Source organism: Streptomyces sp. AA4 (genome assembly GCF_000158875.1).
Taxonomy (GTDB): domain Bacteria; phylum Actinomycetota; class Actinomycetes; order Mycobacteriales; family Pseudonocardiaceae; genus Amycolatopsis.
Genome location: NZ_GG657747.1, coordinates 113,091 through 169,435 on the forward strand (window position 1 = coordinate 113,091; position 56,345 = coordinate 169,435).

Here is a 56,345-nt window from a genome sequence, read left to right on the forward strand (position 1 = left end):
GGCGAACACTCGCGCGCCTTTCGCGGCCAGCGCCTTGGCGGTCGCGCCGCCGAGCCCGGACGCGCCACCCGTGACGAGCGCTGCGGTGTCGGTGATCTGCATCTTCAGCCTTCCTCCTGCTCTCCGGTGCCGCGGTGCACCTCCGCGCCCAGGTTAACGCTCGTTCGCACCGCTGCCGGAGTGTGTCGCCTCACCCGCTTCTCGTCGCGAGGAGTATTCGGCCGCGACCGCTTCCGTTAGCGCTGAGGTCAACTCCGGCTGTCACCTTCAGCGTCATGAGCTCAGCTCGGATCGTGGTGGTAGGGACGGGATACGTCGGATTGACCACGGGGGCTTGTCTCGCGAGCCTCGGGCACCGCGTCACCTGTGTGGACGTGGACGTGGCGAAAGTGCACCGGCTGTCGGCCGGGCGCGTGGACATCCTCGAACCAGGACTGGCCGAATTGGTCACCCGCGGACTGGCGAACGGGCGGCTGTCGTTCGTGGTCGGCGCGCGGGAAGCCGTCCGGAGCGCGGAGGGCGTGTTCCTCTGCGTGCCGACGCCGATGGGCGCGGGCGGGTCCGCGGATCTGCGCGCGGTGGAGGCGGTGACCGAGGAGATCGGCGACGTGCTGCCGGCCGGCTGCGCGCTGATCACGAAGTCGACGGTGCCGGTCGGCACCGCGAAACGGATCCAGGCGATGGTCGGCCGCACCGACGTTCCGGTGGTGTCCAACCCGGAGTTCCTGCGCGAAGGCACTGCGGTGCAAGACTTCCTGAACCCGGACCGGATCGTGGTCGGCTCGGATTCGCGCGCCGCGGCCGCGTGGGTCGGGCAGCTGTACGGCGATCTCGCCGCACCGGTCGTGGTCGCCGACGCGGCGAGCGCGGAACTGGTCAAGTACGCGGCGAACTGCTTCCTCGCGCTCAAACTGTCCTATGTGAACTCGATCGCCGAACTGTGCGAACGGCTCGGCGCGGACATCGACCTGGTCACCGAAGGCATGGGCTACGACCGCCGGATCGGCCGCACCTTCCTCAAACCCGGCCCGGGCTGGGGCGGTTCGTGCCTGCCCAAGGACACCAGCGCGCTGGTCAAGGTCGCCGAATCGGTGGATTACGACTTCCGCATGCTGACCTCGGCGATCGACGAGAACATCGCCCAGCGCGACCGCATCGTGGCGAAGATCGCCGGCGCCTGCGGCGGAACGCTGGCCGGCGCGCGGATCGGTGTGCTGGGCCTGGCGTTCAAAGCGGGCACGAACGATTTGCGCGATTCTCCCGCGCTGGCAGTGTCTTCGGTGCTGGGCGCGCTCGGCGCGGAGATCACCGCGTACGACCCGGCGGTTTCCGGCGGCATCGCGGGGATGACCGTCGTGGACGATCCGTACCAGGTCGCCAAGGACGCGGATGTCGTTGTGGTGCTTACCGAATGGGCCGAGTTCCGCAATCTCGACTGGGTGGCGATCGCGGACGCGATGGAAGGCGACGACGTCGTCGACACCCGCAATCTGCTCGACCCGGGGATGATTCTCGACGCGGGGCTGTCGTGGCAGGGCGTCGGCCGTCCGCGCGCGGCCCGGCGGCGGGTTCCGGTTTCCTGATTGGAGATCCGCTTCCGCTGAGCTATGCTTTCCGGCGGCATCGCGTGTCGGTCACCGGCTGGGTGAGGCATGGAGGTGCTGGGATGCCTTCTGGAGGCATTGCTTCGTGTCTGTTTCTCTTGAACTGAATCATCTGATGGTCCCGTCCCGGAACAACCGGGAATCCGCCGAATTCTTCGCGCACCTGCTGGGTTTCGAGATCGGCGAGGAATGGGGCCCGTTCCTCCCGGTCGAAACCAGCAACGGCGTGCGGCTCGACTTCGCCACGGTTCCGGACGCCGATCGCAAGCTGCAGCACTACTGTTTCCTCATCCCGGAGGACGACTTCGACGCGTTTTTCCTGCGGCTGAAGGAAACCGGGGTCGCCTATCACGCCGATCCGATGGGCAGGCAGGTCGGCGAGATCAACCACAACCACGGCGGCCGCGGCGTGTATTTCCTTGACCCGGGCGGAAACGGGATCGAGGTCATCACCCAGCCGTACGAGCCGGAGCGCAAACGGCCCGCCAGCTGGTAAGTCCATTGTAGACGGACGGCGGGCGGGTCACAGCGGAAGCGAGGCCCACCCGCCGCCCGCGGCCAGCAGGGTCCGCACGCTCTCCGCGTGATCGGAGAACGCGGCCAGGTCGGCGTGCAGCAGCGCGGCCCGCTCGGAATCGAGCGGGTCCGCGTCGTCGCGCCACAGTCCGAGCGTCCAGTTGGCGGCCAGCAGCATCGAGCGCACCAGCCCGGCGACCGCGGAATCCGGCTGGTCGTGCGCGGCGAGGATCTCGTCGCACGCGGCGAAGCACCGTTCGAGGCCGCGGACGGCTTCGGCGGGCGTGCCGTCCCAGTCCGGACCCGGCCAGGCGCACGAGCCCAGCGCGAGCCACAGCTGCCAACCGGCGGTCAGTTCGGCTTCGTCGCGGGGCGTCCAGTGCGCGGCCATCTGTCGAGTGTGCGCCCCGGCGGCCGGTTTGCCGCCGGGGTTTTGGCCGAGGTCACGTACGTGGCTGTTCCCACAACCAGAACTCGATCCCCTGGTCGTCGGCACAATCGGCCGTTCGGCCGTACGGCTGGTTCTCCACCTCTCCCGCCCGGCCGCCCTGGTCGCGCACCCGGCCGAGCGCGGCCTCGAGGTCGTCGACGGCGAACATGAGCTTCCATCCGGTCTGCAGTTCCGAGCCGCCCCACAGCCCGCCGGGCAGGCCGTGGCCCTCGATGCGCCACGCGGTCGGCAGGCTGCCCTGGCTGAACTGCCAGCCGAGCACCGCGCCGTAGAACGCCTTGGCCCGGCCGTCGTCGGGCACCTGGAAGGTGAAGTACCCGGCCTCGCCGTGCTGATACGTGCGCTCCGCGGGCGCCTTCGCGCGCGGCGCGGCCTGTGCGACCAGCCAACGCTGGCCGTACGGGTCCTTGATCGAGCCGCTCAGCCCGTAGCCGCGGTCCTCGACCGGACGCAGCAGTTCCGCGCCCAGCTCCACCGCCCGCCGCGCCGCGCCGCGGGGGTCCGGCACCTCGACGCGCACCATCGCGCCGCCTTCGGGAGCGACGACGTTGCCCATTTCCGGGAACTCCTCGGCGAGCATCAGCACGCTGCCGCCGATGTCCAGTTCGGCGTGCCCGACCCGGCCGTCGTCCATCACGATCGGCTCGGACCGGCGGCGCGCGCCGAAGACCTCGACGTAGAAGTCGAGCGCGGCCCGGGCGTCGGTCACGACCAAATACGGCGTGAGCGCGCCCGTTTCGACCTGCTGGGGCGTGGTTTCGGTGGTGGTCATCTCCGCTCCGTTCAGGATCAGGCGGCGGAGGTCGTCCCGCAGCTGCTCGGCGAAGGCCGGATCGGGGTCGGCCGGAGTCGGGGGCAGGGCGAGCGCGTCGAACGGTTCAGGCATCGCGTCCCTCCTTCTCCCGGTAGCTGCGGCGGAACGCGGTTTTGGCCCGCGTCAGCAACGCCTCCGTCGCGTGGATGGTCCGGCCCAGGTGCGCGGCGACGTCGCGCACCGGCAGGCCGTCGACGTACCGCAAGGTGAGCACCGCCCGATGCGAGACCGACAGCGATTCGAGGACCTGCCGTGCGCGCAGGGCGTCGAGTTGCTCGTCCCAGGGATCCTCGACGTCGTCTTCGGCGTCGTGCACGAGCCGCAGCCCGCGCTGTTCCCGTTCGGCGCGCCGCCAATGATCGGCCAGTTTGTGCCGGGCCACCCCGATCAGCCAGGGCGTGCTCACCGGCGGCGCGTGGTCCTTGCGGCAAGCGGCGACCGCGCCGAGGAACGTCTCCGACGTCAGTTCCTCGGCCAGCACGCGGTCCCCGCACCTCGCGAGCAGGTAGCCATAGACCTCCGGCAGGGCCTTTTCGTAAAGGCCGAGCAGCGCGAAGGCCGGGTCTGGCTGCACCCGAGGTTCCGTCACATCTCCACCGTCGTGCGGGAGCGAGGTTTTCCGTCGGTCGAATTCTCAGCGAGGATCGGGCAGTTTGCGAGCCAGGCCGCTCACCAGCAGCGCGAGCGCCGCCAGAATCCCGATGACCAGCACGAACGCGCCCTGGTATCCCAGCGCGCCCGGCCCGCTCAGGCTGGCGAACAGGCTGCCCAGCACCGCGACGCCCAACGCCAGCGACGTCTGCTGGGTCGTGGTCAGCACGCCGCCGCCGACCCCGGCCAGGTCGGCGGGCACTCGCGAAAGCACGACCCGGAACAGCGTGCTCATCGCGAGGCCGTTGCCGACGCCGATCAGCACCATGGCCGGGGCCAGCTGCCAGATCGACAGGTCCGGCCAGTCCGCCAGCGCAGTGCCGGCGAGCGCGATCAGCCCGACGGCGAGGACCACCCCGCCGATCGGCACGACCTTGCGGCCGAACCGGGCGACGAGGTGACTGCTGACCAGCGAGGTCGTGAAGTACGCGACGGCCATCGGGGTCAGCGCCAGCCCGGCCCCGAGCGGACCGAGGTGCAGGCCGTTCTGCAGGGTCACCGCGTAGACGAACATGAACGAACCGAAGGTGCAGAAGAACGGCACCGCGACGGTCAGGCCGTGCCGCACGCTCGCGGTGCGCAGCAGGGCGGGCGGCAGCAGCGGCGTGCCGCCCGCGGCCTCGAGCTTCCGTTCGACGCGGGCGAAGCCGTATGCCGCGAACGGGAAGACCACCAGCAGCGCGATGCTCCACCACGGCCAGCCGAGCGCGCGGCCCTCCATGATCGGGATCAGCAGTGACAGCAGCGAAACGGCCAGCAGCACGGTGCCCCAGCGGTCGACGCCGAGCGGGTTGCTCGCCCGGCTGTCCGGCACCGCACGGCGCGCGAGCAGCAGCCCGAAGATCCCGATCGGCACGTTGACCAGGAAGATCGGCCGCCAGCTGAGGTCCCACACGTTGGCCGCGACCAGCGCGCCGCCGAGCAGCTGCCCGACGACGGTGGCGATGCCGCCGGTCGCGCCGTAGAGGCCGATCGCCCGCGAGCGGCGTTCGCCCGTGGTCCCGGCCTGGATGATCGACAGCACCTGCGGCAGCAGCATCGCCGAAGCCGCGCCCTGTGCGACGCGGGCGATGACCAGCGTGGCGGCGTCCGGGGCGACGCCGCAGGCCAGCGAGGTGAGGGTGAACAGCGTCAGGCCGAGCAGGAAGAGCCTGCGGCGGCCGAAGGTGTCGCCGAGCCGTCCGCCGAGCACGAGCAGCACCGCGTACGCGATGCCGTAGCCCGCGACGACGAGTTCGAGCGTCGCGGTGGACGCGCGCAGGTCGGCATCGATGGTGGGCAGGGCGACGTTGACGATGAAGAAGTCGATGATCGGCAGTGCCGCCCCCAGCAGCACGGTGATCAAGCCGGCGGACGAGAGGCCCGTCCTCTCCGGCGTCCCGACGGCGGCGGTGGCCGTTGCCGGGGCGGTGGTGGTAGTCGTCATGAGTACTACGTTCCGCCGCGCGAGACCCTGGTACCAGGTGTGCTTTTATCCTGGTACTGGGACTACCTGGTAACAGGGTCGGAGCTGTGCTTACCTGGTATTCGTGACCAGTGGCATCGAAGACCGCCTCCGCCGGACCGAACTGGGAGAGTTCCTGCGCAACCGGCGCGGCCGCATCACGCCCGAGCAGGTCGGCCTGCCGATCGGCGGCCGCAGGCGCACGCCCGGGCTGCGCCGCGAGGAGGTCGCGCAGCTCGCCGGGGTCGGGGTCACCTGGTACACGTGGCTCGAACAGGGCCGCGACATCAACGCGTCCGAGCAGGTGCTCAGCGCGATCTCGCGCACCCTCCGGCTCGATCCGCACGAACACGTGCACCTGTTCACCCTCGCCGGCGCGCCGGAGCCGGTGACGGAGAAGAAGAACTGCTCCGCGATCACCCCGTCGATGCACGACATGATGGTCCAGCTGGAACCGTTCCCGGTCGCGGTCCGCAACGCGCGCTTCGACGTGCTCGGCCACAACGCCGGTTACGACTGGCTGATGGGCGGCGTCGACAAGATCCCGTACGAGGAACGCAACACGCTGGTCCAGTGCCTGCTCAATCCGGAGTGGAAAGAGCGGATGGTCGACTGGGAGCAGAACGTGCCCCGGATGGTCTCGTCCTTCCGCGCCGCGATGGCCGAGCACATGGGCGAACCCGGCTGGAAGTCGCTGGTCAAACGGCTCATGGCGGAGTCGCCGTGCTTCGCGGACCTGTGGAGCCAGCACGACGTGAACACCGAACAGGCCAAGAGCAAGCGCTACCTGCACCCGGAGGCGGGCCTGCTGACGTTCGACTTCACCTACCTCTACGCGGGCCGCCGCTCGGAAATCCGGATGTCGGTCTACACCCCGGCGAACGACGAGACGCTGGAGAAACTGCGCGAGTTCGTGCCCAAGACCCGGTAGCGCAAGCGGGGCACGCCGGCGGCTAATGCGGTCTCGACATACCGCGCCGCGCGTAGCCCCATCCCGCGCTTCCCGACGGACGCGCCCGGCCGCCTTCCCCGGTAGCTTTCGCTCCATGCACTACTGGTGGCGGGCCCAGAACCCGTGGTTCGGACGGGTGTTCCGGACCTTCGTGGTGCTCGCCTTCGTGCTCGGCGGTTCGAGCGCGTCCGGTCGCTGGCAGCACGCCCCGCACCCGCTGAGCCCGCTCGGAGCCGCGTGGCTGGCCGCGACCGTGCTCACCCTGCTGCTCGTCCACCGGTATCCACTGCCGCTGTTCGTGCTCACCGCGGCTTCGGCGTACGCGTACTACCTGTCGACCGAGCCCGGCGGCCCGGTGATCATCGTCCCCACCATCGCGCTCTTCGTGCTCACGCGCCGGCACGGGCCGGTGGTTGCCGGGAGTACCGGCGGAGCTGTCCTCGTGGCGGCGTACCTCGTCCACGTCCTCGTGGAGCAAACGTTTGCGGTCGGCGCTTGGGCGTTGTTCGCCGTGGTCTGGATGGCCGCCGTGATCGGCATCGCGACCGCGGTCCGGTTCCAGTTCGCGGCCGTCGCTGCCCGGCGCGAGCAGGCTGACGAGCACCGGCATCGGATGGCCGAGCAGGAGCGGCTGCGCATCGCGCGCGAGGTGCACGACGTTGTCGCGCACAGCCTCGCGATGATCAACGTCCAGGCGGGCGTCGCCGCGCACGTCGCGGATCGGCGGCCGGAGGAGGCGAAAGAGGCGCTGCTCAACATCAAAGCGGCCAGTGCGTCCGCGCTCAACGACCTCCGCGCGACGCTGGCCGTGCTGCGGTCTGGCGAGAACCGTGCGCCCGCGCCGAGCCTCGCGCAGGTCGACGAGTTGCTCGACCACGCGCGCGCCGCCGGGTTGGCCGTCGAGTTGCACGGCGAACCCGGCGAGCTGCCCGCGCCGGTGGACGGCGCGGCGTACCGGATCCTGCAGGAGTCGCTCACCAACGTGGTCCGGCATGCCGACGGGGCACAGCGCGTCGAGGTCCGCTTCGAGCGGAAGCCGGGCACGCTGGTCCTGACCGTGCGCGACGACGGACGCGGCACTGCTCAGCCGACGCCCGGCCACGGTCTGCGCGGCATGCGGGAACGGGCGACGGCGCTCGGTGGGAGTGTCGAAGCGAGCGTCACCGGACAGGGTTTCCAGGTGCGGGCGGAACTGCCCGTGGAGGGGGAGAAATGACCATCCGCGTCGTGCTGGCCGACGACCAGGCCCTGGTCCGCGCCGGATTCCGGCTGCTGCTCGACACCGAGGACGGGTTCGAGGTGGCCGGGGAGGCGAGCGACGGCGAGCAGGCCGTCGCGCAAGCCGTCGAGCACCGGCCGGACATCGTCGTGATGGACATCCGGATGCCCGGCACCGACGGCCTCGAAGCGACCCGCCGGATCACCTCGCACCCCGCCCTCGGCGGCGTGAAAGTGCTGGTCCTGACCACGTTCGACGTCGACGAGTACGTCTACGAGGCCCTCCGCGCCGGGGCCAGCGGCTTCCTGCTGAAGGACACCGAACCGGTCGAGCTCCTGCACGCGCTGCGCGTCGTCGCGGCGGGGGAGGCGCTGCTCGCCCCGACCGTCACGCGCCGGTTGATCGCCGAGATCGTCGGACGGCCGGAGCACCGGCGGATCGACACCTCGGCCGTGCGGGAGGTGACCGAACGCGAACGCGAGGTGCTGGCACTGGTCGCGGGCGGATTGTCGAACGACGAAATCGCCGCCCACCTGGTGATCTCCGCGGCGACCGCGCGCACGCACGTCAGCCGCATCATGACCAAGATCGGCGCTCGCGACCGCGCGCAGCTGGTGGTGCTCGCCTACGAATCCGGCCTGGTCACTCCCCGCCGCGGCTCGCACGAATGAGCTAAGCCGGGAGAGTGAGTTACGCCGTGTCGGTGAACGTCGTCCCACCCTCGCGCGCCTTACCGGAAGAGCATCACACCTCAGCGAGGGGTGTGGCGGAAGGAGTCCCGGTGGCGTGGGAGATCGTCCTGGTCGCCGCGCTGGGCCTGGTTTTCCTGGTCCGGCTGGTAGCGCAGCTCCGGCGGAGCTGACGGACGCCGGCGCGGCGGCATCGCCCGGCGGACCGGCGGTTCCGCGGTGCGGTCGACGGCCGATTCGGTCACCGGACGCGCCCGGTGCGCGCCGCCGTTCGCGCGAGGCGCCATCCCGCGCGGCGGGTCGGTGGGCGGCGGAGCGCCGTTCCTCGGCACCCGTCCGTTCGGCACCGGACGCGGCCGGGGCGCCGGACGACGCGGCGGTGCCGGTTCGGCGGGAATCCGCGGGATCTCCAGGGTGATCTCGCTGTCGGCGACCAGCTGAGTCGTTTCCCCGGGAGTCTCGACCGGCGGCTCCACCGGAGGTGCGGGCGTCTCCGGAGCGGGCGGAGGCGGCTTCGGCCGGTGCGACAACCGCCGCGCGAGCGAGTGGCTCGGCCGCTCCACGAACCGGTAGCTGAACTCGACCACGCCGAACACCGCCGGGATCACGATCAGCAGCGCGATCGGCAGCGGCACCGCCGGGCGCAGCAGCTGCAGCAGCACGAACGTGACCAGCATGTGCAGCAGGTAGATCGAGTAGCTGCGCTCGGACAGCATGGTCCAGATCTTGCGCTGCTTCAGCCGGTCCTCGGCGAACATGCCCATCAGGAAGCACGCGACCGCGAACGCCAGCGCAAGGTTGTACGAGCTGTCCACGCGGCCGACGTTGATCACGTCCGCCAGCACGTACAGCGACCACGCGCAGCCGCCGTAGAGCGCGCCGGTCCACAGCGGGATCTGCTTCTTGGTCGTCGCCCAGATGACCTGGCCGATGAGCATCGCGGGCAGGTACGAGACGTTCACCGCGAACAGCGACCACGACGGCCCGAACTGCGACCGGCTCATCATCACCACGAAAATGAACGTCAGCTCGACCGCGATCGCGAGCCACACCCACCGGCGCAGCAGCGGCAGCACCGCCATCAGCAGCAGGTAGAAGATGACCTCGACGATCATCGTCCAGGCCACCGGCACCAGCACGACCTGCGGGAAGATCAGGTAGTTGACCAGCGCGGTGTTGGTCAGCACGGTGAGCGGGTTCAGCGTCTGCGGCTGCCCGGTCGACGGCGGGTGCAGGTTCACCAGCAGCAGGAACGCGGTCAGCAGCACCACGAACAGCATCGGCGCGTACACCCGGATGAACCGGTTGAGCGCGAATCGCCCGGTACCCTGGCGCAGCGCGATCGGCGTCACGACGAAACCGCTGACCAGGAAGAAGAACGGCACCGCGATCTGCCCGATGCCCTGCTTCGACATGTGCATCGGACCGCTCGTGAGCGCCTCGATGAAGTCGACGTACGGGGCTTTGTCGTTCTTCGCGATGACCCAGGGATGGGCGATGTGGCTGTAGAAGACCAGCAGCGCGCCAAGGCCGCGCCCGATGTCGATGAAGACGATCCGGGTCTTCTCGGGCGGCGCGGACGACGCCTCGGCCAGGGCAGCGGAATTCGGCTCGGCCAGCGTGCTCACCCCCGTCTTCCGCTACCGACAACCTCGTGAAGGCTACCGCCTCGCACCCCCGGCCCGGACGTACTCCCCGCAATTGGCGGTAAGCGGGGGATTAGTCACAAAACCCGTTCTGGCCTCGGATAATGCGGTCGACAGGTACGATCAGGCCGGAATTCGTCCGGTTTGTGCGAGCTAGTTCAGGAGTTCGGAGAGCGTGCAGCAGCCCAGTCTCGACGGAGCCGTCGAGCGTCCGTCGACCCTGCGCGCCGCTTTCCGTCAAGCCGCCCCGGCGATCAGCCTCTACCTGGTGTTCCAGCTCGTCGCGTTCGGCGTGCTGTGGCTGATGAGCTGGAAGGCCGACGTGTCGCCCGGCCGGTTCATCGCCGATTTCGACGCCAACTGGTTCGTCTCGGTCGCGCAGCACGGCTACGACCAGCCGATCGCGATCGGCGTCGACGGGCTTCCGGTCGAGAACAATCTGGTGTTCTTCCCGCTGTACCCGGGGACGGTGGCGCTGCTGACGCTGGTCGGGATCCCGCCGCTGGCGGCCGGGATGACGATCTCGCTGCTGGCCGGATGCGCGGCTGCGTGGGGCCTGTTCGTGCTGGGCCGCGACCTGGCCGGACCGCGCGTGGGGCTGCTGGTCGCCGTGCTGTGGTCGATCGGGCCGGGGTCGACGGCACTGCATCTGGCGTATTCGGAAGCGCTGCTGATGGCGCTCGTGGCGTGGACGTTCGTCCTGCTCGCGCGGCGCGAATGGCTGGCCGCCGGCGGGCTGGCGGTGCTCGCCGGGCTGACCCGGGCGAGTTCCGGGGCGTTGATCGCCGCGGTCGGCATCGCCGCGCTCGTCGCGGTTTTCCAGCGCCGCGACGGCTGGCGGCCCTGGGTCGGCGGGCTGCTCGCGCCGCTCGGCCTGCTGGGCTACCTCGGCTACGTCTGGATCCAGACCGGCCGTCCGGACGGCTGGTTCTGGCTGCAGACCGCCTGGCGGATGCGCTTCGACTTCGGCGTCTTCACCTTTCTCCAGGTCCGCGACGGCCTGACCTCGGACGAAGCGAGCTGGATCACCGTGACCGCGCTCGTCGTGCTCGCCGCGGTGGTGCTGCAGTTCTGGACCTGGGCGACGCGGCTGCCGTTGCCGTGGCAGATCTACGGCACGCTGACGGTGGTGATCGCGCTGTGTTCCTCGAACTTTTTCCAGTCCCGCCCGCGGTTCCTGCTTCCGGCGTTCGTGCTGACCGTGCCGGTCGCGCTCCTGCTGGCCAAGCTGCCGAACCGGGTGCTGGCGGTGCTGCTATCGGTGATCGCGCTCGGAAGCGCTTGGTACGGCGCGTTCCTGCTGACCATCGCGCACGTGGCGCCCTGAGCCGCCACGTGCGCGATCAGGTCAGGGCGCGAGCCAGAGCGTGACGAATTCCTTCTCGTCCGCCTTGGCCGCGGCGATGATCGCCGAATCTTCGAGCACCTGGTCGGCCGGACCATCGTCGGTGACCACCTTCGGCGTGTAGCCGAGCGAGCGGTACCCGGCGAGCACGGCGGCCGGGTCGTCGCCCAGTTCGGCGATCGCGCCCGGGTCGAACTCGCACACGACGTGCGGCCGGTCGCGGCGCAGCACCTCGGCCAGCCCCGCCAGCGCGCGGTGGTCGCGGCCCTGCAGGTCGACCTTCACCAGGCTGATCCGCTGTTCGGTCACCTCGGGCACGGAATCCAGCCGCACCGCCGGGACCTCGACGCCGGAACCGTCCGTGGTGACGCGGTTGTCGCCGCTGTTGCCCGGGGTCGCCTGCGCCAGGTGCACGGTGCCGGGCTCGTCCCATGCGGCCGACTCGACCACGGTGACCAGCTCGCCCGCCGCCGGGGGCAGGTTGACCTCGACGTTGCGGCGCAGGTACGAGGCGTTGACCGGGTCGGCCTCCACCGCGATCACCCTGGTCACGTCCGGCGTGGCCCGCAGCAGCCGCAGCGTGTGGTAGCCGACGTGCGCGCCGATGTCGAGGAACGCGCCGTCCGCCAGCGACGCCATCAGCTCGGCCTCGCTGTCCTCCCAGGACCGGTGGAAGAGGATCCACGGGAGCATGACCTCGTCGACCGGCATCAGCAGCGCGCCGACGTCGCACTGGACGACGTCCGCCCCGCGCGGCACCGGAGCGTGCCGGAGCCGGGCGGCGTCCCGCATCGCGCTGACGTCGAGGGTCACCCGCTGAATGGCCTTCTCGTCGGCGTCGAGCCGTTCGTCGCGGCGCGCGAACATCTTGTGCACGGTCCCCGCCGCGGCTTCGACCTCCGCGCCGACGCCGTCGTAACCCTCGGCCAGCTTCGCCACGTCCGCTTCGAGATTGCGCAGCGCCAGTGCCGTTTCCGGAGCCTGCCGGCGCAACTCGTTGACCGTGCCGCGCAACGTTTCGAGCCGTTCGCCGAGCGTGCGCGTGGACAGCGCGGCCCGGCGCGATTCGTCGATGCTGCGTTCCAGGTTTTCGATCCGGTCCAGCAACCGCCGGTTGCTGTCCTCGGTCGCCGCGAGCAGCGCGCCCATCACGTGGCGCTGGTGCACGTCGTAGTGGTCGATCGCGCGCAGCACGGCCTTGCGCAGCGCGGGTGCGAGCGGCAGCCGTGACGGCGCGTCCGCTTCCGGCCGCCAGCGCAACGCTTCGGTCGCCTGCTGCAGCGGGCTGAGCGGGTGCTCCGGCGGCGGTGCCGCGGTGCGCTCCCGCTCCTGCCACTTCTGGTGCGCCTGCTCCAGCTCGTGCCGCATCCACTCGGCCGCGGCCGACATCGACCGCTCGCGCAGGACGACCTCCCGCGCGCGCTTGCCGCGGGCGGTCGCCTCGGCCGGGTCGTCGGCGATCTGAACCATCGCGGCCGCGGCGGCGTCGAGATCGGGATCCGCCCAGACGGCGTCGGCGTGGTACGGATAGTTGCCCTCGCCGACCGGCACCAGCCGGTACGGGATCGGCCAGCCGGTGGACGCGTCGAGGAACTCCGTGGTGCTGGAGTAGTCCGTCGAGATCACCGGCATCGCCCGCGCCATCGCCTCGGCGACGGTGAGCCCGAAGCCCTCGCTGCGGTGCAGCGAAACGTAAGCGGTGCTGGTCTCGTACAGCTCGTGCAGTTCGGCGACGCTGAGGTAGCGCTCGATCAGTTCGATCCGGTCGTCGCCGCGGACCACCGCGCGCAGCCGTTCGGCGGCCTGCGGGTGCAGCTTCGCGTTGATCGCCTTGACGGTGAGCCGGACGTCCTCGCGGCCCGGGAACGCCCGCTGGAACGCTTCGACGGCACCCCAAGGGTTTTTGCGCTCTGCGACGCTGTTGAAGTCGAACGCGAAGAGGAACCGCACGGGTTCGCCCTTTTCGCGCGCGGGCGGCGACGGCTCGCCCGGATCGCGCACCGGCACCGGGATCGTCTTGACCGGGATCGGCGAATGCTCGGCGAACGCGCAGCGGCAGAAGTCGCTGACCGTCCAGACCTCGTCGAGCATCCCGAACGCTTCGTGCTGCCACTGCGGGAAATCCTCGAGTTCCCACGCCCACAGCCCGATCCGGTAGCGCCCGGCGCCGACCTCGGGGTGGTTAGTCAGGATCGTGCGGGTCTGGTCCGCGTTCACCGCGAACACGCTGACCGGGAACCGCGGGTCGCCGACCGTCGCCGGCCGCTCGATGCCGGTCCGGTTCGAGACCGCCTTCTCCTCCAGCACCGTGGCCACCGGCACGCCGCCGGTCTCGATCGCCTCGAGCACGATCCGGCCCATCTCGCCGAGCCCCAGCTCAGCGGTCAGGTAGCCGAGCAGGTTCACGCCGAACTCGTCGTGCGGCGGACGGGTCGCGACCGGCTGCGCGGGCAGCGCCCACTCCGGCAGGCCAGCCTCGGAAACGCCGGACCCGGCGCACCAGTGCCGGAAAGCGTCGGCGTCGTCGCCGTAGGGGTGCGGGAACGCCATCTGCAGGTCGATCCGCGACGCCCAGATCGCGTGCGTCAGCCGGTTCAGCCCGGCCGCGGCCTGGCCCTGGTCCTCCGGGGTGGCGAGCCATTCGCGCAGCGCGAGCCCGCCGTCCTCGCCGTACGCGTGCGGCGGCGCGGGCTTCTTCTTGCGCTCGGCCTTGATCCAGCCCTCGCGGAACACGCGCCGCGCGAGCTTCGGCACCGGCGTGCCGTCCTGGAAGTCCTTGAAGCCGTACGGAATCGAGTCGAGCGACTCGGCGTACCCGGCTTCGCGCAGCTTCGTGCCGTACGAATCGCAGATGGCGCGAAGGTCGTCGTTGTGCGACAGCAGCACGCGCGGCTTGCGCGCGCAGTGGAAGCTGAGCAGCCACGGCTTCTCCGGCCGGTAACCGCTGAAGTGGAAGAACCGCAGCTTCGCGCCGCCTGCGGTCAGGGCGCCGTCCTCGTCGCGGCCGATGGGCCGCTCGTGGAGGTTCCAGTACGCGACGTCGAATCCGGGGTCGGTGACGACGTGGTGCCGGAACAGCGACGGCACCTGGTCGACCCAGCGCTGGTCGGTGAACAGCTGCTGCTCCGGCGCGACGATCGCGTCGTGGCGCAGCCTGCCCGCCCAGAAATCGAGGAACGGCCCGGCGCCGCGGCCGACGCCGATGAAGCCGAGGTTGAACATGCCCGTGCCCATGATCACCGCGTCGTCCGGCTCCAGGCCGTCCTGCGGCAACGGGGTCAGGAAATGCGGCGCGAGCACGATGTCGTGCTCCTTGGCCAGCTCGGCGACCTCGGGGATCGGCGCGAACAGCTCGATGTCCGGGTCGAGGTAGATCGCGGCCTCGGACTCTTTCAGCAGCTCGCGCAGCAGGTACGGCTTGACCGACGTGGCGAGTTCGGTGACCGAGTAGGCGGTCGCCATCCGCAGGTAGTCGTCCTCGTCGATGCCGAACGCGGCCGGGCCGACGACGGTGAGTCCGTCGCCGGCCCGTTCCGACTGGTCGCGCGGGGCGTCGATGACCGCGATGACGAAGCGGCCGCCCGGATGGTGCTCGAGGTAGGAACGGGCCAGCACGCGCGCGGCCGGCACGTAATTGCGGGCGACGATCGTGCAGGCGGCGGTCCCGGGCTCAGGCATCGGCGGTCAGCACCGTGAGCTGCTGGTTCAGCGCGGTGGTGAAGTCCGTCTTCGTCTGGTCGGCGACCTTGCCGGACACCTCGACGCGGACGATCACGTTCCCGTGCGAGTAGTGCCCGCGAGACTGGGCCGACTGGCCTTCCTTCGGGTCGATCGCGGTGGCGTAAACGCCGTTCGGCGCGGTGGTGTCGCGCTTGGCCCCGTTCGTGACCTGGACGTCCATCAGCTTCTCGGCCGCGGTCTTCGCCGCGGTCGGGCTGCTGGCCTGCGCCAGGAAGAGCGTGATCACGTTGCCGTCTTCGAGGTGGTACACGACGAACTTGACCTTGGACGAGCCCGCCGCCTGGTAGGCGCTCAGTTCCTGCGGGTTGAGGTACTTCAGGGTGTCGACCTGCGAGAACGACGTGACGTCGTCGTGCGTCTCGGCCTTGCCCGGCATGCTCGCGACGCCGAGCGGGTCCGGCGGCTTCGGCGCGGCCGAACTCTGCGAGTGCTGCGCGGTGGTCTGCTCGGTGCCGCCGCCTCCGCTGTCGCGGCCCCACAGCCAGTACGCGCCGAACGCGATGCCGGCCAGCACGATCACCGCGCCGACGATCGCGCCGATCTTCTTGCCGTTGCTCTTCTTCGGCTTGTCGGTGAAGTACTCCGGACCCTGGCGGACCCATTCGGAGTCGCCCCCGGACGGGCCGAGCGGCGGAAGATCGCCGCCGCCCCACGGCGGGGTCTGGTCGCTTTCGGCCGCGTTCCACGGCTGCTGCTGCGGGAAGCCCGCCGGCGGCGAGGCCGTGCCCTGCGGGAACCCGCCGGGCGGGGAGTAGTGCGCCTGCGGCTGGTGCTGCTGCGGCTGCACGACCTGGGTGCGCTCGGGACCGGCGTCCGCGGGCGGCTGCTGGGTCTGCCACGACTGCACGACCTGGGTGCGCTCGGCGCCGCCGTCCGCGGGCGGCTGCTGCGGGGCCTGCGGCTGCTGCTGCGGGAACCCGCCGGGCGGGCTGACCGGGGCGATCACCTGGGTCGAGTCCGCGCTCTGGCTCGGCGGCGGCGGAGCGGGCTGGTCCTGCTGGCCGACGGCCGAGGACAGCACCTGATCACGCCGGATGCGATAGTCGTCCGCGGACAGTCGCCCTGACGCGAGCTCCTCGTCCAGCCGGCGCAGCTCCTCCTGCCAGGACACCAGGGCCCCCCTTATCTGTCGGCATGGCGACGTTCAGTGCGTCGTCGCTACCCCATTGCGTGTGACGACGTGGACATTGTGCACGGGTGCGACCCCACGTGACCTGGCGGGTCGCCTTGTGCGCTGGGGAATGTTCAGCTCGCGGGCAGCGCGGCGGCGACCTTCGCGCGGATCTGTTCCATCCGGGACCGCAGGGCCGCCGGATCCTGGCCGACCGGGCCCGACACGCCGATGCCGACCGACACGCCGCCCGAGGTGTACCAGAAGGCCAGTACGCGTCCGGCCGGGCTGCTCCCGGTGTAGAGCAGGTCGGTCGCCGCCGGGCCGAACGGGCTGCTGTCGAACCCGCCGGTGACGAGGTTCTGGCGCAGCCCCTGGACGAGCTGACCGGCCTGCGCCTTCGACGGCGTCGGGACGGCGATCAGCGTCGTGCCGCCTTCCGGGCTGCCGTAGGAGTGGTAGACGAGCTGGTCCGCGCCCGCCGCGCGCATGAGGTTCGCGTCGGCGTCGGAGACGGCCTTGGCCTGGACCGCCTTGTCCAGCGCCATCGTCGAGTTCTCCGGATTCGGCGTGCCCGGCAGCGTCGGCAGCTTGTCCTCGAGCGAGGCGGGCTGGGTGTTCGGCGCGGACGCGGCGGCGGGCGGCGGCGCGGCCGTGTCGTTCGAGTCGTTCTTGGCGCCGATGAACCAGATGCCGCCGACGACCAGCGCCAGCACCACCAGCACGGCCAGCGACAGGAACAGCCAGGTCGGCCGCGACCGGCGCGGTTTGGCGTCGTCCTCCCAGAGGCGGCGCGGCTCCGGCTGGGCTCCGTTCGCGGGGATCGCGCCGAAGACCGCGGTGGGCCGGTCGTCGGCGGGACTCGGCGCGGTGGTCGGCCGGTCGGTGGAGAACGGGGTGCCCGGGGTGTGCGAGAAGGCGGGCTGGGTCTTCTCCGCCGCCGGGGCCGCCGCGGAGTTCAGGAACGCTTCGACCGCGGGCGGTTCCGGCGCGGGCATCGCCGGGTTGGTGCTGGCCCATCCGACGACCGGCTGGCTCGGCTGCTGCTGGTTCGGTTGCTGGCCCGGGGGGTGCCACTGCACGGGAGCGACGCCCGGCCAGGTCCCCGGCTGCGCGGGCAGTTGCGGCTGGGGCTGGTGCGGTGCGGGCGGGGTGGCCTGGCTCGGCGGCGCGGCCGGGCTCGGCGGCGGGGAGAAGAAGGGTGCGGCGGGCTGCTCCGGGGCCGGGGCGCCTCCGGGCGGAGTGCTCGGCAAGGCGGTTCCGTCCGGTGCCACTCGGCGCGCGATCATCGGACCGTCGAACGGGCCGTGTCCGGTCATCGTCGCGATGTTCTGCGGAGTGCCCGCTTCCGGCGTGCTGCTCTCCGCGGCGGCGCTCGGGGCTTGCTGGCTCTCCGCGCCGGGAGTCGCCTGGGGAGCCGGGGCGCTCCACGTCGGCGACCCGCTGTCCTGCCGCAACGGCGACGCCACTGGCGAAGCCGCCCCGCCGCCCGACGCCTCGGCGAGCAGTTCGTCGCGCTGGCGGCGGTGTTCGGCGTGGCCGAGGCGGCCAGCGGCCAACTCCGCGTCCAAGCGCCGGAGCTCTTCCTGCCAGCTCATCACGCAACCCCCTGTCACCGGTTCGGGCGACAGTGTTCCACGCGCCCCGGTTGTGTGGGGGTCAGGTGCGCAAGATCAGCCCAGATCAGGCGCCCGCTTCGCGTCGGACGGGAAATCGCCGCGGCTCCGTACGATGGGGAGCATGTCCTCCGCGCGCGGTGCGCTCGCCGCCCTTGCCGTGGATCGGCTCGCCGGTCTCGACATCACCGCTGCCGAACTCGTCGAAGCCGGGGCGCGGGCCGTCGGCGAGGGCCTCGAAGCGCCCTCCCTTCCCGAGCTGGCCGCCCTCGACCATCGGAACCACCAGGCGGTCTCGGACGCCTTCTCGCACGTGGTGGAGGAGCTGGGCATCGAACTCCCGGTCGACGCGACCGCGGCCCAATGGCAGCTGATGGGCGAGCACCTCGGCGAGATGGTGCGCGGCGACGTCCGGCTCGCCGAAGCGGCGCAGAGCGTCAAAGCCCTCGACGGACGGCTCGGCCGCCCGGCCGCGCTCTCCGAACTGCGCCAGTGGCTGGCGATGCTCGCGACCTGGATCCCGACCGACGTCACGCCGGTCAGCTACTGCGAGCAACAGGTGCTGCAGCAGGCGCGGGCGGTACTGGCCGGTCCGTGGCCGCCGGTCACCCGTTAAGCGGCAAAAACTGTCGTACATATGTTCTAAAATTGGCCGGGTACTGGGAAAACATCCACCGGAAGGCGGCCGCCCATGAGTAGTTCCCAGCCGGCATACGTCACGCTGCCCACGTTCGTCGGGTACAGCGCCAGCAAGGGCCCGTCGCGTTCGTCGTTCGTCCGCAGGCAGCGCCGGCTGTACGAGGATCCGGCCCGGGCGGCGTTCAACTACTACCGGCGCGCGGCGAACGCGGTCCGGGCCGGCCGGGCGGCGCGGCAGGACGAGGTGGCCATGCGCGCGCTGGTCAACAACGCCGACGAGCGCACGCGGCCGCATTACGCCGCGATCGCGGAGGGCTGGCTGCGCTATCTCGGCAGGCGCGATCCGAAGCTGGTCGAGGTCGGGCGGGCGAAGTTTTCGCTGGGCGAGCTGGAGATCGGCATCAGCCCGCAGCTGGGGTTGCGGAAGTCGAACGGCCGCCGGTTCGCCACGTGGCTGTACTTCAAGGAGGAGCCGCTCACCCGGGACGCGGCGCAGCTCGCGTTGTGGCTGCTCACCGAAGGCATGCCGGAGCTGCTGCCGGGCGGGGAAGCGCTGGTCGTGGACGTGCGCCGGGCGAAGGAGTTCACCTTGTCGGCGCGCGACCGGGAGCGGCTGCGGCCGTGGGCGTTCAGCGAGGCGTCGGCGTTCGTCACGCTGTGGCGCGCCGCATAACGGCTCCGTGCATGACCGGCGGGGGTCTCGGGTAAGGAACCTGCGGACCGGGGCTGTTTCCCGGTCCGCGGGCCACCCGGACGAGTGACAGCTTGGCGCTCGGCTCCGGTGGACTGGACAATCCCGGCCCCGGACACGAAGCTTTCGGCAGTTTCGAGCCCGGTCGATGACTTCGAGGTCGACAAGTGAACGCTGCTGCAGCCTGGGAGCCGCTCTCGCGAGTGGCCGACGAGCCCGCTTGGTATTGGGTGCACGACAAGCTCAGGTTCTGGCCGAGCACCTTCGCGCACGATTGGCCCGGCTTCCACGAGCCGAGCCCGTCGGCCGCGTGGGATTTGTCGACCGGCGAGTACGACCGGGCGTCGGCCGAATTCCGGCTGGGCCCGTACGCGGTGGAAGAGCACGACGTGGCCCGCGCGGTGCTGGCCGCTCTGAAGGAGACGACCGCCGAGGACGAGTGGCTGTGGGTCCTGCACTGGCAGCACCAGTCGTTCAAGTTCTGGCCGCACCGCATGCAGGAGAACGCGCCCTGGCCGGTGTCGGTCTTCCCGCGCGGTGACTACCACCTGTTCCTGGCCGAGGACTTCAGCTACGGAACGCTGGGCCACCCGTGGGAACGCACCCTGTGCGTTTTCGGCGAAAAACTGCTCCCCGCGGTCGAAAAGCACGCCGACGGCATTCTCACGAACCAGTTGCGCCGGGACGGCCAGCCCTCTGCGCTGACCCGCTGAGCAAGGCCGCTGCTACCGTCTCGCACGTGTTCGAATACCACGGCTGGGTGACCATCGCCGCCTCCGCGACGGGCGACGACGACGCAGCTCTGCTGGAGCGCATGGTGGAACGAGTCCACCGTTCGCTGCAGAACGCGACCCTGCTGGACCTGGTGGACCTCCGCTGGAGCGGGGGCCTGCCCATGCTCCATCTGGGTGGTCTGGACAAACACGGCGGAGCGATCACGCCCCAGCTCCTGGAAACGTTCGCGAGGGTAGGAGAACTGGCCCCCGGCTCGTACGGCCTGCTGCACGTCTGGGACGACCAGCACCCGGAACACGACAACGCCTTCCAGGTCTACCGAATGGCAAGAGGCCAGGTAACGGAAGAAAAAGACCCGCACCTGTCCCCAGTAGCCCCCACGGTCCTGGACACCTACGAGCTATAACCGGCCTGCTCCGCAGGAGCGGCGTCCCTTCTTTCGCTTGCTCCGCAAGCTACGCGCCTTCTCCGCTTGCTCCGCAAGCTGCAAAGCCGCCCACCCTCGCAACCGCACCGATGGCACCGCGGGGGTCCGGGGGCTCGGCCCCCGGGTGATATGGCGAAGGCCCTGTATCCACGCTTTTTGTGGATACAGGGCCTTCGGGACTGAGCGGATGACGGGATTCGAACCCGCGACCCTCACCTTGGCAAGGTGATGCGCTACCAGCTGCGCTACATCCGCGTTAACCGCTTGGTGCTCGGTGTTGAACACACTCTATACCGTCCCTCGGGTGACACTTTCGGGGCCCCCGTTATTGGCGTGGACCTGCTGAGATGTGGTGCTTGCGCGTTACGCCGGGCGCACAAGGGGTGACGACGGGCGCTCTGCTCCGTATGGTGTCCCCAATCGACTTCAGTGGTGAGTCCTTCGGGGGAGGAGGTGCCTTGCCGGATGACCGAGCTGGGCACGGCGCCGCCGCCAGCGGCCTCGGAATCCGACGAGCAGGCACTTTTGAAGCGGCTGCGCGACGGCGAGGACGCCGCGTTCGGGGAGTTGTTCGAGCTGCATGCCGCTGCCGTGCGCAGATTGGCGCAGAGTCTGGCGGCGGATCGTTCCGAAGCCGAGGACATCACCGCGGAGACTTTCTTCCGCGTGCTGCAGGCGTTGCGCCGCGGTGCGGGTCCGCGGGATTACGTGCGGGCTTATTTGCTGACGGTCGCGCGCCGGGTGTCGTGGGAGTGGCACGGGGCGCGGCGCGATGTTCCGGTGACTGACGACGAGTTGACGTTCCGGGCGGGCGCCGGGGTGGACACGCCGGCGCGGACGGCTGAGCACACGTTGATCACGACGGCGTTCACGAGTTTGCCGGAGCGGTGGCGGACGGTGCTGTGGCAGACCGAGGTCGAGGGCGAGCAGCCGGCGATGGTGGCTCCGCATTTCGGGTTGTCGGCGAACGCGACGGCGGCGTTGGCGCGGCGGGCGCGGCAGGGGTTGCGGGCGGCGTATCTGCAGGCGCATTTGTCGGTGAACCGGGGTCCGGAGACGTGCCGGGCGGTCGTGGAGAAGCTGGGCGGGTTCACCGCGGGCAGCGTCACGGGCGCGGAGGCGGAGCGGATCAAGGCGCATTTGCTGGGGTGTCCGTCGTGCCGGGCGACGCAGGACGAGCTGCGGGACGTGTGTTCGTCGTTGCGGGCGCATGCCGGGGTGCTGGTGCTCGCGGTTCCGGCGCTGGCCGGGGCCGGGAAGGCCGCGGGTGCGGTCGCGACGGTGAAGAGCGTGGTGTTCGGCTCGAAGGTGAAGGTCGGGCTGGCGCTGGCGTCGACCGCGGCGGCGGGTGCGGTGAGTTTGACCGCGGGTCCGCTGGTGTTCGGGTCGCATCCGGTGCAGGACGTGGGGTTGGGCGGGGGCGCGCCGGAGCTGGCGTTGCAGCCGCCGGAGCAGCCTCCGCCGCCGGCGCAGCAGGGTCCGCGGGTCATCGCCGGGAAGCTGTACGGCAGCGCGCGGCCGGAGCACGTGGCGGTTCATCAGGGTGCTTCGCCGCATTTGGGCGCGGCCGAGGTGCCGAATCTGCCGGCGGCGCATCAGCCGGTTTCCGGGGATCAGTCCTCGTCGACGTCTGGTGCGGCGGGTTCCACGGGTGCGACGGGTGCGACTGGGTCTGCTGGTTCGACGCCGCGCGATGATCTTCCCGGTCAGGACGCCAGTCATTCGGGTTCGCCGATGACGGGCCGTTCGTCGACCACCGAGTCACGGTCGGATCTGGACACGTCCACGAACTCGTCGAGCCCTGGCCTGCTGAGCACGACGACGGACGACACGACTCCTTCGTCGTACGCTCCGCCGCGCTCGGCGTACGTGCCTTCGCCGGATTCGTACGTGCCGCCGTCGGTCACGACGACCCCGGCCGGGTCGCGGCATGTCGCTCCGGCGGCTCCGCAGTCGTCGAACTCCGCTGACTCGTCCGACTGCCCGAAGTCTTCCCGTTCCGCCGAATCGTCGAAGCAGCGGGAGTCCGCCAAGCCCGGGAAGCGGGCCAGGACGGACTCCACGTCCGGGCAAGATGTCACCGGTTCGGCCGATTCCTCGGCGGACGCAAGCTCCCGAACAGCCAAAACCCGGCAAACCACCAGTAACTCTCAGTGAGCACCTCGCGCTCGACGGCACGGTCACGGTAACGTTGACCGAGTTCGACGTCGCCCGGGAGGCAACAGAATGAACCGGCTGGTGCGCGGCGAAGACGGTCGCCATTGGGTGGTCCGTGCCCAGATGGAGTGGCGGGCTCCCGCCACTGCTGACGATTTCGAACACGACGTCGCGGGCAGTTACGGACCTGGCATCGCGATGATCGTGGTCATGGGGTTCCTGGTGATCGCGCTGGTGGTGTGGACGCCGGACGTGGTCAAGGTGCCCGCGTGGGTGCTGCTGGCGTTGCTGCTGGTGGTGCTGTTCTTCCCGCTGCGGTGGATCCTGCGCCGCCCGTGGACGGTGGTCGCCGAAACCGAGGGCGACGTCGCGGGCGACCGGCCGTCGGAGCGCTGGGTCGGCACGATCCGCGGCATGTTCACTGTGTCCGGCGAGGTGAAGCGGATCTCGAAGACGATCCAGCGGCATTCGCTCCCGGACTTCGACGGTCCGCTGCACCCGGTCGAATAGACCTGGCCGGAACCGGGCCGGCGCGCGAGACTGGTGCCATGCCCGAGTTGCCCGAGGTCGAAGCACTGGCCCACCACCTGCGCGAACACGCCGTGGGGAGCACCGTTTTCCGGCTGGACGTCGCGTCGCTGAGCGTGCTGAAGACCGCGATGCCGCCGTACACCGAGCTGCACGGTCGCGAGATCACCGGCGCGACTCGGCATGGCAAGCATCTGGACGTGGTGCTGGGCGATCTGCACCTGGTGGTCCATCTGGCGCGCGCGGGGTGGCTGCGCTGGTCGGACGCGCTGTCTCCCGCTCCGTTGAAGCCGGGGAAGGGGCCGATCTCGCTGCGGGTGCATCTGGAGTCGGCTTCCGGGCCTGGCTTCGATCTGACCGAGGCGGGGACGAAGAAGGGGCTCGCGGTGTGGATCGTCGCGGATCCTGCCGAGGTGGCCAGTGTGGCGCGGTTGGGGCCGGATGCGTTGGCCGTCGATGCTTCGCAGTTGCGGGAATTGTTCCAGGGGAAGGGAACTCGGCTGAAGTGGGCGTTGACTGATCAGTCTTTGATCGCGGGGATCGGGAACGCTTATTCGGACGAGATCATGCATCGGGCGAAGTTGTCGCCTTATGCGACTGTGGGGAAGTTGGACGAGGGTGCGTTAGAGGTTTTGGCCGAGGCTATCCGCGAGGTGGAGACGGACGCGGTTTCCCGGTCGGTGGGGCAGAAGGCGGCTCGGTTGAAGGGGGAGAAGCGGTCTGGGCTGCGGGTGCATGCCCGGACTGGGCTGCCTTGTCCGGTGTGCGGGGACACTATTCGGGAGATTTCGTTTGCGGATAAGTCGTTTCAGTATTGTGCGACTTGTCAGACTGGGGGGAAGCCGTTGGCTGATCGGCGGATGTCTCGGTTGTTGAAGTAGTTCCTCGGGTTCGGCTCGTCGCCCTGGCGGGCGACATTGCTTTTGGTGGGTTGCGTGGGGCACCCCGAAGTTTGATTGTGCTGACGGGCGGTGGGTGCTTGTCAAGGCGGGAAAGATGCCTTGACAAGCACCCACCGCCCGCAGGGAGGCTTCGTATCGGGGTTGGGGGAGGGCTGGGTGCCCCCGGAGTTGGGTGCGTCGGCGGCGGTTTGGTTGGTGCCTCGATGGTTGGGTGCATCGGCGGCGGTTTGGTTGGTGCCGATGGTTGGGTGCGTCGGCGGCGGTTTGTTGCGCGGCTCTGGTGTTGCTGCTTTGAGTGGGGCGGCGTGCGCTGGTAGCGCCCCAATGCCACATTGGGTGCATCTCGGCGGTGGCGGCGTCGTGAAGGTTCCCCTCACTGCGCTGGCGTGCCGTGAGGGGAACCCTGAAGGACCTGGGTCGGAGCCATCGGCGAGCATCAGGGGCACCGTCACATCGTCAGGCCTCGCCTCACGTCGCCGGGAGTTGACCTCACGCCCTCGGGCCTTGGCCTTGCCGGAAGCGGCCACCCGTCCCAGGCCGGAACCTAAGACCCACCATCCGCACTAGCCAAGCAATGAAGGGTCCCTTCACCCCTGACCTTCCGTAGTGATGAAGGGTCCCTTCACCCCACTCCTCGGCGACTCACGGCCACCGCCACCACCCGAATGGCGCAAGATCCTCACGCTCACCGGGAGTGACGGTAGGGTTTGCCCACCCTCGGTCGTCGCTACTGGACAGAAAGTGGGAAGCAGACCTTGCACCCGGTCGGTCGAGCGCAGAGCATGGACGTCGTGTCCGACTTCCCCTACGCGCTGGTCGTCCCGTGGGTCCTGGTCGGCATCCTGGTGATCGTGGTGCTGGTCCTCGCCTTCCGGGCGCGCCGGCCCAAGGGGGTCATCCAGGACGCCGTTCTCCAGGCCGTCCATCGGATGTCCAAGGCCACGCCCAACTTGCGGGCGGGGCTCGACGAGGAGGCCGCCAACCGGATGACGGCGGAGCTGCTCGAGGTGCTCGACTGTCTCGCCGTCGGCATCACGGACAGTGAAGGCACGCTGCTGTCCTGGGCGGGCGAGGCCACCGATCACTACCTGGACGTCGTCGACGACATCGGGACCGCGTTGCGCAAGCACCGGCGCGCCGTGGCCGACCACAACAAGATGCCGTGCAATCACCGCGGCACCTGCAAGATGAAGACCGCCGCGATCGTGCCCATTCTCGTCGAGGGCGAGGCCGAGGCGACGCTGATCGTCGTCGGGCGCACGCGCGGCAAGCTGGTGCAGATGGCCGAGGCCGTCGGCCAGTTCGTTTGCACGCAGTTCGAGCTCGCGCGGCTCGAAGAATCTCGAAACCAGCTGCAGCAGGCGGAAATCAAGGCACTGCGCGCGCAGATCTCGCCGCACTTCGTCTACAACGCGCTCAACACGATCTCCGCGCTCATCCGCACCGATCCGGAGGAAGCGCGCGAACTGCTGCAGGACTTCGCCGACTTCACGCGCTATTCGTTCCGCACCTCCGGCATGTACACCACGCTCGCCGAGGAACTGCGCAACATCGACCGGTACCTGACGATCGAGAACGCGAGGTTCGGCGGCCGCCTCGAGGTGCGGATGAAGATCGCGCCCGAGGTGCTGAGCGTCGTGGTGCCGTTCCTGATCATTCAGCCGCTCGTCGAGAACGCCGTCAAACACGGGCTGGCCAGCAAGCCGAGCGGCGGCTGCGTCACGGTGATCGCGCGGGACGACGGGCACGAGGCGCTGATCACCGTCGAGGACGACGGCATCGGCATGGACCCGCGGCAGCTCACCGACCTGCGCAACGCGCACCGCACGGGCGCGCACGTCGGGCTCGGCAACATCAACCAGCGCATGCGGCAGGTGTTCGGCGAGGATTACGCGCTCACCGTCGAAACCGCGCCGGGGGCGGGCATGAAGGTCGCGCTGCGGGTGCCGAAGTTCAAGCTCGGCGTGCGGCCGAACATGCCGGACTACTCCGCCGACGTCCCGCCGCAGCCGCCCGCGCCCCTCGAGCCGGAACCGGAACCCGACGGAGTGCACGGCTCGCGTTCGGGAATGCTGCCCGCGCACTGAACTGGTTAGCCTGGGCAGATGAGCGTGACCGACAAGCTGACTTCCCGCCTCCCCGTGCTCGGCGACCGCGGCGACCGCAAGGACGTGGTCGCCGTCGTGAAGCTGCACGGGGTGATCACGCCGACGCCGTCGCCGCTGGCTCGCGGCGCGATCAACCTCGGCGCCGTCGAATCCGCGCTCACCAGGGCGTTCGCGCACGACCGGCTCAAGGCCGTCGCGTTGCAGATCAACTCGCCCGGCGGCGCGCCCACGCAGTCCGGCCTGGTCGCGGAGCGGATCCGGCAGCTGGCCGACGAGAAGGGCGTGCCGGTCCTGGCCTTCGCCGAGGACGTCGCCGCGTCCGGCGGGTACTGGCTCGCCTGCGCGGCCGACGAGATCTATGCGCACCGGACGTCCATGGTCGGTTCGATCGGCGTCATCAGCGGCGGGTTCGGCTTCACCGGGCTGCTCGAACGCTTCGGCATCGAGCGCAGGCTGCACACCGCGGGCGCGAACAAATCGCGGCTCGACCCGTTCAGCCCGGAGAAGCCCGAGGACGTCGAGTGGCTGAAGAACATGCACGGCCAGCTGCACGAACTGTTCGTCGAATGGGTCAAGGAGCGCCGCGGCGACCGGCTGACCGATTCCGCCGACCTGTTCACCGGTGACGTCTGGCTCGGGCAGAAAGCCGTCGACCTCGGGCTCGTCGACGGGCTCGGCTCGCTGCGCGAGATCGTCCGCGAGCGGTATCCGGACGCCGAGATTTCCGTGGCGGAGCCCAAGAAACCGCTGCTCGCCCGGCTCGGCCTCGGGGCGCCCGCGGCGGCGAGCGCGCTGCTGGACGCGGTGACCACGAAGGCGGCCTGGTCGCGCTTCGGGCTCTGAGGCACAGGTGAGTGGCGACTCCGGTACGCCACTCACAAGGTGCACTCTCCAATGGGGTCTGGACAATGCACCTCGCAATCGGCAGGATGCGTCTCACTGTGAGTGCTCACGACGACACCCGGAAACTCATCGTCCTTGCCGTGGACGACGAGCTGGCCGGGCTGGACGAACTCAGCCACGGACTCCAGAACAACCCGCACATCCACCGCGTTTTCCAGGCCTCGGACGCCTCCGACGCGCTGCGGCTGTTCTCGCACGACGACCCGGAACTGGCTGCCCGGCGGGCAAACGGCCTGCCGACGGTCGACGCCGTGTTCGCCGACATCGACATGCCCGGCCTGTCCGGCATGGAGATGTCGCGCGTGATCGCGGCGATGAACCCGTCGCCGGTGCTGGTGTTCGTCACCGGGCACGCCGAGGAAGCGGTGAACGCGTTCGACCTCGGCGCGGTCGACTACGTCCTGAAGCCGTTCCAGCAGGACCGGCTCGACCGGTCGGTCGCGCGCGTGCGCGAGAAGCTGGCCACGGCCGCGGGCCCGCCCGCCGGCCAGGGCGGCGCCGAGCCGGTCAAGAACGACGACGAGGTCATCCCGGTCGAACTGGCTGGCACCACGAAGCTGATCCCGCGTTCGTCGGTCCGCTGGGTGGAAGCACAGGGCGACTACGCGCGGCTGTTCACCACCGAGGGCAGCCACCTCGTCCGGATCCCGCTCGCCCAGCTCGAGGAACGCTGGGAGAAGGCCGGATTCGTGCGGATTCACCGGTCGTTCCTGGTCGCGCTGCCGCTGATCACCGAGATGCGGATGGGGCAGGGCGGCTACCAGGTCGTGATCGGCAACGAGGAGAAAGTCCTGCCGGTCAGCCGCAGGCACACCCGGGCGCTGAAGGACCGCATCGTCGGCTCCGGCCGGGGCGGCTAGCCGTCGATGACCGCGCCCGAAGACCCTTACCACCGGCTCTCGAACGGCGTCCGCAAACCGGACCCGACGCTGGGCGTGCGGCCGGAGGACCGCGCGGTGGTCGAACCGGTGCCGCCCGCTCCCGAACCAGCCCCGCGCTCCAGCGAACCCGCGCACGTGCGGCCGAAACGGGAACGCGTCGTGCTCGCCGATTCGCGGCAGTCGTCGGGGCGGATGCGCGGGCGGATCGAGCTGGAAGAACAGACCAGCTGGGGAAAACTGCTGGTCCGCGACCTGGTGAAGGTGCAGCTGCGCACGTCGGTGCTGCTGGCCGTGCTGGTGGTGGCGGTGCTCGGGGTGCTGCCCGCGCTGTTCTATTTCCTCCCGGCGGTCGCGCGGTTCACCGTGATCGGCATCCCGATCCCGTGGCTCGTGCTCGGCCTGCTCCCGTTCCCGTTCCTCTTCGCCGTCGGCCTCTGGTACAACCGGCTCGCCGAGCGGCACGAACGCGACTTCGTCGACATGATCGAGAACTGACCCGCGCAAGGGAGGCGCTCCCTCGTGGCGGCGCGTCCCGGAAGCGCGTGGTCGTGCGAGGATTCACGCCGTGCAGCTGACCCCGTGGACGTTGACCGGCCTCGCGCTGGTCGCCTTCGCGACTTACTACCTTGGCTTCCGTTCGTCGCGCGGCGCCACCAGCACGCATGACTTCCTCGTCGCCCGCCGAACCGTGCGCTCCAGCCGCAACGCCGCCGCGATCTCCGGCGAATACCTGTCCGCCGCGTCGTTCCTCGGGGTCGCGGGCATGGTGCTCAAGCAGGGTGCCGACGCGACCTGGTACCCGATCGGCTTCACCGCCGGATACCTCGCGCTGATGCTGTTCGTCGCCGCGCCGCTGCGCCGGTCGGGGGCATACACGCTGCCGGACTTCGTCGAAGCCCGGCTCGGTTCGCGAGGCCTGCGCCGGTTCGCGACCGCGGGCGCGGTGTTCATCGGGATCCTCTACATGGTCCCGCAGCTGCAGGCCGCCGGTTTGACGCTCGCGCAGATCGTCCCGGTACCGGCGTGGGCGGGCGCGCTCCTCGTCATCGTGCTGGTCGCGGTCAACGTGATGGCCGGCGGGATGCGCGCGATCACCGTGGTCCAGGCGTTCCAGTACTGGCTCAAGCTGTTCGCGATCGCCGTGCCGACTTTCGTGCTGTGCATGGTTTTCTTCGCCGGCGGCGGCCCGGGCGGCCTGCGCGCGCTCGGTGCGCCCGCGCCGCCGGTGTTCCCGTCGGACACCAAGGTCACGGTGCAAACTGACGTGACCGTGAAGGTCACCACCGAGACGTTCTTCTACGCACACGGCCACATCGACGACGGTCCCGCGGGCGGCATGGCGCGCTGGTCGCCGCTCGTGCCGCACAAGGTTTCGGCCGGAACCACGCTGGAATTCGCCGCGGGCACCCCGGTGCCGATCGTGAGCGACGCGCCGACGACGAACGATTCGTGGCTGCATCCGGCGTCGAACGGCATCACTGACCTGCTGCAGACGTACTCGCTGATCTTCGCGCTGTTCCTCGGCACGATGGGCCTGCCGCACGTGCTGGTCCGCTTCTACACCAACCCGGACGGCAAGGCCGCGCGCCGCACCACCGTGCACGTCCTGCTGCTGCTCGGACTGTTCTACCTGTTCCCGACGATGCTGGGCGCGCTCTCGCGGATGTACGTGCCGCAGCTGCTGCTCACCGGCAACACCGACGCGGCCGTGCTGCTCTTGCCGACCGCGGTGCTGCCCGGCTGGCCGGGGCAGATCCTCGCCGCGGTGACGGCCGCGGGCGCGTTCGCGGCCTTCCTGTCGAGCTGCTCGGGGCTGCTGGTGAGCGTGGCCGGGGTGGTCTCGACGGACCTGCTGCCGGGCCGGGTCAAGGACTTCCGGGTCGCGACGCTGCTGGTCGCGATCTGCCCGATGGTGCTCACGCTGATCTTCCGCACCGAGGACATCTCGCTGTCGATCGGGATGACGTTCGCGCTCGCCGCGTCCACGTTCAGCCCGCTGCTGCTGCTCGGCATCTGGTGGCGCAAGCTCAGCTGGCCGGGCGCGCTGGCCGGGATGATCGTCGGCAGCGGGATGGTGCTCAGCGCGCTGGCGTACAACATCGTGTGCGAGTACACCGGGGACAAGACCCCGTGGTTCACCGTGCAGCCCGCGCTGCTCTCGGTGCCCTCGGCGTTCCTGGCGACGTACGTGGTGAGCCGGCTGACCCGGTCCGGCCGCCCGGAACTGGTGAACGACATCATGCTGCGCCTGCACGCCCCCGACCCGCTCGGCCTGATGCGCGACCGCGCGGTCGCCCGCTTCGGCCAGGCCGACGACAAGCTGCGGACCGGCCGGGGACGCCACCGCAAGGCTTAGCGGTTAGCGTTCCTCACACGCGTACAACGTCCTGACATGGGAGCATGGAACCTGTGGTGAGCCCTGCTGAAATTCCGACCGCTGAAGTCCGCGACCTGCCCGCGGACGTGGCCCTGCTCGACGTCCGCGAGGACGACGAATGGGCCGCCGGGCACGCCCCCGCCGCGGTGCACATCCCGCTCGGCGAACTGCCCGCGAGGGTCGGCGAACTCGCCGAATTCCCCGAGGACAACCCGGTCTACGTCATCTGCCGCTCCGGCGGCCGCTCGGCGCGCGCCGCCGCCTGGCTGAACGCGAGCGGCTGGGACGCGGTCAACGTCGCGGGCGGAATGGGCGCCTGGGCCCGCGAGGGCCGCCGCATGGTGAGCGAAACCCCCGGCGCCGAACCCGAGGTTCTCTGACGGATGCCCGCCCAGTCCGTTCCCGAGCCGCCGGAATCCTCGGATCCGGCGTCGTTCGTTCCTGGCTTCGGCCCGGGCGAAGGGGACGCTTCCCGGCCGGTCGATGCTGGGCACGGCGGGGCTGGGCACGGGTCTCCGGCAGGGGCCGGTTCTGGCCAAGGAGCCGGGTCCGCGGGGTTTCCATCGGCTGGTGGAGCGGCCTCAGGCTGGGTTGGCCCCGGGTCTGCTGCTGCCGGAGCTGGACCGGGCGAAGCCGCTTCTGGTCCGGGTGCAGGTCAGGCTGGGCCTGCTTCAGGCTGGCCCGCGCCGCAGTTCGGCGCGCAGTCGTATCCCGCTCAGCCCGGCAGCGCGCCCGCTGGGCCGACGGGCTTCGCTCAGCCAGGAGCACCGCCGCAACCGGGCGCGCAGCCGGCTCCCGGCCAGCACGGCGGAGTCGCGGGGCCCGGGCAGCCGGGGCACTGGGCACCGCAAGCCGGGGCCGCGCATCATCCGGTGCAGCACTTCGCCAATCCGTACCACCCGCAGGCCTACCCGCGTCCGTTCACCGCGGCTCCGCAGGGGGCGATCCACCGGCCCGCCCCGCAGCAACCGCAGCCGAGTCCGCCGAAGCGCGCGGCCAAGCTGCGCTGGGTCGCCACCCCGCCGCCGAGTGCCGTCCGTCGTCGCCGCGCCGTGCCCGCGACGCCCTACTCCGGGCCGCCGTCCTATCCGGTGCCGCCGCGCTGGGGCTTCCCGAACCTGACGTGGCGCCGTCCGACGAATGTGCCGGGCACCGCGTCCGGCGAGATCCGGCCGATCGACCGCATTCCGGTGCTCGCGCGCAGCCTCGCCACGATTCTCTGGACGTTCGCCGTCCTCGCCGTGATCGCGGCGGGAGCGGAGATCTGGCGGTACGCGCTACTGGTGGAAAGCCGGGATTCCGCGCTGAACAGCGGCGTCGTGGGGTTCTCCGACGCGTTCGTCATGCTCGCCGGGCTGCTCACCACGATCTTTTCGCTGCTCCCGGCCGGACTCTCGGTCTGGTGGCTGCTGGTCGCCCGGCAAGCCGCCGCCGACGAGGCCGGGGAAGCGCCGCCGCGGCCGGTGTGGCAGGTGCTCGTGGGCGTGCTGGTGCCGATCGTGAACCTGGCGCTTGCGTTGTCCGTGGTCAGCGAGCTGGAGCACGCCGTGCTCCGTCGTTCCCGGGACAAGCGGCCGAAGCCCTCGCGGCTCGTGCTCGGCTGGTGGGGCGCGTGGGTGGCGAACTGGATCCTGCTGATCGTCACGATCATCTGGCGGATCCGGCCGGGCGTGCAGGCGATGGCGGACAGCGTCCTGCTGGTCGCGTTCACCGACCTCGCCGCGGCCACGCTCGCGATCGTGACCGCGCTGGTGATCCGGCGGTTCTCGCACCTGCTGATGCCGATCGCCCCGGAACGCCTGCGCGACTTCCGCGTCCTCAAGATCGAGGGCGCGCCGGAGCCGGAGCTGCGGACCGCGCGTCCGGTCGGCGCCGCGCGTTAAAAGTCGCCGAGCGCCGGTTCCAGCTGGCCGAACGCGACCGCCGCGGAATCCCGGATCTGCTTCACCAGTTCGTCGCGCTTGACGTCCTGCCAGGTCAGCTGCCAGACGTCGGCGAGAAGTAGCCGCAGCACTGACGTGAGGTGCGCGCCGGCCGTCCGCGCCAGCAGGTCGCGGTCCGGATGCCGGTCGTACAGCGCGGCGGCGAGCTGGATTTCCCGGTCGACGTGCATATCCCGGAGCGCGGACGTGAGCCGTTCGCTCTGCCGCACCATCCGCACGAAGGACACGTCCGCGAACCCGAGCATCGGGCCCGCCTTGTCCAGTTCCGCGAAGCAGCCGTCCCGCACGGCGACCAGCGCCGGGATTTCCGGCGCGGCCCGGACCAGGTTCGCCGGCCAGTCCACGAAGTCGTTCCGGATGTCGAAGACCAGGTCTTCCTTTCGGCTGAAGTGATTCGTCACGGTCATCTTGGCGACCCGTGCCGCCTCCGCGACGTCGGCGATCGTCACCTGGTCGAACCCGTGCCGGATGAACAGCCGCGTCGCCACCGACGAGATCGCCTGCCGTGTCTCCAGCTTCTTCTGCTCCCTGAGGCTCACCCGGCCAGTGTACTAGGTCCGACCTAAATTTGTGCTTGACCTATTCACTAGGTTAGACCTAATCTCAGGTTCGACCTAATGAAGGGGGGTGTCGCGATGACCACGCGGGTTCCGGACGCACCGGTCTCCGATTCCGGGCTTCGCCGGCTCGGCGGGGTGCTGATCCTGGGCGCGGTGCTGTCGATCCTCGACGCGACGATCGTGTCGGTCGGGATCGGCGTGATGGCGCGGGACCTGGACAGTTCGCTGCCGACCGTGCAGTGGGTGACCAGCGCGTACTTGCTGGCCGCTTCGCTCACCATTCCGCTGTCCGGCTGGCTCTCCGACCGGTTCGGCGGCCGTCGGGTGTGGCTCGCGGCCGTCGGGCTGTTCACGCTGGGGACGGTGCTGTGCGGGTTCGCCTGGTCGGCTCCGGCACTGATCGCGTTCCGCGTACTGCACGGCCTCGGCGGCGGGCTCATGCAACCGGTCGGCCAGGCGATTTTCGCGCAGGCGGCCGGTCCTCGGCTGGGCCGGATGATCGTCGTCGTCACGCTGCCCGCGACCGTCGCGCCGGTGCTCGGCCCGATGCTCGGCGGCGCGCTTGTCCAGGATCTCGGCTGGCGCTGGCTGTTCTTCGGGATCGTGCCGTTCGGCGTCGCCACCTTTTTGCTCGCCGTCCGGGTGCTGCCGCGCGAGGAGCCCGCCGGCGCGCGCGATCCGCTCGACGTCCGGGGCCTCCTGTTGCTCCCGCCGGGACTCGGCGCGCTCGGTTACGGACTAGGCGAAGGTTCCCCCGCGTTCGCCCTCGCCGGTGCCGTGCTGCTGCTCGCTTACGCCTGGCACGCCCGTCGTGCGCAAGCGCCGTTGCTCGACCTGAAGTTGTTCGCGCACAAGGCTTTTGCCGTCGCGAGTGCGAGCACCTTCTTGCTGGGCGCGTCGCTGTACAGCTCGATGTTGCTGCTTCCGCTTTATTACCAGCAGATCCAGCACATGTCCGCCCTCACCGCCGGACTCCTGCTCGCGCCACAGGCACTGGGCTCCGCCGTCGTCCTCATCGCAGGCGGAAAGCTGTTGGCCCGCTTCGGTTCGCGAACAGTCATGCTCACGGGCATCGCGTTGTCGCTCATCGGCACGATCGCCTTCACTCAACTCGGCGATTCCCCGAGCCCGACCCTGTTGACAGTTTCGCTGCTGATCCGTGGGTTCGGCCTAGGCGCGACGACCACGCCCGGCATGACGATGCTCTACACCTCCCTGGAACGCAGCCGGATCCCGCGGGCAGCAAGCGCGATCAATGTCGTCAACCGCATCGGCGGCTCGCTGGGCACGGCGGTGCTGGTGGCTGTCCTGCACGCGCAACCACCAGGTGCCGCCGCGTTCGGCACGACGTTCACCTGGGCACTCGGCCTTTCCCTGCTGAGCTTTGTCCCCGCCTTCTTCTTCCCGAAAGGAACCCGCGCATGACGCTCCGCCTCCTCGCCGTGCACGCCCATCCCGACGACGAATCGAGCAAAGGCACCGCGACCCTGGCCCGCTACGCGGCCGAAGGCGTCGACGTCCTGGTAGCCACCTGCACCGGCGGCGAACGCGGCGATGTGCTCAACCCAACTTTGGACCGGGAGGACGTCCGACGGGATTTGCCCGCCATCCGCCGCCGGGAAATGGCCGACGCGGCACGGATTCTCAGCATTCGCCAGACGTTCCTCGGCCATGTGGACTCCGGCTTGTCGGAACCGTCCCCGCCCGGGAGCTTCGCGCAGATCCCCTTGGCTGAAGCGGCAAAACCACTGCTGGAGCTGATGCGGAAATTCCGTCCACAGGTAGTGGTGACCTATGACGAGACCGGCGGTTATCCACACCCCGACCACATCCGCACGCACGAGGTCACGACCGCTGCGTTCGACGAATCCGACGACGGCACCCCGCGCAAGCTCTACTACCTCGCCACCCTCAGCCGGTCTTGGTTCTCAGCGATGCACGAAGCGACCCTTGCCGCTGGGGAAGAGTCGTTGATGGGCCCAGTCCTGGAGGAGCTGCCGTCGACCGACGTGCTCACCGTGACCGCTCGCATCCGCTGCGAAGAACACTTCGCGACCCGGGATGCCGCGTTGCGCGCGCATGCCACGCAGATGGACCCGGCGCACCCGTTTTTCGCCCACTCGCGCGAGATCGAACGAAAGACCTGGCCCTGGGAGGACTACCACCTGGCCCGCACCACCGGCCCCGTCGAAATCAGCCCCGGATTGGAGGACGACCTGTTCGCAGGCTTGCGCTGAGACCGAGGCCAGGTCACCGTTCGGTGCGGCGGTGCGGCGGTGCGGCGGTGCGGCGGTGCGGCGGTGCGGCGGTGCGGCGGTGCGGCGGTGCGGCGGTGCGGCGGTGCGGCGGTGCGGCGGAAGCGAGACCGCAGCAAAATCATCCATTGTGGACAAGCCACCGCATCTCCCACCCCGACCCGAGGCCGCCGCGATTATGCAGCACACCAGCCGAATCCGAGCAGCCTCAGGCGGTCACCGGCAAAGTCCGCAACCCCCGGATCACGAACTCCGGCCTCCGCTCCGGCTCGGCGGCCAGCCGGAGGTCCGGGAGCCGCTCAGTCAACGCCGTCAGCGCGGCCGCGATTTCCACCCGGGCCAACGGCGCCCCGACGCAGTAATGGATCCCCATCCCGAACCCGAGGTGCGCGTTCGGCGAGCGGCCTACGTCCAGGGTGTCCGGGGCATCGAACACCTTCGGATCGCGAGCCGCAGCGCCCAGCAGTGCGCCGATCTTCGCGCCCTTCTCGACGCGATAACCCGCGATTTCCACGTCCTCGGTCGCTGTGCGCTCGAACAACTGCAGCGGCGAGTCGAAGCGGATCAGTTCTTCCACCGCCGAGTCCAGCAACGTTGGGTCGGACCTAAGCCGTTCCCATTCCGTGCGGTGGGTGAGCAGCGCGGTCACTCCGTTGCCGATCACGTTCACCGTCGCCTCATGCCCGGCCATCAGCAGCAACACCGCGGTGGCGACGACCTCGTCCGGCGTCAGTTCGCTCGCGGTCAGGTCCCGGACGATGCCGCGCGGGGAGTCGGCGACGACCTCGCGCAGGTACGCCACGAAATCGGCCGCGGCTTGCTCGGCGGCGTCGCGGCCGTCTTCGGACAGGCCGTATTCGTACATCTTCACGATGGCGTTGCTCCACGTCACCAGCTGCGAGCCGTCCGACGTCGGGACGCCGAGCAGTTCGGCGATGACCGCGACGGGCAGTGGTTGCGCGAGGTGTTCGAGGAGGTCCGCGCTGCCGTCGGCGGCGATTTTCGCGGCCAGAGTGTCCACCATGGACTCGGCGAGTTCCGCGACCATCGGACGCAACCGCTGCACGTGCCCCCGGCCGAATTCGCCCGCGATGACGCGGCGCAGGCGGGTGTGCGCGGGCGGTTCGTTCTCTAGCAACGAGTTGCGGTGCAACAGGTTGAACGACGCGAACCGTTCGAGCGGCTGCGCGTCGGTCCAGATCCGGCCTAGTCCGCGGTGCCGGAGGACGGCGGCGGACGCGGCGTGCGAAACCGTGATCGCGATGCCGAGGCCGTCGTGGTGGTGCACCTCGCCTTCGGTGCGCAGCGCGGCGAACGCGGGATACGGGTCGGCGAGGAAGGCGGGATCGCGAGGGTCGAACACGAGTCGACTCTAACCCGCGAGCCTGGGCGGCCGGTCGCTTCGATAGCGTCTGACCCCGAGTTCCCGAGGAGGCTGAAATGGGTAAGGGCGCGCGTAAGAAGGGTCCCAAGCCGGACCGCAAGCCGAAGGTGCGCGACGTCTTCGTCGGCCAGCCGTTCGAGGGCCTGGCGGCGGAGCCGGAGCTGATCGCGCTGCGCGAGTTCGTCCCGTCGGCCACGGCGAAGCTGACGCTCGCCGACGGCGGCGACGTCACGCTCGGCACGGTGCTGCCCATGGCCGCCGCGGCGTTCGTCCGTTCGGACGGCGAGCGCTTCCTCGGCCTGCAGGTCCAGACGCGGTCCTCCGACATCAGCCGCGACCTCGGCCGTGCGCTCCGCTGGCTGCTCGACGCCGAACCGGGCGACGTGCTGTCGGTGCCGGACACGACGTCGCCCACCGACCCGGACGAGCACAACCGGCTCCAGGACCTGCTCGTGCCGAGCGCGGAACTGGAGGTCGAACTCCACACCGACTTCGCGTGGTGGCTTCCCGAGGACGCGGACGCGACCGGCGACGTCGCGGTCTCCCTCGAGCGCGCGAACGCCGCGATCATGCCCACCGATCGGCTGGGCTCCGGCGCCTACTGGGTGCTCGCCGGCGAGAAGGCGCACCTGCGCTGGGTCCGCCCGGAACCGGAGAACCTGCTGCTGCAAGCGCTTGCGCGGCTGTCCGCGGCGGGCACGCTCGGGCTCGGCGAGGGCACCCGGTACGCCGGGTCGTTCCGCGCGCACGGCCTCCTCGTCCCGGTGTGGGACCTCGACCCCGAGGCGCACGCCCGGGAATGGGCCGAGCCCAAGGACCAGCTCGGCGCCCGGCTGGACGAGGCGCTCAAATCGCTCGACTCCGAGCCGCTCAACGCCGCCGAGCGGCGCGCCCGCGACGGGCTGATCGGCCGCCAGCTCACCATCCGCTGAGTTGTCCACCTGTGGACAACTCAGGCCGAGTTGTCCACAGGTGGGACGATCCTCGCGTGATCCTCCACATCTGCACCCGCGACGAGTGGGCCGCGGTGCCCGCCGACGGCGAATACCGCGCGTCCTCGCTCGACGACGCCGGATTCATCCACTGCTCGGACCCGGGCACGGTCGCCCTGCCCGCCAACGCGCTCTACCGCGGGCGATCCGGCCTGGTCCTGCTGGAAATCGACCCCACGCTGGTCGACGCGCCCGTGCGCTGGGAGGACGGCGCCCCGCCGGACCCGCGCGGAATCCTGTTCCCGCACATCTACGGCCCGATCCCGCGAAACGCTGTGGTCTCGGTACACGATTTCCCCACTGACGCGGACGGCTCCCTGCGGCTGCCCGAGTCGCTTTCCGTGCGCTGACCTCAGTTGTCCACAGCTACGGAAAGTAGCGACGGAGACGGGACAACCCTCGGGGGCGCTCATGCGTGGTGGGGATGACGAGGAACCGTCGCTGGACGCGGTCATCCGGGGAGGGGGCGATACGGTGACGGCAGCCGCATTGCCCCTCGCGAGCGGAGATCAGCCCTGGGCGGGCTCCCCGGCGGAAGCCGTCAACACCATCACGGACTTCGGCGACTTCGTGCGCGAGGCCCTGCCCGGACTGCTCCGCTACGGCCACGTGCTCACCGGGAACCCGCACGACGCGGCGGACCTCGTCCAGACCGTGCTCGAGAAGATCGGCGCGCGCTGGTCGTACGTGCAGCAGAAGACCGGCGACCCGCTGGCGTACGTGCGGCGTTCGATGGCGAACGCGCACGTCAGCCGCTGGCGCCGGACGCGCCGGGAGAACCTTGTCGCGGACCTGCCCGACACCAGCCCGTGCGCGCCGAAGGATCCGTTCGAGCACGAACCGCTGTGGCAGGCGCTGCGCGACCTCCCGCCGCGGCAGCGCACGGTGATGGTGTTGCGGTACTACGAAGGACTGTCCGAAGTGGAAATCGCGAAGGCGCTGGACATCAGTCAGGGGACGGTGAAAAGCCAAGCGAGCAAGGCGATCGCGTCCTTGCGGGCGAAACTGAGGAACCAGGAAGGAGGCGACGCCGGGTGAGCCAGCCCGACGATCTGGAACAGCGGCTCCGCGCCCTCCTCGCCGACGACCGGCTGGCCGTCGAACCCGCCGAGGACGCCGCGTCGGCCATCGTGGCGGGCGCGCGCAGGCGGCGGCGCAGGCAGCGGATCCTGACGTCCGCGGCCGGGGCGGCGTGCGTCCTCGCGGTGGCGTCGGCCGGAGTGGTGGCGATCCAGTTGCGCACCCAGCCCGCGAGCACCGACGTCGCCGCCCGGCCGGTCGCGTCGACCCAGCCCACGCTGCCTTCTTCGGTGCCCGAACCGCCGTCGAGCGCCGAATCGACGCAGGTCCCAGCGTCGTCCGTGCCGATGGAGACCAGCGTGGCCGACCCGCCGGTGCTGCCCGCGCATCCGCACCGCACGAAGCCGGCCCCGCCGTCGACCACGCCGACGAAGGCCGTGTCCGGCGCGCTGGTGACCGCGGACGGCCTGGGCGCGGTGAAGCTCGGCATGACCGAGCAGCAGCTCGCGGACCAGGGCATGAAGCTCACGACGGTCAAGGAGTCGGCGGGGTGCACGTACTACGACGTCAGCGGTGCCGGCGTACCCGCGGCGACGGCCGTCGTGTCGGCCGATAAGGGCGTGGTCGCGGTGAAGCCCGACGGGGCCGCGCACACGCCGGAAGGCGTCGGCGACGGAACGCCGAAGGACCAGGTCACCGCGACCTATCCGGGTACGTCGGAGTCGGGGAGTGCGCTCGTGTCGCCGACCGGTGACCAGGGGGCGTATCACTTCACGCTGAATTCGGACGGGGCGGTTCAGGGCGTCGAGGTCCGGGCGAAGACGCAGGACTGCACCGGCTGAAAAATTTCCGCGGTCCGATGTCGATCTGGCTCCGCGCCGCTCGTGTAGCGGGTGACGGGCCGGTCGGCGGCCCGCGGAAGCGGAAGGACCTCCCCGATGCGTTCGATCAGCGTCACCCTGAGCAGCACCCTCGACGGCGTCGTCCAAGGGCTCGGCCGCCGCGACGAGGACACTCGCGGCGGGTTCGACCTAGGCGGCTGGGGCAACGGCTACCGCGACGACGTGATGGCCCGCGAGATGGGCAAGGGCATGAGCCGGCCGGGGGACATGCTGTTCGGCCGGCGCACCTGGGAGGACTTCGCCACGGCGTGGGGGCCGCGGACGGACGGGAATCCGTACACCGCGCACCTGAACGCGGCCACGAAGTACGTCGTCTCCACGACGCTGGAAAACGCGGACGCCTGGCAGAACTCGGTGCTGCTGCGCGGCTCCGCGGTGGAGACTGTGGCGGAGCTGAAAGCCTTGCCCGGCAAGGATCTTTCGATCATCGGCAGCGTTTCGCTCGTGCGTGCGCTGCACGCCGCCGGGCTGGTCGACAGCTACACGTTCCTGATCCATCCGCTGACGCTCGGCCGCGGCGCGCGGCTGTTCGAGGGACCGGCTCCGCTGGCCGAGTTCTCGCTCGCCGGAAGCGTCGCGACCACCACCGGCGTGCTCATCGCGCGGTACGAGCGGCGCTGAAGTTATCCACATGGGGAAGCCCGGTTGTCCACAGTGGGGACAACCGGGCTTCCGCGCTGGCCTTGAGCGTTACAGCGCGCCGCCCGCGACCGGGGGCATGCCGGCGTCCGCGCCGGCGTCGCCGACGGCCTCGCGGTGCAGGAACTTCTCGATCTCGTAGACGTTGTCACCCGCGCGGCGCGCGACCGTGGCGAGCGTCGACATCTGGGAGATCTCCTCGACCTGCTCCTTGAGGAACCACTGGACGAACTGCTCGCTGATGTAGTCCTCCTCGGCCCGGGCGGCCTTCGCGAGCGCGGAGATGTCGGCGGCGACCTCCTTCTCCTGCTCCAGCGCGAGCTCGATCAACTCGAGCGGGGCGGAGAACTCGTTGCGGACCTCGCCGGTGCCGGGGATCTCGACGTGGTGGTCGCGGTCGAGCATGTACTGGACGAGCGCCATCGCGTGATTGCGCTCTTCCACCGACTGCTTGTAGAAGTGCTTCGCGAGCTGCGGCAGGTCCTCGTTGTCGAACCAGACCGCGAGCGCGATGTACTGCTGGGAGGCGTTGAACTCGTTGTGAATCTGCGCCTGCAGCAGTTCGTAGAACTTGGAGCGCGGTTCTTTCTTCGTGAGGGCCATGTCCGTCACGGTACGTCAATCGCGCATTGTTTTCCACTTTTGGCTGGTGATCTCCACCCTATTAGGGTTACCATTCCTCAAGAAGGAAACACTTATTTTGGTTAGCCTTCCCTTAATGTGTTTGCCCTTATTAAGGAAAGGCTAACTTCTCTCTCGACGTCCCGGTGGCTCGACTGCTCAGTGCCGCTTCGGCGGGGGATCGCGGCGCACCGGACACGACATGCAGCGCGGCCCGCCGCGGCCGGACCCCAGTTCGGACCCGGTGATCGGCAGCACCTCGATGCCCGCCGCGGTGAGCCGTTCGTTGGTCTCCGCGTTCCGTTCGTACCCCACGACCACGCCCGGGGCCAGCGCCAGCGTGTTGTTGCCGTCGTCCCACTGCTCGCGCTCGGCGGTGACCGGGTCGAGGCCGGTGTCGATCACCCGCAGCCGGTCGATCTCCATCGCTTCCGCGGCGGCTTCGAGGAAGGGCGTCGGGCCGGCCACTTTCACGCCGCCGTCGCCGGTCGGCTTGATAGTGAACGCGGTCAGGGAATCGCGGGCGAGCGGATACATCACGACGGCGTCGACATCGACCATCGTGCACACCGTGTCGAGATGCATCGTCGCGCGCGATTGTTCAATGGGAACCGCGAGAACGGTATGCGCGAGTCCGTCGGCGAATACGGAACGGGCCAGCGATTCGGCGCCGGCCGGAGTCGTCCGTTCGCCGACGCCGATCGCGACGACCCCGGGGGCCAGCAGCATCACGTCCCCGCCTTCGATCGGCGCGGAATGCGCGCCGTAAGCGCGGGCGGCGTGGCGGAATCGCGGATGGTAGGCGTAAATGAGGTCGAGCAGCGCCGTTTCGCGCCGCCGCGCGGGCATGGTCAGCGACGAGATCGCGACGCGGTCGCCGATCCACGCGGACGAATCGCGGGTGAAGAGCAGGTTCGGCAGCGGATCGACGGCGAAATCGCGCGGATGGTGCATCATCCGCACCAGAGACGCGCCCTCGGCGGACGGAAGCTCCTCGAAGGTCATGCCCGCCATCAGGACTTCGGCGAGCGCGGGCGCGTCCACGCTCGTGAGGTGCGACCTCAGCGAATCCGCGAGGTCGCTGCCGAGCCGCCGGTCGTCCACCGCGGCGTGCACCCCGGCGGCGTGCGCGCGCTGGTCTTCCAGCGCGGTGCGGAGAACGTCGGCCAGCAGCAGCACCTCGACGCCGCGGCCGCGCAGGACTTCGGCGAACGCGTCGTGCTCCTGCTGTGCCCGGCTCACCCACGGGATGGAGTCGAAAAGGAGCTTGTCGTTGTTGCGGGGCGTGAGCCGTTTCAGCTCGTTTCCCGGCCGGTGCAACAGGACTGCCCGAAGCGGCCCGACTTCGCTGTCCACCCGGGGAGGTGCGGTCATCTCGCTCGTCTCGCTCACGAAACGGAGCCTAATGAGCGGGCCTCACGGGAGCCAGGAAAGACGGCCTTTCAGCAACGAATAGCCGACGAAGGACACCACATCGAACAAAGTATGCGCGGCGATGAGCGGCCACAGCCGGTTGGTCCGCTGCCACACGCGGCCGAACACCAGGCCCATCACGAGGTTGCCGACGAACCCGCCGAACCCCTGGTAGAGGTGGTAGGAACCGCGCAGTACCGCCGCGCCGAAGAGCGACGCGTTCTCGCGTACGCCGAGTTGCCGCAGCCGCGTGAGCAGATAGCCGATCACGAGCACTTCCTCGGCGAAAGCGTTGCCGAACGCGGAAAGCGTCAGCGCGATCGGCCGCCACCACGTATCGCCCAAAGTGGACGGTTGCACCGCGAGGCTGAAGCCGAGGTGATACGAGATGAAGTACAGCGCGAGCCCGGGAATGCCGATCAGCGCGGCGATTCCGACGGTGATGAGCGCGTCGGAACGGATCCGGCGGCTCAGGCCGATTTCGCGGAGTTTCAGCCCGGCCCGCCACAGCAGGTACAGCCCGAGCCCGCCCCAGCCGACCAGTTGCGCGGCGCTCAGCAGCTGCTGGAGCAGGTCCAGCAGGCTCGCCGCGGCGCGCGGGACGTTGAGCTGCACTTGCTGCTGCGCCAACGGGGTCGGCCGCAGCAGAGAGTCCACAAGGGACAGCAGACTGCGCGCACCGGACAGCCCGAGGGTGATGCCGAAAACGAGGACCAGCTCGATCTTGACCGCCCGCCGCTCGCCCGGATCGGCGAGCTGGGCCGGGAACGCCGGAAGTGCCGGGTTGAGCCAGGATCGCAGGCGCGACGGCCCTCCGGAACGCTCTGTGGTGCGCATGAACGCACGCTACCGTCGGGGTATGCCGAGGACTATCGCCACCAACACGAAGGTCGAGCGCGCCGAACTGGTCGCGTTCCTGAAGCCGCGTCACCGCGCGATCCTGGTGACCACCCGCGCCGACGGGCGGCCCCAGCTGTCCCCGAACACCTGCGGCGTCGACGACGAGGGCCGCATCGTCATCGCGACCTATCCGAAGCGCGCGAAGGCGGTCAACCTCCGGCGCGAGCCGAAGGTGTCTGTCTGCGTGCTGTCGGACGAGTGGAACGGGCCGTGGGTGCAGGTCGACGGGACCGCGGAGGTGCTCGACCTGCCGGATTCGGTCGAGCCGCTGGTCGACTACTTCCGCAGCATTTCCGGCGAGCATCCGGACTGGGACGAGTACCGCGAGGCGATGCGCAAGCAGGGCAAGAGCCTGATCCGGATCACGATCGACCGGTGGGGACCGATCGCGACCGGCGGCTTCCCTCCGGAGCTGGCGGACTGAGGTCCGTGAAGGGGCTCCTTGAGGGAATCTAATTCCCTCAAGGAGCCCTTCACGGACGGTCAGGCCTCGCCGTGCTGGTGGCGCAGGAACGGGCAGCCGAGCAGCCGCCGCAGTTCCGCGGCCAGCTGCGGCGGGCTGTCGACCGTCCGGGAGAACGCGAGGCGGACGTCGTGGTCGCCCGCCGTCGATTCGACGCGCAGGCGCAGGCCGTACCGGTCGAGGCCGAGCGGGCGGATCCGGCCGCCGCGCAGGTCCGCGGGCAGGTGCCGGGCCAGCTGTTCCACCACGTCCGGATGGTCGCTTTCCAGGTGCCGCAGCCATTCCGCCTCGTAGTCGTGGAACGGGTCCGGCGGGGCCGCGCTGAACATGTGCGGCCGGAGCGAATGCGTGCCCTCCGCGTCGGCGAGGACCAGCGACGCCGGGGTCAGCCGGAGCAGGGTGAGGCCGTGGCCGACGTCGAGAAGCCGGTGGTCCGGCCGCTGTTCGGCGATCGACACCGCACGCGCGCGGGCCGACACGTCCGTCAGCGGCCGGAGCCAGCCGGTGATCCACAGCAGGCCGCGGACCGGTTCCCGCAGCGCCACCGGGGCGTGGTCGGCGAGCTCGACCATGACGGCGAGCTCGCCGCGCTGAGCCTGCCGGGACGCGGACACCATCGGGTGCTCGTCCGGCAGAAGAATGCTGACGCTTCCGCTGTGGTGCACGTGATGCAGGACCGGCTCGACGCGTGCGGCCTCGCAGCCGGCGCTGTCGACGGTCGGCATGATCGTCGCCGGGCCGCCGCGGGTCGCGATCGTCTTGGCGCGTTCGGCGGGGTTCGGCGCGGGCGGGCGGCGCACGGATACGGGTGCCTCGGTCACGGGCTCACCTCCTACTTAGGTGAGCCTAACCTGAATTGCCGCGCCAAGGGAAGAGCGCGCGAGAAGATCACCCACGGGACGGGAAAGTGCTGGTCAGCGGATCGGCGGAAGAACGGGGCCGAGCGGATGCGGCCGTGGGGGCCGGTTGATCCGCTCTCGAAAAGGTCTCGAGACGCGTCCGCAGAGCGAACGATTTTGTCCCCTTGCCGTACGCTACTAGCGTGTCAGTCGTGTCAAGCGCTGTGGAACTCACGCCCCCCGGCCCCCGTGGAATTCCTCCCCTGTTCGCGCGGCTCGTCGACGACTCGGCGCTCTTCCCGCCCGCGGACGTCGCGATGCCGGAGGCGCTGCGCGCGCACTTCGAATCGCGCAGCGGGGAACACGCCGGGGTGCTCGGGGTTTTCCTGTGCCAGGCCTCGCGGCTGCCGGAGCTGATCACCGAGCTGATCAAGATCAAGCCCAAGGAGCCGCTGCCGCTGTCGCTGATCATCGACACCGGGCTCGGCGGCGTTCCGAAGGCGATCTCGATCGTCGAATCGCGCAGCGAGCTGCTGTCGCTGCGGATGGTGGAGATGCCCGCCCCGTCCGACGTCGACGAGGTGTGGCTCGAACGCGTTTCGGAGTTCGTGCCCGAGGACGTCATCCGGGTCGTCGAACCGCGGCGCGGCGTCGGCTGGCTCGACGGCGTGCGCAACGTGATCGAGCACGGCAGCTGGCCGAAGATCCGCTGCGGCGGCAAGGCCGGGGAGAACTTCCCCAGCGTGGACGAGGTCGCCGACTTCCTGTCCGTGGTCAGCGGCTCGCCGGGGGCGTCGTTCAAGGCGACGAACAGCCTGCACCGCGCGGTCCGGCACGTCGACCCGGAGACCGGATTCACGCACCACGGCTTCCTGAACCTGCTCGTCGCGTCGGCGCGCTGCCTCTCCGGCGGCGACGTCCGCGCGGCGCTGGAATCGACCGACGGCAAGGCGCTCGCGGACGAAGCCCGCGCGTTGCCGGAGCCGGCCGCGAAGGCCGTGCGGGAGCTTTTCGGGTCGTACGCGGCGGCGTCGTTCGCGGAGCCGGTGGCCGACCTGGGTGAACTCGAGCTGCTGTGAGCAGGGAGGGGTCGCTGACCCTCGACCGCGGTCTGGCGCTGCTGCAGGCGGTGGCCGATTCGGGCGAGCAGGCGGCGACTATCTCCGAACTCGCGGTGGCCATCGGCGCGAGCCGCGCGGCGGTGTACCGGCTGCTGGTGCCGCTGGCCGAACGCGGCCTGATCTGGCGAGACGGCACGAAGGTGCGGCTCGGCGTCGGAGTGCTGCGGCTGGCCGGTCAGGTGCTGCCACAGCTGCGCGAGGCTGCCCGGCCGGTGCTGCGCGAGCTGGCCGAGAAGGTCGGCGCGACGGCGCATCTGACGGTGGCGCAGGGCGATCACGCGCAGGCGGTCGCGGTGGTGGAGCCGTCGTGGACGAGCTATCACGTGGCGTACCGGGTCGGCAGCAGGCACGCGCTCGCCGCGGGTGCGGCCGGGCGGGCGATGGCGTTGCGGCCCGGCGGTACCGACCGGTGGGTCGCTTCGACCGGCGAGATCGAGGCTGGTGCTTCGGGCGTCGCCGCGCCGGTGCGCGGGGTGCCTGGGCTGCGGGCGAGCGTCGGGGTGATCTCGCTGGAGCCGCTGGTTTCGGACGAAGTCGGACCGTTGGCGGTGGAGGCGGCCGCGAAGCTCGCCGAGGTGCTGCGGTCCTAGCGGCGGGACGCGGCGACCAGCGGCCGGACCATGGTCAGCAGGAGCGCCAGGTCGACGGTGAACAGCAGCCGCTCGAACAGCCCGAGCGTCACTTCCTGCTGTGCGGGCCCGGTGAGCAGGGTGAACACGAAGCCGCCCAGGACCACGGCCACGCTGGCGAAACTCGCGACGGCCAGCCGGCGGATCGTCGTGCGGCGCGGCTCCCACGGGCACGATCGGCCGCCGCGGCGGGTCAGCAGCCAGGCGGCCGTGGGGAGCGCGAGGAACGCGGTGAGGGCGGCGGCGTTGTGCAGCTGGCCGTCGAAGGAGCGGGCTTCGCCGTTGGGGTCGACGGGGACCGTCGCGCAGATCGTGAGACCGGCGCACCACACGCCGAGCAGGACAACGACGGCGGGCGAGCGGCGGGCTTTGACGAGTCCGGCCAGCAACGCCAGCGAGCCCAGCGCGAGCGCCAGGCACATGATCGCGAAAAGCCGCGCGGCCGAATGGTCGCCGAGCCTGCCGTAGACGTACTCCGAAAGCGTCTGCCAGATCGGGCTGATCTGCGCGGAGAGCCGCAGGTGCAGGTCCGTGGCGATGACCACGGCCGCCCCGATGCCGCCCAGCGCGAGCCTGCCGTGCACCGGCGACACCGGAGACACGGCGGCGCGGGAGGTGGTCGGCACGGGCGCTCCTCGGCGGTCATGGCGGAGGCCATGGCGTCACCTGGGGTTCACCTGGTCCTCGTTCGGGGGTTCCGAAGAGGTTACCTGGCGTTCCTGTGAAACGGCCGTTACCAGAGCAGCTGGGCCAGCGCGAACGCGGCGAATCCGGCGAACACGAACCCGGCGACCCGCTGGATCAGCTTCGGCCGGATCCGGTCGCGGATCTTCGCGCCGATGAACACCGCCAGCCCGGCGACCGACACCAGCGCGACGAACGCGCCGACCCCGACCGCGAACGGGTTGCCGAGGCGGGCGACGAGGCCCGCGGTGGCCAGCTGGGAGGCGTCGCCCCACTCCGCGGCGAAGAGCACGCCGAAGGACGTGAGCGCGGAGCGCAGGAACGACACCGGCCCGGGCCCGGACCGCGACGCGTCCTCGCCCGCTTCGCTGCCTTCGCTGAAGCCCTCGCGCAGCAGCAGGAACGCGCCGACGCCGAACATCGCGGCGACCAGGACCGAAACCAGAGTTTCCGGCAAGAGCGTGAGCAGGCTGCCGAAAGCGACCGCGATCACGCATTGCACGGCGAACGCCGCGCATACTCCGGCGAATACCGGCCAGGCGCGGAAACGGGTGGTGAGCACGAGGGTCGCGACGAGCGTCTTGTCCGGCAGCTCGACGGCCAGTACCAGGCCGAACGCGCTGAACAGAGCGATCAATGCGGGAGACATGGGTTCGTGCTCACCCCTTTCACTGCAACGATAAAGGGGAGATTCAGAAAACCGCAAGCTGATGGGTTTCGCGAATTGCCTGTTCAGGTCCGCAGAATGCCGGTCGCCGGTCGGCCGGATTATTTTTTTCGGTGCGCCGAATTCTGTTTTCCGGCTGCGGTACGGTGCGGGTCATGTCTGCTGACCACGTCGTCGTCACCACCACCGTCGACTCCGAGGCCGCCGCGCGCACCATCGCCGCGAGCGCCATCGAGGCCCGGCTCGCCGCGTGCGCCCAGATCGTGGGGCCGATCACCAGCGTCTTCCGGTGGGAGGACGAGGTGCAGACGGCGGCGGAATGGCGGGTCGAGTGCAAAACGGCCGCGGACCGGTCGGGCGCGCTGGAGGAGTTCCTGAACGTGCGGCATCCGTACGACCTGCCTGAGGTGATCGTCACGCCGATCGTCGGCGGCAGCCCGCGGTACCTGTCGTGGCTCGTGGAGGAAACCCGGTAGACGCCACCTGATCGGGGGAGATCTGCCGTCTCCCGGCACCGGGTTTCGGCAGGTCGGGGGGACGTTGGTCCCGGCTGGTTCAGGACGTGTTGAACTGGCTGGCGCGGGTGCGCGCGCGGAGGATCGGACACGTGGATGTCCTTGAGCTCGCGCGGTGGCAGTTCGGCATCACCACCGTCTACCACTTCCTGATGGTCCCGCTGACCATCGGACTTTCGGTGCTGGTCGCGGCCATGCAGACGGCATGGGTGCGCACCGGCAATCCGCGGCACCTCAAGATGACGAAGTTCTGGGGCAAGCTGCTGCTCGTCAACTTCGCCATGGGCGTGGTGACCGGGATCGTGCAGGAGTTCCAGTTCGGGATGAGCTGGAGCGCCTACTCCCGGTTCGTCGGCGACGTGTTCGGCGCGCCGCTCGCGATGGAAGGCCTCCTCGCGTTCTTCGTCGAGTCGGTCTTCCTCGGCCTGTGGATCTTCGGCTGGGACCGGCTGCCCAAGCGGGTCCACCTGGCGTGCGCCTGGGCGTTCTCGCTGGCCACGATGGCCTCGGCGTACTTCATCCTCGCGGCGAACTCGTGGATGCAGCACCCGGTCGGCGTCGAGTTCGTGAACGGCAAGCCGACGATGAACTCGATCGGCGCGGTGCTCACGAACAACACCGCGCTCGCCGCGATCCCGCACACGCTGGCCGGCGCGTTCTCGGTGGCGGCGGCGTTCCTGGTCGGCGTGGCCGGCTGGCACCTGTGGCGGCGGCGTTCGACCTCGGACGAACACCGCGAGGTCTGGCGCTCGTCGCTGCGCCTCGGCGGCTGGGTCGGCGTGGTGGCGTTCGCGGTGCTGGCGATCACCGGCGACATGCAGGGCAAGCTGATGTTCGAGCAGCAGCCGATGAAGATGGCGTCGGCAGAGGCGTTGTGCCACACGGAAAAGCCGGCGAGCTTCTCGATCATCGCGATCGGCGACGTGGCTAACGCGAACTGCGAGGACGTCAAGACGTTCAACGTGCCCGCGCTGCTGTCTTTCTTGGCGCACAACGACTTCTCGACCGAGGTCAAGGGCGTGGAGAACCTGGTTTCGGAATACCAGGCGAAATACGGCACGAACTATCCCGACGACCCGGCACTCGGCTCGCTGGCCGGGAAGCCGATCGACTACGTGCCCAGCCTGCCGGTGACGTACTGGGGCTTCCGGATCATGATCGGCTTCGGCGCGATCTCCGCGGGCATCGGCCTGCTTGCCCTGTGGCTCACCCGGCGCGGCCGAATCCCCGGCGGACGCTGGTTCCCGCTGATGGTGCTGGGCGGCATCGCGACGCCGTTCATCGGCAACAGCGCGGGCTGGATCTTTCACGGAAGATGGGACGGCAGCCGTTCGTGGTCGCACCCAACCCGGACCGGCGTCGAGGGCATGTGGATGTTCACGGCACAGGCGGTGTCGAAGCTGACGGTCGGCGAGGTGCTGACGTCGCTGATCTCGCTGACGGTGCTGTACGCGGTGCTGGGGGTGGTGGAGCTGTACCTGATGCGCAAGTACATCCGGGGCGGGGTGGATGCGGTGATGCCGCCTGCTGCTTCCTCCGGCTCTGGCTCTGATTCCGATTCCGAGGACTCCGATGGCTCCGATGACCAGGCGCTTTCGTTCGCCTACTGACCCGGTGGAGCGGGCCGGGGTGCCGCCAGAAGACCCGGAGGGCCGGGTCTGGGCGCGGCCCGCTCCACTGGCCTGGACGAGCTGCCGACACATGCCTTCCGCCGCGTACGCAGCCCCCACCCTCTCCGGGGGGACGCCCCGTACCCAGCGTAATCGCGTGGTGGCTCTCGCGGGTTACCCACAGCAGATCTGTGGACAACTCGGCGGGTTGTGGATAACTCAGGGCCATCGTGGGGACAACCCGGTGGCCGACCGGATGACGTCGGCGGATGCCGGACGAGGTGAGTGGGGATGACACTCGAAACGCTGTGGTTCGCGATCGTCGCGCTGTTCTGGCTGGGGTACCTCTTCCTCGAAGGATTCGACTTCGGCGTCGGCATGCTGCTGCCGGTCCTCGGGAAGACGAACACCGAGCGGCGCGTCCTCGTCAACACGATCGGGCCGGTCTGGGACGGCAACGAGGTCTGGCTGATCGTCGCGGCCGGGGCGACGTTCGCGGCGTTCCCGGGCTGGTACGCGTCGCTCTTCTCGGGCGCTTACCTCCCGCTGCTGCTCGTCCTCATCGCGCTCATCGGCCGCGGCGTCGCGTTCGAGTACCGCGGCAAGGTCGACTCCGAACGCTGGCGGCGCGCCTGGGACCGCGTGATCATCATCGGTTCCTGGGTTCCGCCGCTGGGCGTCGGGCTGTTGCTCGCGACCACCGTGCTCGGCCTGCCGCTCGACGCCCAGGGCAACCGCGTCGGGTCGCCGTTCGAGTCGGTCCGGTGGGACACGCTGCTGGGCGCGGTAGCCATCGTCGGGTTCTCGCTCGTGCACGGCGCGGCGTTCCTGGCTCTCAAAACCACCGGTGACCTGCGGGAACGTGCCCGCACCATCGCGCTGCGCGTCCTCCCGGTCGGACTGCTGCCGCTCGTCGCGTTCCTGGTGGTCGTCCAGGTCCGCGAAGGCAAACTGTGGACGCTCGTCTCGCTGGTGATCGCCGTCCTCGCCGCCGTGGTCGCGTGGCTGCGGCTCTACGTCGACCGCGACGGGCAGGCGTTCGCCGCGCTCGCGGTCGTCATCACGGCCGCCGCAGTGACCTTCTTCGGCGCGCTCTACCCGAACGTCCTGCCGTCCACATTGGACCCGGCGCATTCGCTGACCATCACGAACAGCGCGGTCAGCCACTACACGCTGACGGTGATGACCTGGGTCGGCGCGTTCGGAGCGCCCGCGGTGCTGATTTACCAAGGCTGGACCTACTGGGTTTTCCGCAAGCGCATCGGGGTCCAGCACATCCCGGCGGTGCACGCACCATGACGAAGCTTCCCGGCCGCGCACCCCTTTCCGCCACGAGGTCCCCCATGGACCCGGTGCGGCCGGGCAAGGGTCCGCTCGGCGCGCTCTCGGCCCTGGGGCCGGCCGCGCGCCGAGCGCTGATCCTGGTCGCGGTGCTGTCGTTCGGGAACGCGATATTCCTTGTCGGACAAGCCTTTCTGCTGGCAGATGTCCTCGCGGATGTGGTCTCCCAGGGGATCGGGGGCCGCGCCGTCCAGTTGGCTGTTCTGTTCGCGCTCGTCGTGGGCCGGGCAGGCACCAGCTGGGCGGTGCGGGTTGTCTCCGCCCGCGCCGCCGCGACCGCGCAACGCGACCTGCGCGCCCGCGTCGTCGACCACGCCTTGCGCCTCGGCCCGGAATGGCTCGCCCGGCGCGGCCACGGCGAACTGACGACGCTCGTCACGCGCGGCCTCGACGCACTCGATTCCTACTTCCGCGAGTACCTGCCCGCTCTCGTCACCGCCGCGGTCGTCCCGCTCGCGGCGGGTGCGGCGATCCTGTGGACAGATTGGCCTTCGGCGGTGATCATCGCCGCGACGGTCCCCTTGCTGCCGATGTTCGCTGTCCTGGCCGGAAAATTCACCGCCGACCGCGTTTCCGGCGCGACGGACGCGGTGCACCGGATGTCCGGCCTGCTGCTCGAACTGGTGCGCGCGTTGCCGGTGCTCACCGCGTTCCGGCGCGCTGACGCGCAGGCCGCGACCGTGCGGAAACTGTCGGATCGGCATCGTCGCGCGACGCTCAAGACCTTGCGGGTCGCGTTCTCCTCGGCGTTCGTGCTCGAACTCGCGGCGACGCTGTCGGTCGCGCTGGTGGCCGTCGTCATCGGCGTCCGGCTGGTGTCAGGATCGCTCCCGCTGGCGATCGGACTCGGCGTGCTGATCCTCGCTCCCGAGTGCTACCAGCCGATTCGCGCGGTCGGCGCGGCGTTCCACGCGAGCGAGGACGGCGTGGAAGCGGTCCGCCGCGTGACTGAGGTGCTCGCGGAGCCGGTCCCGGCCGAAGGGACGCGGACCGCGCCCTGTGGATCGTTGGTTGTGTCCGACCTAAAAGTCGCCCGGCGCGGCGGATTCGCGCCCGACGGCGAAAGTTTCTCAGTCCGGCGCGGCGAGATCGTGTGGCTGCGGGCACCGAGCGGTGGCGGTAAATCGACAACGCTCGCGACGCTGCTGGGCTTCGTGCCCTCCTACGACGGATCGGTGCTGGCCGGGGACGTACCGCTGGCGGAAGCCGACCTCGAACGGTGGCGCGCGGGGATCGCCTGGGTTCCGCAGTCGCCGGTATTCAGCGGCGGCACAGTGCGGGAAGAACTCGCTGGATCGGACCTAGACGCCGTGCTCGGCGAACTGGGGCTGCAAGGCCTCGCCGACCGTCCGGTCGACCGGCTTTCCCTGGGGCAACGCCAGCGCGTCGCCGTGGCCCGGGCGTTGCTGCGCGTCCAGTCGGGCGCGTGGTTGCTGCTGCTGGACGAGCCGACCGCGCACCTGGACGACGTCAACGCGCGGCGGGTCATGGACGCCGTCGAGCGAGCGGTCGAGAACGGGGCGGCAGCGGTAATCGCCGCGCACGAACGTTCTGCTGCGGTGGCCATTTCGGACTCTCCTCCCGCAGCTGCAGTTGAGTCCACTTCGGACAGTGCAGAGGCGCGGCCGCTTCCCTGGCGAATAGTGCTCGACCGACGGCTGTTCTCCGGTGCCTTGCTGGGCACCCTGGCGCTCTTGGCCGGGATCGCGCTGACCGCGACTTCTGGCTGGCTGATCGCCAAAGCGTCCTTGCAGCCACCGATTCTCACGTTGACGGTCGCGGTCGTCGGGGTGCGCGCCTTCGGATTGGGCCGGGCTGGACTCCGGTACGTCGAACGGCTCGTGACGCACGACGCCGCCTTCCGGATCGCCGGGCGGTTGCGGGTTCGGCTGTGGAATGCGTTGGTGCGCTTGGGTCCGGCGCGCAGTCTCGAAGCGGGAGAGAGCCAGCGTCGGCTGGTGACAGACGTCGATACCGTGCGCGATCTGTTGCCGCGCGTCGTTTCGCCGCCCATCGTGGTCGGTTTGGTCGCGGCCGGGGCGATCGCGGTGCAGACGTTGGTGCTGCCGTCGGCTGGTCTGGTGCTGGCCTTGACCGTGCTGGTGGGCTTGGCGGCTCCGGCGGTCGCGTTGCGCTTGGAACGCCGGGCGACTTCCGCTCTCGCGGCTGGACGTCGCGACGTCGCCGCGCGGGTCCTGGTGCTGTTCTCGTCGGCTGCGGAGTTGCTCGCCTACGGCCGGGCGGCCTCGCGCCGCCGCGAGCTTGCTTCGACGGACACCCAACTGGCCGCCGGCACCCGGCGGCAGGCCTTCGGCGCGGGAGCGGCGGATGCGGTGATCACCTTGGCGACGGGGGCGGCCGCGGTGGTCAGCACGATGCTGGCCGCGGAGGCGGTCGGACGCGGGGAGTTGGCGGGGGTGATGGCTCCGCTGCTGGCGTTGGTGCCGTTGGCGCTGGCGGAGGTGTTGGCGCTGCTCCCGCAGGCGGCGGTGCATTGGGACACCCTGCGAGCGGCCCGGGTTCGACTTGGCGCGGTGGTTGGCGAGGCGGCGGATGAGCGTTCGCTGGAGGCTGGTTCTGCCGGATCAGACGCAATGACCCACGCGGTTTCCGGTGCTGCGGATGCGCACTCAGAACCAGGCCGCGCGGTTGTTGAAACGGCCGTCGCCGCTCAGCCTGGGGACCGTCCGGCCGCGGTTCGGTTGCGGGGTGCTGAGCTGGGGTGGCCCGGCGGGGCGGCGGTGCTGAAGGACGTCGATCTGAGCGTGCCGACCGGGGCTTATGTGGCGGTCGTCGGGCCGAGTGGGGCGGGGAAGTCGACGTTGGTGGCGGCTCTGCTGGGGTTCCTTCAGCCTCGAAAGGGCGAGGTGGTCGCACCGACGAAGGTGGCTTGGGCACCGCAGGAACCGATGTTGGTTTCGACCACGGTGGCGGAGAATTTGCGGCTCGCGAATCCGTTGGCAGAAACGTCCGAGCTACGGCGGGTGCTGGATCAGGCGCAGCTGCCGGAGCTGGATTTGGCGACGGTGCTCGACAGCGCCGGGACCGGGTTGTCCGGTGGGCAGGCGCAGCGGGTGGCGTTGGCGCGGGCGTTGCTGGCGGCTCCGTCGGCGGAGTTGGTGTTGCTTGACGAGCCGACGTCGCATCTCGACGAGCCGACGGCGCGGGCCTTGCGGGCGACGTTGCGTACTGAACTCGCTGGACGGACGGTCGTGCACGTAACGCACAATGCGGACGAAGAGCTTCAAGCGGACCTTGTTTTCGAGGTCCGGGACGGGCGCGTCGTGCGGCGGGCGTTGCCGCGGGTGGCGGCGTGACGGAGGGTTGTTGGTGACGGTCACGATTTCGGGTCAGGGGCTGGGGGCCGCGCTAAGGTCGGAGTTGCTCATGGACCCGACACTCGCCGCGCGCGCCCTTTCCGCGGCCACGGAGATCACCAGCACCGCCTTGTCCGGGGACGACCCGGAGGGGGTGCTGGAAACAGTCGTGGCCAGGGCTGTCGAGTTGGCCGACGCCGATCTTGGCCTGGCGATGGTCAGCGCCGACGACGGGCGCGTCGTGGTCGAGGCGGCGTACGGGGTCGACGGTTTGCTCGCGGAGGTGCCGACGGGCGACGTCGAACGCGGGCCGGTCGGGGAGTTGCGCGGGCTTACGCTCGAAACGGATTCCGCGGCGGGCCGGGTCGCGCGCGGCAGCGAGCCGATCGCGGCGGAGGACTTCATCGTCGATCCGCGGACGGCGCCGTATGTGCCGGATGAACTGCGCGGGTACGGACCGTTCGCGGCTGCGCCGTTCGGTTCCGGCGGGCGGGTGCTTGGCGCGCTCACGGTGTACCGACGACAGGGCCGCGAGCCGTTTTCCGCGGGCACGGTGGAGATGCTCGCGGCCTTCGCGGCGCAGGCCGGCGTGGTGCTCGCGCTGGCCGAGGGCGCTAACGCGCGCCATCGCGTGACCCTCTACCAGGAGCGCGAGCGGATCGCCCGCGAGTTGCACGACGTGATCGTGCAACGGCTCTACGGCACCGGCATGCAGCTGGACCGGGTCCGCCGCAACATGCGGAAACGCTTCGCGCAGGCCGACGGGGCGCGGCTGTCCGACGCGATCGACCAACTGGACCAGACCATCGAGGAAATCCGCGGCACCGTGCGCGCGCTGCGCTCGCCGGAGCCGCGCCACGACCCCGGCTCCCCGACGGACCTCGCCGAATCCGCGCGCGGCGAAGTCCGCATCGCCGGAGAATTGCTCGGCTACCCGCCGACCCTGGAGCTGTCCGGCGAGTTCGCCGACATCCCCGCCGAACGGGCCGACCACATCCGGGCCGCACTGCGCGAGGCACTGTCCAATGTGGTCCGGCACTCGGGCGCGAGCGAAACGCGGGTGACGCTGACCCGGGATGCCGAGGGCGTGAAGCTTCGCGTGCGGGACAACGGGTCTGGGGTGCCGCAAGGGGTGGCGACCCGGGGGCTGCGGCATCTCGCCGAACGTGCTGATGCTGCTGGTGGCCGGTTTTTCCTCAATTCTTCGCCTAGTTTGGGTACGTTGGTGGCGTTTGATTTGCCGCTTGAGTGAGTGTCTCTGGTGGTCGCGGTGCTGTGCGAGGGTTTCTTTGGCATTGCGGCGGGCGGGAATGCGGGTAATCGCAACACCGGTGACCGTGGCACGGTGATCGGTGAGGGTAGGCAGCTGTGGTGCGGGCGGCTGCGGTATCGCGATCGGCGTGCGCAGTGGAGCGCAATGCGGGCGATCGCGGCACGGTGATTGGTGAGCCTAGGCAGCTATGGTGCGGGCGAATGCGGCATGGCGATTGGCGAGCGCAGGTGACTGCAATACAGGTGACTGCGGCATAGCCATGGACCTGCGGACGCGACCGCGACCATCGGCGAGTGCAGGCAATCGCAGTGCACGCGACCACAGTGCAGTGATCGTCAGGCGCAGGCAATCGCGGTGCGGGCGAATGCGGCATGGCGATCGGTGAAGGGAGGCGATCGCAGCGCAAGCAATCGCAGCGCAGTGCAGTACAGCGATCGGTGAGCGCAGGTGATCGCGGTCCTGGTGACTGCGGCACGGTGATCGGGAGGGCAGGCAATCGCAATGCAGGCGATTGCAGCACAGCGATCGACGAGCGGAGACAACCCGATCGACGCGCGGAGGCAACCGCGGCCTTGCCATCGACGAGCGCAAGCAAACGCAGTGCAGGCCGCGGCATAGCGATCGACTGCAAACCCGCGATGTCGCAACGCCGATGCCGCGACCGGAAGGCCGATGCCGCAACGCGGACACCGCGGCGCGAAGGTGGACACCGCTACGCCGATTCCGCGACGCGAAGGCGGTGCCGCAACGCCGATGCCGCAACGCCGATGCCGCGACGCGAAGGCGGACACCGCAACGCCGGCATCGCAACGCGGAGGCTGGAACCGCACGCACCAACGGGCGCGCCCACCATCACCCCGCCACGGCGCAACAGTTCGTCAGCCACCGGCCCAATCGCCGCATTGCCTTGACTGCAGGGCAAATGCCGCCGTGTCGCGAGTCCGAAGTGGAAATTACCGCGCCGCGCGCGCACGTCGCGGTAACCACGTCGCACCGAGTTGCCGTTGTCGTGGACTTGTCACGTCAGCCGTATCGCATAGTCGGGCAACTGTGTCGCCGACCCCGCGATGCGGCGACCTAGTGCCGTGCGAAATCGCCACCTCGGCCTCG

At 69.9% G+C, this 56,345-nt stretch carries 53 protein-coding genes and 1 tRNA gene (1 of these 54 only partly in view); 35 read left to right on the forward strand and 19 right to left on the reverse strand.

Annotated elements, in window-relative coordinates; translation table 11 throughout:
* Nucleotides 1–102, reverse strand: partial view of an SDR family NAD(P)-dependent oxidoreductase gene (locus tag SSMG_RS39330; RefSeq protein ID WP_037718939.1) — the beginning only. Its footprint begins 657 nt before the window's first position; only the first 102 of its 759 coding nucleotides appear in the window; the start codon lies at nt 100–102; its stop codon lies off the left edge, out of view.
* Nucleotides 103–275: 173 nt separating this feature from the next.
* Between SSMG_RS39330 and SSMG_RS39335 the strand changes: the two genes are divergently transcribed.
* The gene (locus tag SSMG_RS39335; RefSeq protein ID WP_009085688.1) at nt 276–1,583 is read left to right on the forward strand and encodes a UDP-glucose/GDP-mannose dehydrogenase family protein; all 1,308 of its coding nucleotides are present in this window, start codon (nt 276–278) and stop codon (nt 1,581–1,583) included.
* 136 nt (nt 1,584–1,719) lie between these two features.
* Nucleotides 1,720–2,100 (forward strand): VOC family protein, encoded by a 381-nt coding sequence (locus SSMG_RS39340; protein WP_199786437.1) that lies wholly within the window; start codon nt 1,720–1,722, stop codon nt 2,098–2,100.
* Between the two features lie 27 nt (nt 2,101–2,127).
* Here the strand turns inward: SSMG_RS39340 and SSMG_RS39345 are convergent, their stop codons facing one another.
* The 4 genes from SSMG_RS39345 to SSMG_RS39360 are packed head-to-tail and all read right to left on the reverse strand — an operon-like array spanning nt 2,128 to nt 5,462.
* Nucleotides 2,128–2,511, reverse strand: a complete 384-nt coding sequence (locus tag SSMG_RS39345) for a hypothetical protein (protein ID WP_037718944.1) — start codon at nt 2,509–2,511, stop codon at nt 2,128–2,130.
* Nucleotides 2,512–2,563: 52 nt separating this feature from the next.
* Nucleotides 2,564–3,457 carry a VOC family protein gene (locus tag SSMG_RS39350; RefSeq protein ID WP_009085693.1) on the reverse strand — a complete coding sequence of 298 codons (894 nt, stop codon included), beginning with the start codon at nt 3,455–3,457 and terminating at the stop codon, nt 2,564–2,566.
* On the reverse strand, nt 3,450–3,974 hold the full coding sequence (locus SSMG_RS39355; protein WP_009085696.1) for an RNA polymerase sigma factor: 525 nt from the start codon (nt 3,972–3,974) through the stop codon (nt 3,450–3,452). Before SSMG_RS39355 ends, SSMG_RS39350 begins: the two co-directional genes overlap by 8 nt.
* 45 nt (nt 3,975–4,019) lie before the next feature.
* Nucleotides 4,020–5,462 (reverse strand): MFS transporter, encoded by a 1,443-nt coding sequence (locus SSMG_RS39360; RefSeq protein ID WP_009085697.1) that lies wholly within the window; start codon nt 5,460–5,462, stop codon nt 4,020–4,022.
* A 103-nt stretch (nt 5,463–5,565) separates the two neighbouring features.
* Here SSMG_RS39360 and SSMG_RS39365 point away from each other — a divergent pair, with 103 nt between their 5' ends.
* The 3 genes from SSMG_RS39365 to SSMG_RS39375 all read left to right on the forward strand — a co-directional run bounded on the left by SSMG_RS39365 (nt 5,566) and on the right by SSMG_RS39375 (nt 8,322).
* Nucleotides 5,566–6,411, forward strand: a complete 846-nt coding sequence (locus SSMG_RS39365; RefSeq protein WP_037718946.1) for a helix-turn-helix transcriptional regulator — start codon at nt 5,566–5,568, stop codon at nt 6,409–6,411.
* 115 nt (nt 6,412–6,526) lie between these two features.
* On the forward strand, nt 6,527–7,648 hold the full coding sequence (locus SSMG_RS39370; RefSeq protein WP_100266996.1) for a sensor histidine kinase: 1,122 nt from the start codon (nt 6,527–6,529) through the stop codon (nt 7,646–7,648).
* Nucleotides 7,645–8,322: a response regulator transcription factor gene (locus SSMG_RS39375; protein ID WP_009085703.1), complete on the forward strand. Its 678-nt coding sequence runs from the start codon at nt 7,645–7,647 to the stop codon at nt 8,320–8,322. Before SSMG_RS39370 ends, SSMG_RS39375 begins: the two co-directional genes overlap by 4 nt.
* A gap of 80 nt (nt 8,323–8,402) precedes the next feature.
* Here SSMG_RS39375 and SSMG_RS39380 read toward each other — a convergent pair whose 3' ends face one another.
* Nucleotides 8,403–9,968, reverse strand: a complete 1,566-nt coding sequence (locus tag SSMG_RS39380; RefSeq protein ID WP_009085706.1) for an acyltransferase — start codon at nt 9,966–9,968, stop codon at nt 8,403–8,405.
* Between the two features lie 193 nt (nt 9,969–10,161).
* Here SSMG_RS39380 and SSMG_RS39385 point away from each other — a divergent pair, with 193 nt between their 5' ends.
* Nucleotides 10,162–11,313, forward strand: a complete 1,152-nt coding sequence (locus tag SSMG_RS39385) for a hypothetical protein (protein WP_009085707.1) — start codon at nt 10,162–10,164, stop codon at nt 11,311–11,313.
* Nucleotides 11,314–11,334: 21 nt separating this feature from the next.
* On the opposite strand, the gene SSMG_RS39390 is transcribed toward SSMG_RS39385, so the two are convergent.
* The 3 genes from SSMG_RS39390 to SSMG_RS42775 form a co-directional block, all read right to left on the reverse strand.
* The gene (locus tag SSMG_RS39390) at nt 11,335–15,009 is read right to left on the reverse strand and encodes an FkbM family methyltransferase (RefSeq protein WP_009085709.1); all 3,675 of its coding nucleotides are present in this window, start codon (nt 15,007–15,009) and stop codon (nt 11,335–11,337) included.
* On the reverse strand, nt 15,002–16,183 hold the full coding sequence (locus SSMG_RS39395) for a hypothetical protein (RefSeq protein ID WP_009085711.1): 1,182 nt from the start codon (nt 16,181–16,183) through the stop codon (nt 15,002–15,004). Before SSMG_RS39395 ends, SSMG_RS39390 begins: the two co-directional genes overlap by 8 nt.
* Nucleotides 16,184–16,317: 134 nt before the next feature.
* Entirely contained in the window at nt 16,318–17,781 is a 1,464-nt protein-coding gene (locus tag SSMG_RS42775) for a hypothetical protein (RefSeq protein WP_158688136.1), read from the reverse strand.
* A 142-nt stretch (nt 17,782–17,923) separates the two neighbouring features.
* Between SSMG_RS42775 and SSMG_RS39405 the strand changes: the two genes are divergently transcribed.
* From SSMG_RS39405 to SSMG_RS39420, 4 genes are all read left to right on the forward strand, one after another.
* Complete coding sequence (locus tag SSMG_RS39405) at nt 17,924–18,415, forward strand: hypothetical protein (RefSeq protein ID WP_009085715.1); 492 nt, start codon at nt 17,924–17,926, stop codon at nt 18,413–18,415.
* Between the two features lie 75 nt (nt 18,416–18,490).
* Nucleotides 18,491–19,111 carry a hypothetical protein gene (locus SSMG_RS39410; RefSeq protein WP_009085717.1) on the forward strand — a complete coding sequence of 207 codons (621 nt, stop codon included), beginning with the start codon at nt 18,491–18,493 and terminating at the stop codon, nt 19,109–19,111.
* Nucleotides 19,112–19,296: 185 nt separating this feature from the next.
* Entirely contained in the window at nt 19,297–19,842 is a 546-nt protein-coding gene (locus SSMG_RS39415) for a DUF2716 domain-containing protein (RefSeq protein ID WP_009085719.1), read from the forward strand.
* 26 nt (nt 19,843–19,868) lie between these two features.
* A complete protein-coding gene (locus tag SSMG_RS39420; RefSeq protein ID WP_009085721.1) occupies nt 19,869–20,270 on the forward strand; it encodes an Imm7 family immunity protein in 402 nt (133 codons plus the stop codon).
* Nucleotides 20,271–20,473: 203 nt separating this feature from the next.
* Here the strand turns inward: SSMG_RS39420 and SSMG_RS39425 are convergent.
* Nucleotides 20,474–20,546, reverse strand: a tRNA-Gly gene (locus tag SSMG_RS39425).
* A gap of 210 nt (nt 20,547–20,756) precedes the next feature.
* Here SSMG_RS39425 and SSMG_RS39430 point away from each other — a divergent pair.
* The 10 genes from SSMG_RS39430 to SSMG_RS39475 all read left to right on the forward strand — a co-directional run bounded on the left by SSMG_RS39430 (nt 20,757) and on the right by SSMG_RS39475 (nt 32,030).
* Nucleotides 20,757–22,448 carry a sigma-70 family RNA polymerase sigma factor gene (locus tag SSMG_RS39430; RefSeq protein ID WP_037718951.1) on the forward strand — a complete coding sequence of 564 codons (1,692 nt, stop codon included), beginning with the start codon at nt 20,757–20,759 and terminating at the stop codon, nt 22,446–22,448.
* Nucleotides 22,449–22,517: 69 nt separating this feature from the next.
* Nucleotides 22,518–22,958: a DUF983 domain-containing protein gene (locus tag SSMG_RS39435; RefSeq protein ID WP_009085725.1), complete on the forward strand. Its 441-nt coding sequence runs from the start codon at nt 22,518–22,520 to the stop codon at nt 22,956–22,958.
* Nucleotides 22,959–22,996: 38 nt separating this feature from the next.
* Nucleotides 22,997–23,857 (forward strand): Fpg/Nei family DNA glycosylase, encoded by an 861-nt coding sequence (locus SSMG_RS39440; RefSeq protein ID WP_009085726.1) that lies wholly within the window; start codon nt 22,997–22,999, stop codon nt 23,855–23,857.
* 812 nt (nt 23,858–24,669) lie between these two features.
* Entirely contained in the window at nt 24,670–25,965 is a 1,296-nt protein-coding gene (locus tag SSMG_RS39445; RefSeq protein WP_286157101.1) for a sensor histidine kinase, read from the forward strand.
* Nucleotides 25,966–25,983: 18 nt separating this feature from the next.
* Entirely contained in the window at nt 25,984–26,829 is an 846-nt protein-coding gene (locus SSMG_RS39450; protein ID WP_009085729.1) for a S49 family peptidase, read from the forward strand.
* Nucleotides 26,830–26,927: 98 nt separating this feature from the next.
* Complete coding sequence (locus SSMG_RS39455) at nt 26,928–27,749, forward strand: LytTR family DNA-binding domain-containing protein (RefSeq protein ID WP_009085731.1); 822 nt, start codon at nt 26,928–26,930, stop codon at nt 27,747–27,749.
* Nucleotides 27,750–27,755: 6 nt separating this feature from the next.
* Nucleotides 27,756–28,265, forward strand: coding sequence for a hypothetical protein (locus SSMG_RS39460; protein ID WP_009085733.1), 510 nt, complete (start codon nt 27,756–27,758; stop codon nt 28,263–28,265).
* 70 nt (nt 28,266–28,335) lie between these two features.
* A complete protein-coding gene (locus SSMG_RS39465) occupies nt 28,336–30,126 on the forward strand; it encodes a cation acetate symporter (protein WP_037718955.1) in 1,791 nt (596 codons plus the stop codon).
* A gap of 71 nt (nt 30,127–30,197) precedes the next feature.
* Entirely contained in the window at nt 30,198–30,527 is a 330-nt protein-coding gene (locus SSMG_RS39470) for a rhodanese-like domain-containing protein (protein ID WP_199786456.1), read from the forward strand.
* 492 nt (nt 30,528–31,019) lie between these two features.
* Complete coding sequence (locus SSMG_RS39475; protein ID WP_078561228.1) at nt 31,020–32,030, forward strand: DUF4328 domain-containing protein; 1,011 nt, start codon at nt 31,020–31,022, stop codon at nt 32,028–32,030.
* On the opposite strand, the gene SSMG_RS39480 is transcribed toward SSMG_RS39475, so the two are convergent.
* Nucleotides 32,027–32,629 (reverse strand): TetR/AcrR family transcriptional regulator, encoded by a 603-nt coding sequence (locus SSMG_RS39480; RefSeq protein ID WP_009085739.1) that lies wholly within the window; start codon nt 32,627–32,629, stop codon nt 32,027–32,029. The two genes, SSMG_RS39475 and SSMG_RS39480, sit on opposite strands and share 4 nt — an antisense overlap.
* A gap of 96 nt (nt 32,630–32,725) precedes the next feature.
* Here SSMG_RS39480 and SSMG_RS39485 point away from each other — a divergent pair, with 96 nt between their 5' ends.
* Nucleotides 32,726–34,075 (forward strand): MDR family MFS transporter, encoded by a 1,350-nt coding sequence (locus tag SSMG_RS39485; protein WP_100266999.1) that lies wholly within the window; start codon nt 32,726–32,728, stop codon nt 34,073–34,075.
* Entirely contained in the window at nt 34,072–34,887 is an 816-nt protein-coding gene (gene mca / locus SSMG_RS39490) for a mycothiol conjugate amidase Mca (protein WP_009085743.1), read from the forward strand. The genes SSMG_RS39485 and mca overlap by 4 nt, the downstream gene beginning before the upstream one ends.
* A gap of 226 nt (nt 34,888–35,113) precedes the next feature.
* Here the strand turns inward: mca and SSMG_RS39495 are convergent, their stop codons facing one another.
* Nucleotides 35,114–36,268 carry a cytochrome P450 gene (locus SSMG_RS39495; protein ID WP_009085744.1) on the reverse strand — a complete coding sequence of 385 codons (1,155 nt, stop codon included), beginning with the start codon at nt 36,266–36,268 and terminating at the stop codon, nt 35,114–35,116.
* Nucleotides 36,269–36,345: 77 nt separating this feature from the next.
* Here SSMG_RS39495 and SSMG_RS39500 point away from each other — a divergent pair, with 77 nt between their 5' ends.
* The 5 genes from SSMG_RS39500 (at nt 36,346) to SSMG_RS39520 (ending at nt 39,824) form a co-directional block, all read left to right on the forward strand.
* Nucleotides 36,346–37,221: a DUF5926 family protein gene (locus SSMG_RS39500; RefSeq protein WP_009085745.1), complete on the forward strand. Its 876-nt coding sequence runs from the start codon at nt 36,346–36,348 to the stop codon at nt 37,219–37,221.
* Nucleotides 37,222–37,277: 56 nt separating this feature from the next.
* Entirely contained in the window at nt 37,278–37,631 is a 354-nt protein-coding gene (locus SSMG_RS39505) for a DUF952 domain-containing protein (protein WP_037718960.1), read from the forward strand.
* A 124-nt stretch (nt 37,632–37,755) separates the two neighbouring features.
* Nucleotides 37,756–38,319, forward strand: a complete 564-nt coding sequence (locus tag SSMG_RS39510) for a SigE family RNA polymerase sigma factor (protein WP_009085748.1) — start codon at nt 37,756–37,758, stop codon at nt 38,317–38,319.
* Nucleotides 38,316–39,143: a hypothetical protein gene (locus SSMG_RS39515; RefSeq protein WP_009085750.1), complete on the forward strand. Its 828-nt coding sequence runs from the start codon at nt 38,316–38,318 to the stop codon at nt 39,141–39,143. The genes SSMG_RS39510 and SSMG_RS39515 overlap by 4 nt, the downstream gene beginning before the upstream one ends.
* 96 nt (nt 39,144–39,239) lie before the next feature.
* Nucleotides 39,240–39,824, forward strand: coding sequence for a dihydrofolate reductase family protein (locus tag SSMG_RS39520; protein ID WP_009085752.1), 585 nt, complete (start codon nt 39,240–39,242; stop codon nt 39,822–39,824).
* 69 nt (nt 39,825–39,893) lie between these two features.
* Here SSMG_RS39520 and SSMG_RS39525 read toward each other — a convergent pair whose 3' ends face one another.
* The 3 genes from SSMG_RS39525 to SSMG_RS39535 form a co-directional block, all read right to left on the reverse strand.
* Nucleotides 39,894–40,445, reverse strand: a complete 552-nt coding sequence (locus tag SSMG_RS39525; protein ID WP_009085753.1) for a ferritin — start codon at nt 40,443–40,445, stop codon at nt 39,894–39,896.
* Nucleotides 40,446–40,622: 177 nt separating this feature from the next.
* Nucleotides 40,623–41,855, reverse strand: coding sequence for an arginine deiminase (locus tag SSMG_RS39530; RefSeq protein ID WP_286157102.1), 1,233 nt, complete (start codon nt 41,853–41,855; stop codon nt 40,623–40,625).
* Between the two features lie 24 nt (nt 41,856–41,879).
* Complete coding sequence (locus SSMG_RS39535; protein ID WP_009085756.1) at nt 41,880–42,713, reverse strand: CPBP family intramembrane glutamic endopeptidase; 834 nt, start codon at nt 42,711–42,713, stop codon at nt 41,880–41,882.
* 22 nt (nt 42,714–42,735) lie between these two features.
* On the opposite strand from SSMG_RS39535, the gene SSMG_RS39540 reads away from it, so the two are divergent.
* Nucleotides 42,736–43,200, forward strand: a complete 465-nt coding sequence (locus SSMG_RS39540; protein ID WP_009085758.1) for a PPOX class F420-dependent oxidoreductase — start codon at nt 42,736–42,738, stop codon at nt 43,198–43,200.
* Nucleotides 43,201–43,259: 59 nt separating this feature from the next.
* Here SSMG_RS39540 and SSMG_RS39545 read toward each other — a convergent pair whose 3' ends face one another.
* The gene (locus tag SSMG_RS39545) at nt 43,260–44,060 is read right to left on the reverse strand and encodes a DUF2470 domain-containing protein (protein ID WP_037718962.1); all 801 of its coding nucleotides are present in this window, start codon (nt 44,058–44,060) and stop codon (nt 43,260–43,262) included.
* Between the two features lie 230 nt (nt 44,061–44,290).
* Here SSMG_RS39545 and SSMG_RS39550 point away from each other — a divergent pair, with 230 nt between their 5' ends.
* Both SSMG_RS39550 and SSMG_RS39555 read left to right on the forward strand, forming a co-directional pair.
* Entirely contained in the window at nt 44,291–45,157 is an 867-nt protein-coding gene (locus SSMG_RS39550) for a hypothetical protein (RefSeq protein WP_286157103.1), read from the forward strand.
* Complete coding sequence (locus SSMG_RS39555; protein WP_009085764.1) at nt 45,154–45,789, forward strand: IclR family transcriptional regulator; 636 nt, start codon at nt 45,154–45,156, stop codon at nt 45,787–45,789. The genes SSMG_RS39550 and SSMG_RS39555 overlap by 4 nt, the downstream gene beginning before the upstream one ends.
* On the opposite strand, the gene SSMG_RS39560 is transcribed toward SSMG_RS39555, so the two are convergent.
* The 3 genes from SSMG_RS39560 to SSMG_RS47475 all read right to left on the reverse strand — a co-directional run bounded on the left by SSMG_RS39560 (nt 45,786) and on the right by SSMG_RS47475 (nt 47,336).
* Nucleotides 45,786–46,454: a DUF998 domain-containing protein gene (locus tag SSMG_RS39560; RefSeq protein WP_009085766.1), complete on the reverse strand. Its 669-nt coding sequence runs from the start codon at nt 46,452–46,454 to the stop codon at nt 45,786–45,788. The genes SSMG_RS39555 and SSMG_RS39560 overlap by 4 nt on opposite strands.
* A gap of 107 nt (nt 46,455–46,561) precedes the next feature.
* Complete coding sequence (locus SSMG_RS39565; RefSeq protein ID WP_009085768.1) at nt 46,562–47,161, reverse strand: TMEM165/GDT1 family protein; 600 nt, start codon at nt 47,159–47,161, stop codon at nt 46,562–46,564.
* A gap of 43 nt (nt 47,162–47,204) precedes the next feature.
* On the reverse strand, nt 47,205–47,336 hold the full coding sequence (locus SSMG_RS47475) for a hypothetical protein (protein ID WP_255409795.1): 132 nt from the start codon (nt 47,334–47,336) through the stop codon (nt 47,205–47,207).
* Here SSMG_RS47475 and cutA point away from each other — a divergent pair.
* The 5 genes from cutA (at nt 47,335) to SSMG_RS39590 (ending at nt 55,214) form a co-directional block, all read left to right on the forward strand.
* Nucleotides 47,335–47,655 carry a divalent-cation tolerance protein CutA gene (gene cutA / locus SSMG_RS39570; RefSeq protein ID WP_037718964.1) on the forward strand — a complete coding sequence of 107 codons (321 nt, stop codon included), beginning with the start codon at nt 47,335–47,337 and terminating at the stop codon, nt 47,653–47,655. The genes SSMG_RS47475 and cutA overlap by 2 nt on opposite strands.
* Before the next feature lie 131 nt (nt 47,656–47,786).
* Nucleotides 47,787–49,304 carry a cytochrome ubiquinol oxidase subunit I gene (locus tag SSMG_RS39575; protein WP_106430335.1) on the forward strand — a complete coding sequence of 506 codons (1,518 nt, stop codon included), beginning with the start codon at nt 47,787–47,789 and terminating at the stop codon, nt 49,302–49,304.
* A 291-nt stretch (nt 49,305–49,595) separates the two neighbouring features.
* Nucleotides 49,596–50,603 (forward strand): cytochrome d ubiquinol oxidase subunit II, encoded by a 1,008-nt coding sequence (cydB, locus tag SSMG_RS39580; protein ID WP_037718967.1) that lies wholly within the window; start codon nt 49,596–49,598, stop codon nt 50,601–50,603.
* Nucleotides 50,604–50,647: 44 nt separating this feature from the next.
* On the forward strand, nt 50,648–53,962 hold the full coding sequence (gene cydD / locus SSMG_RS39585) for a thiol reductant ABC exporter subunit CydD (RefSeq protein ID WP_037718969.1): 3,315 nt from the start codon (nt 50,648–50,650) through the stop codon (nt 53,960–53,962).
* Between the two features lie 70 nt (nt 53,963–54,032).
* Nucleotides 54,033–55,214 (forward strand): GAF domain-containing sensor histidine kinase, encoded by a 1,182-nt coding sequence (locus SSMG_RS39590; RefSeq protein ID WP_009085776.1) that lies wholly within the window; start codon nt 54,033–54,035, stop codon nt 55,212–55,214.
* The last annotated feature ends 1,131 nt before the right edge of the window (nt 55,215–56,345 follow it).

What these genes read in the sequence shown, in the direction of transcription:
- cutA (WP_037718964.1), top strand. Translation starts at nt 47,335, where the DNA reads ATGTCTGCTGACCACGTCGTCGTCACCACCACCGTCGACTCCGAGGCC.
- SSMG_RS42775 (WP_158688136.1), bottom strand. Translation starts at nt 17,781, where the DNA reads ATGAGCTGGCAGGAAGAGCTCCGGCGCTTGGACGCGGAGTTGGCCGCT.
- SSMG_RS39540 (WP_009085758.1), top strand. Translation starts at nt 42,736, where the DNA reads ATGCCGAGGACTATCGCCACCAACACGAAGGTCGAGCGCGCCGAACTG.
- SSMG_RS39500 (WP_009085745.1), top strand. Translation starts at nt 36,346, where the DNA reads ATGGGTAAGGGCGCGCGTAAGAAGGGTCCCAAGCCGGACCGCAAGCCG.
- SSMG_RS39435 (WP_009085725.1), top strand. Translation starts at nt 22,518, where the DNA reads ATGAACCGGCTGGTGCGCGGCGAAGACGGTCGCCATTGGGTGGTCCGT.
- SSMG_RS39565 (WP_009085768.1), bottom strand. Translation starts at nt 47,161, where the DNA reads ATGTCTCCCGCATTGATCGCTCTGTTCAGCGCGTTCGGCCTGGTACTG.
- SSMG_RS39485 (WP_100266999.1), top strand. Translation starts at nt 32,726, where the DNA reads ATGACCACGCGGGTTCCGGACGCACCGGTCTCCGATTCCGGGCTTCGC.
- SSMG_RS39360 (WP_009085697.1), bottom strand. Translation starts at nt 5,462, where the DNA reads ATGACGACTACCACCACCGCCCCGGCAACGGCCACCGCCGCCGTCGGG.
- SSMG_RS39450 (WP_009085729.1), top strand. Translation starts at nt 25,984, where the DNA reads ATGAGCGTGACCGACAAGCTGACTTCCCGCCTCCCCGTGCTCGGCGAC.
- SSMG_RS39350 (WP_009085693.1), bottom strand. Translation starts at nt 3,457, where the DNA reads ATGCCTGAACCGTTCGACGCGCTCGCCCTGCCCCCGACTCCGGCCGAC.
- SSMG_RS47475 (WP_255409795.1), bottom strand. Translation starts at nt 47,336, where the DNA reads ATGACCCGCACCGTACCGCAGCCGGAAAACAGAATTCGGCGCACCGAA.
- SSMG_RS39340 (WP_199786437.1), top strand. Translation starts at nt 1,720, where the DNA reads ATGGTCCCGTCCCGGAACAACCGGGAATCCGCCGAATTCTTCGCGCAC.
- SSMG_RS39440 (WP_009085726.1), top strand. Translation starts at nt 22,997, where the DNA reads ATGCCCGAGTTGCCCGAGGTCGAAGCACTGGCCCACCACCTGCGCGAA.
- SSMG_RS39345 (WP_037718944.1), bottom strand. Translation starts at nt 2,511, where the DNA reads ATGGCCGCGCACTGGACGCCCCGCGACGAAGCCGAACTGACCGCCGGT.
- SSMG_RS39375 (WP_009085703.1), top strand. Translation starts at nt 7,645, where the DNA reads ATGACCATCCGCGTCGTGCTGGCCGACGACCAGGCCCTGGTCCGCGCC.
- SSMG_RS39335 (WP_009085688.1), top strand. Translation starts at nt 276, where the DNA reads ATGAGCTCAGCTCGGATCGTGGTGGTAGGGACGGGATACGTCGGATTG.
- SSMG_RS39590 (WP_009085776.1), top strand. Translation starts at nt 54,033, where the DNA reads ATGGACCCGACACTCGCCGCGCGCGCCCTTTCCGCGGCCACGGAGATC.
- cydD (WP_037718969.1), top strand. Translation starts at nt 50,648, where the DNA reads ATGGACCCGGTGCGGCCGGGCAAGGGTCCGCTCGGCGCGCTCTCGGCC.
- SSMG_RS39535 (WP_009085756.1), bottom strand. Translation starts at nt 42,713, where the DNA reads ATGCGCACCACAGAGCGTTCCGGAGGGCCGTCGCGCCTGCGATCCTGG.
- SSMG_RS39460 (WP_009085733.1), top strand. Translation starts at nt 27,756, where the DNA reads ATGACCGCGCCCGAAGACCCTTACCACCGGCTCTCGAACGGCGTCCGC.
- SSMG_RS39370 (WP_100266996.1), top strand. Translation starts at nt 6,527, where the DNA reads ATGCACTACTGGTGGCGGGCCCAGAACCCGTGGTTCGGACGGGTGTTC.
- SSMG_RS39390 (WP_009085709.1), bottom strand. Translation starts at nt 15,009, where the DNA reads ATGCCTGAGCCCGGGACCGCCGCCTGCACGATCGTCGCCCGCAATTAC.
- SSMG_RS39405 (WP_009085715.1), top strand. Translation starts at nt 17,924, where the DNA reads ATGTCCTCCGCGCGCGGTGCGCTCGCCGCCCTTGCCGTGGATCGGCTC.
- SSMG_RS39410 (WP_009085717.1), top strand. Translation starts at nt 18,491, where the DNA reads ATGAGTAGTTCCCAGCCGGCATACGTCACGCTGCCCACGTTCGTCGGG.
- mca (WP_009085743.1), top strand. Translation starts at nt 34,072, where the DNA reads ATGACGCTCCGCCTCCTCGCCGTGCACGCCCATCCCGACGACGAATCG.
- SSMG_RS39430 (WP_037718951.1), top strand. Translation starts at nt 20,757, where the DNA reads ATGACCGAGCTGGGCACGGCGCCGCCGCCAGCGGCCTCGGAATCCGAC.
- cydB (WP_037718967.1), top strand. Translation starts at nt 49,596, where the DNA reads ATGACACTCGAAACGCTGTGGTTCGCGATCGTCGCGCTGTTCTGGCTG.
- SSMG_RS39525 (WP_009085753.1), bottom strand. Translation starts at nt 40,445, where the DNA reads ATGGCCCTCACGAAGAAAGAACCGCGCTCCAAGTTCTACGAACTGCTG.
- SSMG_RS39520 (WP_009085752.1), top strand. Translation starts at nt 39,240, where the DNA reads ATGCGTTCGATCAGCGTCACCCTGAGCAGCACCCTCGACGGCGTCGTC.